The 57,137-nt window shown below is 64.3% G+C and carries 53 protein-coding genes and 1 pseudogene (1 of these 54 running past the window's edge); 32 read left to right on the top strand and 22 right to left on the bottom strand.

The annotated features are described in order from the left end of the window. From AC1DSC_RS10205 to AC1DSC_RS10120, 18 genes are all read left to right on the top strand, one after another. Positions 1-534 carry the final stretch of an aconitase family protein gene (locus AC1DSC_RS10205; RefSeq protein ID WP_027730609.1) on the top strand. The gene continues 1,461 nt to the left of window position 1, outside the view, so the window shows 534 of its 1,995 coding nt (coding positions 1,462-1,995); its start codon lies beyond the left edge, outside the window; the stop codon is at positions 532-534. Between the two features lie 28 nt (positions 535-562). Continuing rightward, complete coding sequence (locus AC1DSC_RS10200; protein WP_026283978.1) at positions 563-1,546, top strand: Bug family tripartite tricarboxylate transporter substrate binding protein; 984 nt, start codon at positions 563-565, stop codon at positions 1,544-1,546. 4 nt (positions 1,547-1,550) lie between these two features. Further along, complete coding sequence (locus tag AC1DSC_RS10195; protein WP_155247827.1) at positions 1,551-1,832, top strand: DUF1016 family protein; 282 nt, start codon at positions 1,551-1,553, stop codon at positions 1,830-1,832. Continuing rightward, positions 1,829-2,317: a metallophosphoesterase family protein gene (locus AC1DSC_RS10190; protein ID WP_230537777.1), complete on the top strand. Its 489-nt coding sequence runs from the start codon at positions 1,829-1,831 to the stop codon at positions 2,315-2,317. Before AC1DSC_RS10195 ends, AC1DSC_RS10190 begins: the two co-directional genes overlap by 4 nt. Positions 2,318-2,369: 52 nt before the next feature. Then, positions 2,370-2,594, top strand: a complete 225-nt coding sequence (locus tag AC1DSC_RS10185; RefSeq protein ID WP_230537776.1) for a hypothetical protein — start codon at positions 2,370-2,372, stop codon at positions 2,592-2,594. A gap of 667 nt (positions 2,595-3,261) precedes the next feature. Then, positions 3,262-4,941, top strand: a complete 1,680-nt coding sequence (locus tag AC1DSC_RS10180; RefSeq protein ID WP_062364762.1) for an ATP-binding protein — start codon at positions 3,262-3,264, stop codon at positions 4,939-4,941. Between the two features lie 12 nt (positions 4,942-4,953). After that, positions 4,954-6,288: a sigma-54-dependent transcriptional regulator gene (locus AC1DSC_RS10175; protein WP_307595010.1), complete on the top strand. Its 1,335-nt coding sequence runs from the start codon at positions 4,954-4,956 to the stop codon at positions 6,286-6,288. Beyond that, entirely contained in the window at positions 6,285-7,577 is a 1,293-nt protein-coding gene (locus AC1DSC_RS10170; RefSeq protein WP_244883534.1) for an ABC transporter substrate-binding protein, read from the top strand. The genes AC1DSC_RS10175 and AC1DSC_RS10170 overlap by 4 nt, the downstream gene beginning before the upstream one ends. A 200-nt stretch (positions 7,578-7,777) precedes the next feature. Then, a complete protein-coding gene (locus AC1DSC_RS10165) occupies positions 7,778-9,118 on the top strand; it encodes an ABC transporter substrate-binding protein (RefSeq protein WP_307594900.1) in 1,341 nt (446 codons plus the stop codon). Next, positions 9,115-10,020, top strand: coding sequence for a branched-chain amino acid ABC transporter permease (locus AC1DSC_RS10160; protein WP_478131808.1), 906 nt, complete (start codon positions 9,115-9,117; stop codon positions 10,018-10,020). The genes AC1DSC_RS10165 and AC1DSC_RS10160 overlap by 4 nt, the downstream gene beginning before the upstream one ends. Next, positions 10,021-10,995, top strand: coding sequence for a branched-chain amino acid ABC transporter permease (locus tag AC1DSC_RS10155; RefSeq protein WP_062364759.1), 975 nt, complete (start codon positions 10,021-10,023; stop codon positions 10,993-10,995). It abuts the gene before it with no gap. Next, the gene (locus AC1DSC_RS10150; RefSeq protein WP_062364758.1) at positions 10,992-11,762 is read left to right on the top strand and encodes an ABC transporter ATP-binding protein; all 771 of its coding nucleotides are present in this window, start codon (positions 10,992-10,994) and stop codon (positions 11,760-11,762) included. Before AC1DSC_RS10155 ends, AC1DSC_RS10150 begins: the two co-directional genes overlap by 4 nt. Continuing rightward, positions 11,759-12,427 carry an ATP-binding cassette domain-containing protein gene (locus tag AC1DSC_RS10145; RefSeq protein WP_062364757.1) on the top strand — a complete coding sequence of 223 codons (669 nt, stop codon included), beginning with the start codon at positions 11,759-11,761 and terminating at the stop codon, positions 12,425-12,427. The genes AC1DSC_RS10150 and AC1DSC_RS10145 overlap by 4 nt, the downstream gene beginning before the upstream one ends. 11 nt (positions 12,428-12,438) lie before the next feature. Beyond that, positions 12,439-13,383 (top strand): cyclase family protein, encoded by a 945-nt coding sequence (locus AC1DSC_RS10140; protein WP_062364756.1) that lies wholly within the window; start codon positions 12,439-12,441, stop codon positions 13,381-13,383. A gap of 15 nt (positions 13,384-13,398) precedes the next feature. Continuing rightward, entirely contained in the window at positions 13,399-13,698 is a 300-nt protein-coding gene (locus AC1DSC_RS10135; protein WP_062364755.1) for a hypothetical protein, read from the top strand. Positions 13,699-13,711: 13 nt separating this feature from the next. Then, positions 13,712-14,866: an iron-containing alcohol dehydrogenase gene (locus AC1DSC_RS10130; protein ID WP_062364754.1), complete on the top strand. Its 1,155-nt coding sequence runs from the start codon at positions 13,712-13,714 to the stop codon at positions 14,864-14,866. Further along, a complete protein-coding gene (locus AC1DSC_RS10125) occupies positions 14,866-16,323 on the top strand; it encodes an NAD-dependent succinate-semialdehyde dehydrogenase (protein ID WP_169804839.1) in 1,458 nt (485 codons plus the stop codon). Before AC1DSC_RS10130 ends, AC1DSC_RS10125 begins: the two co-directional genes overlap by 1 nt. A gap of 52 nt (positions 16,324-16,375) precedes the next feature. Continuing rightward, positions 16,376-17,539 carry an ABC transporter substrate-binding protein gene (locus AC1DSC_RS10120; RefSeq protein WP_081247552.1) on the top strand — a complete coding sequence of 388 codons (1,164 nt, stop codon included), beginning with the start codon at positions 16,376-16,378 and terminating at the stop codon, positions 17,537-17,539. Between the two features lie 328 nt (positions 17,540-17,867). On the opposite strand, the gene AC1DSC_RS10115 is transcribed toward AC1DSC_RS10120, so the two are convergent. The 7 genes from AC1DSC_RS10115 to AC1DSC_RS10085 all read right to left on the bottom strand — a co-directional run bounded on the left by AC1DSC_RS10115 (position 17,868) and on the right by AC1DSC_RS10085 (position 25,147). Beyond that, entirely contained in the window at positions 17,868-18,722 is an 855-nt protein-coding gene (locus tag AC1DSC_RS10115) for an alpha/beta fold hydrolase (protein ID WP_062364752.1), read from the bottom strand. Then, on the bottom strand, positions 18,719-19,789 hold the full coding sequence (locus tag AC1DSC_RS10110; protein WP_478131807.1) for a branched-chain amino acid ABC transporter permease: 1,071 nt from the start codon (positions 19,787-19,789) through the stop codon (positions 18,719-18,721). The genes AC1DSC_RS10115 and AC1DSC_RS10110 overlap by 4 nt, the downstream gene beginning before the upstream one ends. An 11-nt stretch (positions 19,790-19,800) precedes the next feature. Further along, positions 19,801-20,820 (bottom strand): branched-chain amino acid ABC transporter permease, encoded by a 1,020-nt coding sequence (locus AC1DSC_RS10105; protein ID WP_062364750.1) that lies wholly within the window; start codon positions 20,818-20,820, stop codon positions 19,801-19,803. Beyond that, on the bottom strand, positions 20,817-21,551 hold the full coding sequence (locus tag AC1DSC_RS10100) for an ABC transporter ATP-binding protein (protein ID WP_062364749.1): 735 nt from the start codon (positions 21,549-21,551) through the stop codon (positions 20,817-20,819). The genes AC1DSC_RS10105 and AC1DSC_RS10100 overlap by 4 nt, the downstream gene beginning before the upstream one ends. Beyond that, complete coding sequence (locus tag AC1DSC_RS10095) at positions 21,548-22,318, bottom strand: ABC transporter ATP-binding protein (RefSeq protein ID WP_062364748.1); 771 nt, start codon at positions 22,316-22,318, stop codon at positions 21,548-21,550. Before AC1DSC_RS10095 ends, AC1DSC_RS10100 begins: the two co-directional genes overlap by 4 nt. A 20-nt stretch (positions 22,319-22,338) precedes the next feature. Further along, positions 22,339-23,832 carry an extracellular catalytic domain type 2 short-chain-length polyhydroxyalkanoate depolymerase gene (locus AC1DSC_RS10090; RefSeq protein WP_062364747.1) on the bottom strand — a complete coding sequence of 498 codons (1,494 nt, stop codon included), beginning with the start codon at positions 23,830-23,832 and terminating at the stop codon, positions 22,339-22,341. Between the two features lie 112 nt (positions 23,833-23,944). Next, on the bottom strand, positions 23,945-25,147 hold the full coding sequence (locus AC1DSC_RS10085; protein WP_062364746.1) for a substrate-binding domain-containing protein: 1,203 nt from the start codon (positions 25,145-25,147) through the stop codon (positions 23,945-23,947). A gap of 256 nt (positions 25,148-25,403) precedes the next feature. On the opposite strand from AC1DSC_RS10085, the gene AC1DSC_RS10080 reads away from it, so the two are divergent. The 3 genes and pseudogenes from AC1DSC_RS10080 to AC1DSC_RS10070 all read left to right on the top strand — a co-directional run. Then, the gene (locus AC1DSC_RS10080) at positions 25,404-26,912 is read left to right on the top strand and encodes a sigma-54 interaction domain-containing protein (protein WP_062365371.1); all 1,509 of its coding nucleotides are present in this window, start codon (positions 25,404-25,406) and stop codon (positions 26,910-26,912) included. Continuing rightward, entirely contained in the window at positions 26,797-27,333 is a 537-nt protein-coding gene (locus AC1DSC_RS10075; RefSeq protein WP_081247550.1) for a DUF2274 domain-containing protein, read from the top strand. Before AC1DSC_RS10080 ends, AC1DSC_RS10075 begins: the two co-directional genes overlap by 116 nt. Positions 27,334-27,465: 132 nt before the next feature. Beyond that, positions 27,466-27,603: pseudogene (locus AC1DSC_RS10070) on the top strand (SDR family oxidoreductase); the annotation flags it as partial. Between the two features lies 1 nt (position 27,604). On the opposite strand, the gene AC1DSC_RS10065 reads toward AC1DSC_RS10070, so the two are convergent. Both AC1DSC_RS10065 and AC1DSC_RS10060 read right to left on the bottom strand, forming a co-directional pair. After that, on the bottom strand, positions 27,605-28,045 hold the full coding sequence (locus AC1DSC_RS10065) for a PaaI family thioesterase (protein WP_062364745.1): 441 nt from the start codon (positions 28,043-28,045) through the stop codon (positions 27,605-27,607). Next, the gene (locus tag AC1DSC_RS10060) at positions 28,042-28,821 is read right to left on the bottom strand and encodes an IclR family transcriptional regulator (RefSeq protein WP_062364744.1); all 780 of its coding nucleotides are present in this window, start codon (positions 28,819-28,821) and stop codon (positions 28,042-28,044) included. The genes AC1DSC_RS10065 and AC1DSC_RS10060 overlap by 4 nt, the downstream gene beginning before the upstream one ends. Positions 28,822-29,009: 188 nt before the next feature. Here AC1DSC_RS10060 and AC1DSC_RS10055 point away from each other — a divergent pair, with 188 nt between their 5' ends. From AC1DSC_RS10055 to AC1DSC_RS10040, 4 genes are all read left to right on the top strand, one after another. Next, positions 29,010-30,566 carry an acetate--CoA ligase gene (locus AC1DSC_RS10055; RefSeq protein WP_062364743.1) on the top strand — a complete coding sequence of 519 codons (1,557 nt, stop codon included), beginning with the start codon at positions 29,010-29,012 and terminating at the stop codon, positions 30,564-30,566. A 37-nt stretch (positions 30,567-30,603) separates the two neighbouring features. Continuing rightward, positions 30,604-31,746: an FAS1-like dehydratase domain-containing protein gene (locus tag AC1DSC_RS10050; RefSeq protein ID WP_062364741.1), complete on the top strand. Its 1,143-nt coding sequence runs from the start codon at positions 30,604-30,606 to the stop codon at positions 31,744-31,746. 101 nt (positions 31,747-31,847) lie between these two features. Further along, positions 31,848-33,056, top strand: a complete 1,209-nt coding sequence (locus AC1DSC_RS10045) for a CaiB/BaiF CoA transferase family protein (RefSeq protein WP_412512193.1) — start codon at positions 31,848-31,850, stop codon at positions 33,054-33,056. Between the two features lie 55 nt (positions 33,057-33,111). After that, positions 33,112-34,071, top strand: coding sequence for a Bug family tripartite tricarboxylate transporter substrate binding protein (locus AC1DSC_RS10040; protein ID WP_062364737.1), 960 nt, complete (start codon positions 33,112-33,114; stop codon positions 34,069-34,071). Positions 34,072-34,736: 665 nt separating this feature from the next. Here AC1DSC_RS10040 and AC1DSC_RS10035 read toward each other — a convergent pair. From AC1DSC_RS10035 to AC1DSC_RS09995, 9 genes are all read right to left on the bottom strand, one after another. Next, the gene (locus AC1DSC_RS10035) at positions 34,737-36,017 is read right to left on the bottom strand and encodes a TRAP transporter large permease subunit (protein ID WP_062364735.1); all 1,281 of its coding nucleotides are present in this window, start codon (positions 36,015-36,017) and stop codon (positions 34,737-34,739) included. A gap of 19 nt (positions 36,018-36,036) precedes the next feature. Then, the gene (locus AC1DSC_RS10030; RefSeq protein WP_062365370.1) at positions 36,037-36,597 is read right to left on the bottom strand and encodes a TRAP transporter small permease; all 561 of its coding nucleotides are present in this window, start codon (positions 36,595-36,597) and stop codon (positions 36,037-36,039) included. A gap of 17 nt (positions 36,598-36,614) precedes the next feature. After that, on the bottom strand, positions 36,615-37,655 hold the full coding sequence (locus AC1DSC_RS10025) for a DctP family TRAP transporter solute-binding subunit (protein ID WP_412512192.1): 1,041 nt from the start codon (positions 37,653-37,655) through the stop codon (positions 36,615-36,617). 34 nt (positions 37,656-37,689) lie between these two features. After that, positions 37,690-38,565 carry a sugar phosphate isomerase/epimerase family protein gene (locus AC1DSC_RS10020; protein WP_369665007.1) on the bottom strand — a complete coding sequence of 292 codons (876 nt, stop codon included), beginning with the start codon at positions 38,563-38,565 and terminating at the stop codon, positions 37,690-37,692. A gap of 63 nt (positions 38,566-38,628) precedes the next feature. Next, positions 38,629-39,372, bottom strand: coding sequence for an SDR family NAD(P)-dependent oxidoreductase (locus AC1DSC_RS10015; protein WP_369665008.1), 744 nt, complete (start codon positions 39,370-39,372; stop codon positions 38,629-38,631). Then, the gene (locus tag AC1DSC_RS10010; RefSeq protein ID WP_412512190.1) at positions 39,369-41,129 is read right to left on the bottom strand and encodes an FAD-dependent oxidoreductase; all 1,761 of its coding nucleotides are present in this window, start codon (positions 41,127-41,129) and stop codon (positions 39,369-39,371) included. The genes AC1DSC_RS10015 and AC1DSC_RS10010 overlap by 4 nt, the downstream gene beginning before the upstream one ends. A gap of 127 nt (positions 41,130-41,256) precedes the next feature. Then, entirely contained in the window at positions 41,257-43,872 is a 2,616-nt protein-coding gene (locus AC1DSC_RS10005) for a winged helix-turn-helix domain-containing protein (RefSeq protein WP_478131806.1), read from the bottom strand. A 349-nt stretch (positions 43,873-44,221) separates the two neighbouring features. Further along, complete coding sequence (locus AC1DSC_RS10000) at positions 44,222-45,178, bottom strand: PLP-dependent cysteine synthase family protein (RefSeq protein WP_412512188.1); 957 nt, start codon at positions 45,176-45,178, stop codon at positions 44,222-44,224. A gap of 422 nt (positions 45,179-45,600) precedes the next feature. Continuing rightward, positions 45,601-46,569, bottom strand: a complete 969-nt coding sequence (locus AC1DSC_RS09995; protein ID WP_436289924.1) for a cupin domain-containing protein — start codon at positions 46,567-46,569, stop codon at positions 45,601-45,603. Between the two features lie 220 nt (positions 46,570-46,789). Here AC1DSC_RS09995 and AC1DSC_RS09990 point away from each other — a divergent pair, with 220 nt between their 5' ends. From AC1DSC_RS09990 to AC1DSC_RS09960, 7 genes are all read left to right on the top strand, one after another. Then, positions 46,790-47,740, top strand: a complete 951-nt coding sequence (locus tag AC1DSC_RS09990) for an alpha/beta fold hydrolase (RefSeq protein ID WP_412512186.1) — start codon at positions 46,790-46,792, stop codon at positions 47,738-47,740. Between the two features lie 109 nt (positions 47,741-47,849). Continuing rightward, entirely contained in the window at positions 47,850-48,452 is a 603-nt protein-coding gene (locus tag AC1DSC_RS09985) for a TetR/AcrR family transcriptional regulator (protein WP_412512185.1), read from the top strand. A 420-nt stretch (positions 48,453-48,872) separates the two neighbouring features. After that, positions 48,873-49,685: a glutathione S-transferase family protein gene (locus tag AC1DSC_RS09980; RefSeq protein WP_436037888.1), complete on the top strand. Its 813-nt coding sequence runs from the start codon at positions 48,873-48,875 to the stop codon at positions 49,683-49,685. A gap of 40 nt (positions 49,686-49,725) precedes the next feature. After that, positions 49,726-50,310, top strand: a complete 585-nt coding sequence (locus tag AC1DSC_RS09975) for a 2-hydroxychromene-2-carboxylate isomerase (RefSeq protein WP_436037886.1) — start codon at positions 49,726-49,728, stop codon at positions 50,308-50,310. Then, positions 50,307-51,005, top strand: a complete 699-nt coding sequence (locus AC1DSC_RS09970; RefSeq protein ID WP_436037884.1) for an SDR family NAD(P)-dependent oxidoreductase — start codon at positions 50,307-50,309, stop codon at positions 51,003-51,005. Before AC1DSC_RS09975 ends, AC1DSC_RS09970 begins: the two co-directional genes overlap by 4 nt. Before the next feature lie 55 nt (positions 51,006-51,060). Beyond that, positions 51,061-52,188 (top strand): zinc-binding dehydrogenase, encoded by a 1,128-nt coding sequence (locus AC1DSC_RS09965; protein ID WP_412512181.1) that lies wholly within the window; start codon positions 51,061-51,063, stop codon positions 52,186-52,188. 48 nt (positions 52,189-52,236) lie between these two features. Then, on the top strand, positions 52,237-53,061 hold the full coding sequence (locus tag AC1DSC_RS09960; RefSeq protein ID WP_412512180.1) for an enoyl-CoA hydratase/isomerase family protein: 825 nt from the start codon (positions 52,237-52,239) through the stop codon (positions 53,059-53,061). A 216-nt stretch (positions 53,062-53,277) separates the two neighbouring features. On the opposite strand, the gene AC1DSC_RS09955 is transcribed toward AC1DSC_RS09960, so the two are convergent. The 4 genes from AC1DSC_RS09955 to AC1DSC_RS09940 form a co-directional block, all read right to left on the bottom strand. Beyond that, positions 53,278-54,357 carry a phosphotransferase gene (locus AC1DSC_RS09955; RefSeq protein WP_412512179.1) on the bottom strand — a complete coding sequence of 360 codons (1,080 nt, stop codon included), beginning with the start codon at positions 54,355-54,357 and terminating at the stop codon, positions 53,278-53,280. 70 nt (positions 54,358-54,427) lie between these two features. Beyond that, entirely contained in the window at positions 54,428-55,129 is a 702-nt protein-coding gene (locus AC1DSC_RS09950; RefSeq protein ID WP_436288756.1) for an SDR family oxidoreductase, read from the bottom strand. An 84-nt stretch (positions 55,130-55,213) separates the two neighbouring features. Beyond that, complete coding sequence (locus AC1DSC_RS09945) at positions 55,214-55,963, bottom strand: SDR family NAD(P)-dependent oxidoreductase (RefSeq protein WP_412512177.1); 750 nt, start codon at positions 55,961-55,963, stop codon at positions 55,214-55,216. Between the two features lie 139 nt (positions 55,964-56,102). Further along, positions 56,103-57,137: NAD(P)(+) transhydrogenase (Re/Si-specific) subunit beta (locus AC1DSC_RS09940; protein WP_478131805.1), on the bottom strand; the 1,035-nt coding region annotated here is incomplete at its 5' end.

Genomic DNA, 57,137 nt, shown 5'->3' with positions numbered 1-57,137 from the left:
GACGGCGCGGCCTACGCCAGAACGCTCCACGTCGACTGCACGCAGATTCCCCCCATGGTCGCGGCACCGGGCGATCCGGGCAACGGCCTGCCGCTCATGGCGCTCGGCGAGCGGGTGCGCATCGACATCGCCTACGGCGGCTCGTGCACGGCCGGCAAGCGCGAGGATTTCGACCACTACCACGCGGTGCTCCGGTGGGCGGCGGACCGCGGGCTCAAAGTGGCGCCCGGCGTGGAGCTGTATCTCCAGTTCGGAACCACCGCGGTGCGCGACCACTGCATTGCAGCGGGGTACATGGATGCGTTCGAACGCGTAGGCGCCCGCATGCTTCAGCCCTCCTGCGGCGCTTGCGGCAACTGCGGACCGGGTGGTTCGGTGCGCGCCGACCAGGTCACCGTGAGTGCCATCAACCGCAACTTCCCCGGCCGGGGCGGCCCCGGAAAGGTCTGGCTCGCCAGCCCGCCCACGGTGGCGGCCAGCGCGATTGCGGGCGAACTCGTTTCGTTCGCCGAGCTTCAGGCGCGCCATCCATGAATTCCAACAAAGCGAGAGAGACAAACCCATGCGTGCACATTCCCTCCGGGAAGCCATTTCCCTTTCTTTAGCGGCGGCGCTGCTTGCCACTTCATTGTTCGCCGCGGCGCAATCCTCGAATGCCGATCGGCCGATACGGATCGTCGTTCCGCTCGCCGCGGGGTCGACGGTCGATGCGGTCGCCCGCGCGGTCGCGCCGGCCTTCGGGCGCGCGACCGGCCATCCGGTCGTGGTGGAGAACGTCGTCGGCGCCGGCGGCATTCAGGGTACGGCCCAGATCGTGAAGGCACCCAAGGACGGGCTCACGCTCGGCATGGTGTCGTCCAACCATGTCATCAATCCAGGCATCTACAAGACGATTCCCTACGACAGCATGAAGGACATCACGCCCATCGCGGTACTGGCCACCGTGCCGGTCGTGCTGGTGGTGAACAACGCGCTTCCGGTGAAGAGCGTGAAGGAACTGCTGGCCTATGCGAAGGGCAATCCCGGCAAGCTCAACTACGGGTCCGCCGGCAACGGGAGCGTGCTCCACCTGGCGGGGGAACTGATGGTGAGCGAGACCGGCATCGACATGAAGCACGTGCCCTACCGCGGCACCGGACCGCTCATCACCGACCTGATGGGCGGCCAGGTGCAGCTCGCATTCGTTTCGATCTCGCAGGTCGCCCCGCAGATCAAGGCCGGGACGCTGCGCGCATTGGCGGTATCGACGCCGGCGCGTTCCGCGGCCTTGCCCGAGGTGCCGACGATGATGGAATCGGGCGTGCCCAGGTACAGCTTCGACGCGTGGATCGCGCTGATCGGTCCAGCCGGACTGCCCAAGCCGGTGGCCGACAGCTATGCCGCAGCGGTGCAAGAGGCCTTGGTGTCGCCCGAAGCAAGAAATGTCATTACCGGTCAAGGCCTCACGGTGCTGAACACCGGGCCTGACCTGGCGCCAGCCTTCTTGCAGTCCGAGTTGGTGAAGCACCAGAAGCTGGTGAAGCAGTCCGGCGCCACTCTGGACTGAGGTCGTGCCCGCATTCAGGATCGCGGCGCTGCCGGGCGAGGGCGTGGGCCAGCGCCTGCCTTGCGGCCGGAACGCGCATTGCTTGGCCTGCCGCAAGCGGCGCGAAGAGCGCGAGTTCTATCTGAAGCTCGTCGAGCAGCAGAAGTGGTCCAGCCGACAGCTCGAACGGCAATTCAAGCTTGCACTGTTCGAGCGGGCGATAGCGACGCCGCCAAAAGTCTCGGCAGCGCTGAGACAAACACACCCCGAAGCGAGCCGGCGGCCGATCTCGAATTCGACGTTGTGATCCTCGCGGGCGGCATCCATTCGCCCGCCAAGCGCGCCATCCAGTGGGCGGTGGAGCGCTTTCCAGGTAAGCCCGTGCTCTATGTGCCCGGCAACCACGAGTACTACGACGGCCGGCTGGACACGACCCTGGCCGAGGCACGCAGCGCGGCCGAAGGCAGCCACGTGTACCTCCTCGATGGCGACGAACGGGTGATCGACGGCGTGCGCTTCCTCGGCGCAACGCTGTGGACCGACTTCGCGCTCGCGATCGAGACACCCGAAGGTCCGGTCAGCGATGTGGCGTGGGCCATGAAGAAGGCGACCAACCTGCTGAACGACTACGCACTGATCCGGACGCTTGACGAGACGGCCGAACCCGGCACCTGGCGGGACAAGCAGGGCCGAAAGCTCCAGGCGGCGACACGCTGCGGATCCACCAGGCGCAGCGGGCATGGCTGCAAGCCAAGCTCGCTGAACCGTTCGCCGGGCCCACGGTGGTGGTGACGCACCATGCGCCGCACCGCGGCTCGCTTTCGCCGCGCTACGCCGACGACTGATGTCGGGCGCATTCGTGAACGAGCTTCCTGACACTTTCTTCGAGGTGGCCATGCTCTGGGTGCATGGCCACACGCATCAGAGCTTCGACTACCGAGTCCATGCGTGCCAAGTGGTCTGCAATCCGCGCGGGTACGTGAACTGGAGCGGCCGGATCGAGAACCAGGCGTTCGAGCCTGGCCTGATCATCGATGTGCCACCTCCTGAGGGCGACCAGCGACCATGAAGCTGCTCGCCCTGTCCACCCTCCATGCTGAGCAGCAGTGTGTCATGTGAGTTACCGTCCGGAGTTGTGCTCTGACGCGTCAACTGAAACTTGGTAGTGGCCGGACCGTCAAATATATGATGCGGCGGCTCTCTGATTCGCCGGATGAGGTGCGCTGTCGGTGGGGCGCGATGTATTGCTATCCGACAGGTGTCCATGATTCCGGACATTCGAGACAACGCCATGTCCATGGAACTGGACACAGGTGCCGCATTCTTCGTATTCTCCAGACCCTGCTCGGAGGCACCGCTCTTGACTGTGTCATGGGAGTAGGCGTGGCACGGGCTTTGCACTTGGTAGCTTGCCTATTCCAATAACGCAGACAACATCGAACAATCGGCCAGCCCCGCATGCCCGCTGTTGGTCCATCCGCGCAGTGATTCAGCTGCTCTTAGGCAGCGAAGGCATTCTTTCCAAGCACGACAACGGAGACTTGCATGAGACCACTCTGCGCGCGCGAAGCTCGCTCGCCTAACGGCCGAGCTCGCCGCCGGTTTCGGAAGCAGCGATGGACCGACCGGCCATGCCATCGTATTGGGCGAATTGATCGCCAACTCGCTCTTCTGCTGTTGCCAGACCTTGTGAGCCCCGGCGCGGGACGGGTCTTTAACGCGGCACGAGTTCCGGAATGGCCATCAGCAACAGCGTCGTAAGTCGCTACCTCGCGATCTCGCTCGTGGCGGGAATCGTGCCGACGCTCGCAGTGGGCCTGCTGTACGACCGGTATGCGCAGGCGCTGATCGACGAGTTGGTCGGCGAGCGGCTGTCGGTCCAGCTCACGGCAATGTCGAAGCGCCTGGAGTCGTTTCTCGACGCACGTCGCTATCAGGTGGAAACCCTGGCCAGCCACCCCGCCATGACCGCCTTGCTGCGAGCCGAAATCAACAACGCCAGCGAGGAGGCGCATGGGCTGCTGCAGCTGGAGGCAGACCTGCCGGACCTTTACGGCATCCTGCTGCTGGAAGACGGCGGCCGCCTGCGCCATTTCGTGCCCGGGCAGGCTGCCGCCGGTCCGCCCTACTGGAGCGAGCAACCGTTCTCGATTGCCTCGCTGCCGGTCACACGCTTCGGCAGCAATGAGGTGGTCGGGCCGGCCGCCCCGGGCGATGGCCTCGCCGGCTGGTTCCTGGTGCGCCATCCCCTGCCAGCTGCTGAGGGGCGGCACCGGGTCGACATTGCGCTGCACGTACGCTTCTCGTCGCTGACTGAACTGATGGGGGGGCCTTCGGTGGCCGGCATCGTCCAGCCAGTCCTGAAAACGCCGGCCGGCTATTTCAACGCCGTCGGCGTGCGCGTCACCCCCGCCGAGCGCATGATCGCGGGCCCGGAGGTGTTGCCCGGCTGGCAACCGATGTTGCAGATCGAGCCCTCGGCGCTGCTCAGCCGTTTCGAGAATGCGCGGCGTGTGCTGCTGGTGGTTGTGCTCGGCACCGCCAGCGTCCTGGTGTTCCTTTTCTACCAGCTCGCGCGCAACCTGCAGGGCCGCGTGGCACGGCTTGTGAGCGGGGTCGAAGCCATCGCGTCGGGCCAACTGAACCACCGCATCCAGGAGCAGGGGCGCGATGAAATCTCGGCTGTTTCGCGCGCCTTCAACACGATGGCTGAGGGCCTTTCCAACACGTTCGCGCGATTGGCACGCGCGCAGCGGCTCGCTTCGCTTGGCGAATTTGCCACCGGCATTGCGCATGAGGTGCGCAACCCGTTGTCCGCCATCAAGACGACGGTGCAGGCGCTCGCTCGGCGTGAGGCCGATCCGCGTCGGCACCAGCTTCTGCAGGACGTGGAGACCGAGGTCACCCGGCTCACCCGCGTGGTGAGCGACCTCTCGGATTTCGGCAAGCCGCGCCCTCCGGAGCCGGCTGTGACGCCGGTGCGCGAGGTTTTCCGCCGCGTCGATGGTTTGGTGAAGGCCGAACTGAAGGTGCAGCGGCTGTCACTCGCGATCCAGGGCGACTCCGAGTTGCGCCTGTGGGTCGACGCCGACCATCTGATCCAGATCATGCTGAACCTGGTGCTCAACGCGATCCAGGCCACGCCGCCGGGAGGCCTGATCACACTGCGTGCGGCGCGCGCCGGCGACGGGTTCGGCGTGCTCGAGGTCCGCGATACGGGTCGCGGGGTGCCGCCCGAGGCGCTCGCGAAGCTGAGCGACCCGTTCTTCACGACGCGACCGAAGGGCATGGGCCTGGGCCTCAGCATTTCCCGGCAATTGGCGGAGTTGAATAACTGCACTCTCACGATCGAGAGTGAGGTGGGCGCGGGCACGGTGGTTACGCTGCGCGTGCCGATGCCGCAAGAGGAGACATAGGTTTTGAAACAGGTGCTCGTGATCGACGACGAACCCGGCGTGCTGAAGGCACTGGTGTTCGCGCTGGAAGAGGAGGGATTTGGCGTCGCGACCGCGGTGGACGGCGCCGGCGGATTGGATGCTGCCTGCCGAGGCGCGCCCGACATCGTGTTGCTCGACGTGAACCTGCCGGACATGAGCGGGTTGGACGTGCTCGCGCGGCTTGCCACGGATCGACCCGGGCTGCCTGTGATCATGATCTCCGCAACGAGCGACACGCGGCTGGCAGTGAAGGCCGTGAAGGCCGGTGCAGCGGACTATGTGACCAAGCCGTTCGAGCTCGATGAATTGCTGTACACGATCCGCGGCGCGCTGCAAAAGGCGCGCATGGCCAGTGAGATCGATTACCGTCGGCAGGCATCGACCGCTCACGACGGCGTGATCGGTACCAGTACACAGGTTCGTGCGCTGGCGGCGACCATCAGCCGCATTGCGGCGAGCCAGGCCAAGCGCGTGCTGGTGCTGGGCGAGTCCGGCACCGGCAAGGCGCTGGTAGCGCGCGCCATCCACACGGCGAGCGCGCGCAGTGGAGGGCCCTTCGTCGAAGTGAACTGCGCCTCGCTGCCGGAGCAACTGATCGAGGCGGAGCTGTTCGGTGCGGAGAAGGGTTCCTACACTGGAGCGACGCAGCGGCGCGTGGGACTGGTCGCGCTGGCGGACGGCGGCACGCTGTTCCTGGACGAGATCGGTGAGCTGCCACTGGCGCTGCAGGCCAAGCTGCTGCACTTTCTGGAAGACGGTCAGTATCGCCCAGTGGGTGGCACCCGTGGCATGACCGCCGACGTCCGGGTAGTGGCCGCGACCAACCGCGACCTGGCCTCCGAGGCTTCGCGGGGCTGCTTCCGCGAAGACTTGTACTACCGCTTGAACGTACTGCCGATCGCGGTACCGGCCCTGCGGGAGCGCGACGACGACGTGCTGGTACTGGCAGATCATTTCGCCTCGCGCTATGCCAAGTCCGAACGCTGCGAGCCGATCCGTTTCTCGCCCGACGCGAGAGCCTGCCTGACAGCCTACACATGGCCCGGTAACGTGCGCGAACTGAAGAACCTCATCGAGCGTCTCACCATCCTCCATCCCGGCAGCGTGATCGAGCGCTCGCAACTGCCCACCGACCTGGATAGTGGGGAGGTCCGCTCGGCAGCCATCGAGCAGAAGCTGGCCGTGGAGGAGGAGAAGCTGCTGCGCGATGCCCTGGCCCGCGCGCAGGGCCATCGTGGCAGGACCGCGGAGCTGCTGGGGATTTCACGCCATGCGCTGCTGCGCCGGCTGCAGCGGCTCGGGATCGATGGGGAGGGCCGCCCGTGAGGATTCGCGATCTGCTTCGCTGCGCCGTCACGCTGGTCATGGCCTGCCTGGCTGCAGCCGGCGCCCACGCCCGCGTAGAACTGGGGGCACCTGCGGGGCAGGCCGACATCACCATTGGTTGCCTCTACCCGCTGGCGGGCCGGGCCGCGATCTACGGCCGCGACAGCATCGCGGCGATCAAGCTGGCGCTCGCCGAGCTGGATGCCGAGCCCATGCGCGACTGGCGCCCGCGCCTGCGAGTGATCGTGGAGGACGATCGCTCCAAAGCGGCCTATGGCGTTCGGCTGGCCAGCCAGTTCATCGATCACGACAAGGCGCAGTTCCTCTGCGGGGTGGTGAGCTCCGGTGTGGCGCAGGCGGTGAGCCGGCTGTCGCGGGCGCGCAAGGTGATCTTCGTCGGCACCGACCACGCCTCCTCGCGGCTCACGATCGAAGACTTTCACCGCTACTATTTTCGGGTTTCGAACGACACCTACACTTCGATGGCGGCGGGCGCGAAATACCTGGTCGAGCAGCAGCGCGAGCGTGGCTGGAAGCGGCTGGCATTCCTGGGACCGGATTACGACTATGGCCACGTCATGTGGGCCGACCTGCAACGCAGCCTGTCGGCCAGCGGCGCGAACTATGAGGTCGTTGCACAACTCTGGCCCAAGCTCTACGAGCCCGACTATTCGGCGTACCTGACGGCCCTGATGCGCTCGCGGCCGGACGTGATCGTCACTGGGCTTTGGGGAGGCGACTTCCTCGCTTTCCTTGCGCAGGCCCACTCCAGCGAACTGCTCGGCAAGATGCCCATGGCCAACTTTGATGCGGGCGGCAACTACGACGTGCTGATGGCGCTGGGTGACCAAGCGCCGCCCAATCTCGTGCTCTCGGCGCGCCATCACAACAACTGGCCCGACACGACGCGCAACCGGAAGTTCATGGCCGACTTTTTTGCGGCGGAGGGGCGCTATCCGACTTATGCGGCAGAGGGCGCTTACGCCGGGATCCTGGCCATTGCGCGCGCAGTAGGCAAGGCCGGCAAGCCATTCGATGTCGAGAAGGTGGTGGGAGCGCTGGAGGGGCTCTGCCTGGAATTGCCGGAGGATCCGCCCGGGTTTGCCTCATGCATCGACCGCGAAACGCACCAGATCGCGCAAGCACAGGCGATCGGAGAGGTTGTGGTCGACACCCGGTTTCCGCCGGCCCGGGTGATGTTGGGTCGGTGGCGGGTCTACCCTGCGGAGCAACTGCGGCCATCGCCGGAGTTGGTGCGTGAGCGCAGGCGGGCTGCCGGGGCACCGTAGACAACGCACCATCGCTTCCGCAAAGGCCGCGGGGCCGATCCGCATGTGCGGTTTCCGCGCGACCCGACCGCCGCAATGCGCGGAATCCGCGCAATACATCTCAGCGAATTAGGCCTAAGTCCTTGATCCGCAACGCTTTCGCGGTGTGGCACGCTCTTCGCAATATTCCTCGTGAGCAACACAACTCACAAGGAGACAACGTGACCCTGAAGTTCCCCCTCACGCACCTGGCTCGCAGCTTCGCGCTCGTCACCGCCGGCGCCGCCTTCGCGCTGCCGGCTGCCGCCGCCGACAACGGCAAGTTCCGCATCGGCGTGGCGACCTTCCTGTCGGGCGCCGCCGCGGGCCCTTTCGGAGTGCCCGCGGCCAATGCCGCCAAGCTCGTGGTCGACGCGCTGAACAAGGGGGCCCTGCCAGCGCCCTACAACACCAAAGGCATCAGTGGCGTCGAAGTCGAGATGGTGTTGATCGATGAGAACGGCGGCGCCACCAAGCAGGTGGAGGAATACCGCAACCTTGTGCAGCGCCAGAAGGTCGACGTGGTGATTGGCTACATCTCCTCGGGTGACTGCCTCGCGATTGCTCCGGTGGCCGAGGAGCTCAAGACCCCGACGGTTTTCTTCGACTGCGGGACCTCGCGCCTGTTCAGCGAGACGCTGAAGAACCCGAAATACGTGTTTCGCACCGGCCTTGACGCCGTGGTCGACAACGTGGCCGCTGCCCGTTACATCGTGGAGACGAAGCCGAACGTGAGATCGGTCGGCAGCATTCAGCAGAACTATGCCTGGGGCCAGGATGCCTGGGCTGACTTCAGCCTTGCTTTCAAGCAGCTCAAGCCGGACATCAAGTTCGTTTCCGAGCAGTGGCCGAAACTGGGGCAGGGCCAGTACGGCGCCGAGATTTCCGCGTTGTCCGTCAGCAACCCCGACCTGATCCACTCCAGCTTCTGGGGCGGCGACATGGAGGCGCTGGTGCTGCAAGGCGGCGCGCGGGGTCTGTTCGACAAGCGTGTGACGCTGCTGACGGCGGGCGAGACCGGCTTTGAGCATTTCAAGGACCAGGCGCCCAACGGCACGATCGTCGGCGGCCGCGGCCCGTTTGGCGCTTTCGCGCCGAAGAACGCGCTTTCCGACTGGCTGCGCACGACCTACAGCGCCGCGCACAAAGAGCAGCCGACCTACCCCGCCTTCAAGATGATGCAGGCGATCCTCGGCATGAAGGCGGCCGCGGAGAAGGTGGGCAAGCCCGGCACCATGCCGACGCAGGAGCAGGTGCTCGCGGGTCTCAAGGGCCTCACGTTCGAATCGCCCAGCGGCACGGTGCGTATGAGCCGCGCCGGTGGCCATCAGGCTGTACAGGGGGTGGCTTACGGCGAATACCACTATGACCCCAAGACCCGCAAGGCCAGCATCATCAATGTGAAGGACTATCCGGGCGACTGCCTGATGCCGCCCGATGGCACGAGCCCTGCCGACTGGATCAAGGCCGGCTTCCCCGGTGCCAAGTGCACACCGACACCGCCAAAGGAGCGCACGTCGTGAGCACCTTGCTGGCTATAGTTTTCGACGGCGCCATTTATGCCTCGTGGCTGTTCCTCGTGGCGGCCGGCCTGACGGTGATCTACGGGGTGATGCGCATCCTCAACATGGCACACGGCAGCTTCTACGCGATCGGCGCCTATTGCGCCGCCTCGCTCACGGGGTGGTACTTCTCCGGCGAGTCTGGGGCTAGTCCGTACTGGAGCTACCTGCTGCTGTTCGGATGTGCCATCGTCGGCGGCCTGGCTGTGGGCGTGCTGGTGGAGCAGGCGCTGCTGCGCCACCTGCGTGGCCGCGATGAGATCCTGATGGTGATCGTCACGTATGCGCTGCTGCTGATCCTGGAGGACGTGGTGAAGCTGGTGTGGGGCGTCAACCCATACCTGGCGTACCAGCCCTACCGTCTGCTCGGGCAGAGCTCGATCACGGATTCGCTGCGCTTCGCCAACTACGACCTCGCACTGGTGGCGATCTCGCTCGTGGTCGGCGCCGCTGCATGGTGGGCGCTCAACCGTACCGACAAGGGGCGCATGTTGCGAGCGGTGATCCACGACCGCGAGATCGCCACAGCAATGGGGGTGAACGTCAATCTGATGTTCGCCATCACCTTCGCGATCGGCTCCATGCTCGGTGCGCTTGCCGGGGCCCTCACTGCACCGGCCATTTCCGTCACACCGGGCATCGGTGTCGAGGTGATCGTGCTGGCGTTCGCCGTGGTGGTGGTGGGCGGCCTGGGCAGCATCGGCGGCGCCGCCGTCGGCGCAGTGCTGGTCGGTCTCGCCCGTTCCTTCGCTGTCCATCTGGCGCCGCAGATCGAGTTGTTCGTGATCTACGGCGTGATGTTCCTGGTACTCGCATTCCGGCCGCATGGCCTCTTCGGCCAACTGCAGCCCCGAAAGATCTAAATGAAATTCAAGTCCGAACTTGGGCTGCCGCTGGCGGCCGGGTCGATTGCCGCCCTCGGCTGGGCGGGGCCCGACTGGTTGAGCTTCCTGCTCACCCTGGCCTTTGCCAAAGGCCTGGTGGTTCTCGGGGTGGTGCTGCAAATGCGCGCCGGCCTCGTCTCCTTCGGCCAGGCGCTGTACTACTGCATCGGCGGCTACGCTGCCGGCTTGGCCGCCAAGCACCTGGGCATCCAGGATGCCATCGTGCTGCTGGCGCTGGGCGTGGTGGCCTCGCTGATGATGGCCGCGCTGTGCGGCATCATGGTGGCGCGCTACCGCGACATCTTCTACGCCATGCTTTCGATGGCGTTGTCGATGATTGTCTACGGCATGCTGGTGAAGTCCAGCGCGCTCGGCTCCACCGACGGCTTCAACGTCGCGAACCCGAGCTACCTTGGCTTCCAGCCGGATCCGTCGCAGGCCAAACGCGTTGCCTTCCTGGTCACGTTGGCGATCGCGCTCGTTGCGGCCCTGGTCTGCCACCGCGTGTTGCGCTCGCGGTTTGGCAGGCTCTCGGAGGCAGTGCGCGAGAACGAGATCCGGGTTGACTTCCTCGGCATCTCGCCGTTCGGACTTGTCTACCTGAACTACTGCGGCGCGGCCGTGCTGTCGGCCCTCGGCGGCGGCCTGATTGCGATCGCCACGGGCCACGTGGATCCGGACATGGCGTTCTGGGCCACCTCTGGCGAGTTCGTCTTCATGGCCTTGCTCGGCGGAACGGCGCATGTGGCGGCGCCGTTCGTGGCAGCCATCGTGTTCTCCGCGGTGCGCACCTTCGCCATTCAGGAGGCGCCGCACCTGTGGCAGCTCACGCTGGGCAGTGTCCTGCTGGCGCTGATCCTTTTCTTGCCCAAAGGCTTGTGGAGCCTGGTGTCCCGTAGGCGTGCCGCAGTGCCTGCGGAGATTCCGTCCGTGACGAAAGAGGTGTCCCCATGAGTGTGCTCGAAACGCGCCAGCTCACCCGCACCTTCGGTGCCGTGGTCGCTGCCAATTCGCTGGATGTGACCATCCAGCGCGGCGAGATCGTCGGAGTCATCGGCTCCAACGGCGCCGGAAAGACCACGTTCATCAACATGGTGACCGGGTACCTGCCGGCCACCTCGGGCGACATCCTGTACGAGGGCCGCTCTGTGCTCGGGATGAAGCCGCGCCAGATCACCCGCCTCGGACTGGCCCGATCGTTCCAAGTCGCGCAGTTGTTCCCCCAGCTCACCGTGCTGGACAACGTGCTGATGGCGCTGGCGGCCGCCCACGAAGCGCAGCCTTCCATGCTGCGGCACTTCGAAACTGCGGAGGCGGTGCGCGAGGCCCGCCGCATCCTGCAGGCCTTCGGCGTGGCGCACTACGCCGACAGCGAGGCCAGTGCCGTGCCGCAGGGCGCGCGCAAGCTGGTCGACATCGCGATGGCCCTGGTCTCGAAGCCGCGCATGCTGCTGCTGGACGAGCCCACCAGTGGCGTGAGCGCCGACGAGAAATTCCCCTTGATGGATGCCGTGATGGCCGCCGTGAGGCAAAGCGGCGTGACGGTGCTGTTCGTAGAGCACGATATGGAAGTGGTGGAGCGCTACGTTTCGCGCATCCTGGCGTTCTACAGCGGCGAGATCATCGCCGACGGGCCGCCGGCTGCGGTACTTGGCAACCCACGCGTGCAGGAGTTGGTGGTAGGCAAGCGGGCTTCGGCACGCGAGGAGGCACTCGCATGACTGAGCTTGCCCTCGACATCCAGGGATTGGACGTGGCCATCGCCGGCACGCCCATCCTGCGCAAGGTCACGCTGCAGTTGCCGCAAGGCAGCATGGCCGGGCTGATCGGCCGCAACGGCGCCGGCAAGACAACGCTGATGCGCGCGGTGATGGGACTGCTGCCCTCACGTTCGGCAACGCTGGCGTGCGCCGGCGAGTCGATGGCGCAGCTGCCAGCGCACACCCGCGCCGAGCACGGCATCAGCTACTTGCCGGAGGACCGGCGGCTGATTCCGTCGCTCACCGTCGAAGAAAACATCTTGCTGCCGGCTTGGGCCAACGGCCTGGGCGACGCAAGACGACGCCTTGCATGGATCTACGAGCTGATTCCCGAACTGCTCGAGCACCGCGAGCGCAAGGCGCTGCAGCTCAGCGGCGGCCAGCAGAAGCTGGTGGCGTTGGCGCGCGCGCTGATGCCGGGACGCAAGCTGCTGCTGCTGGACGAACCCTTCGAGGGCGTCGCGCCGGTGCTATCGCGGCGCCTGACAGAGGTGATCGCGAAGCTGCGCACCGAGGGCCTGACGGTCCTGCTGAGCGAATCGGATGACAAGCACTCGGCCGACTTGGTTGATCGCATCTTCCGTATCGAGCGCGGCGTCGTCCGCGAGAGTTCTGCAACCCACTAGAGGAGACTGTAATGTCGATATCCGCAATGACACGCCTCGCTGCGGCGCTCGCCCTGGCGACGCTCGCTGCCGGTGCATCGGCGCACGAATGGTGCCGTTCGAAATACGGTCCGGCCGATGAGATCGGCGCGGCCAACCTGCTGAATCCTCAACTGGCGCTCGAGGCCGCTAAGCTGGTGAAGACGGGCAAGACCTACCGGCTGGGCGTCGAGACCAACTCCAAGACGCCAGCTTACGGCCCGCGCAGCTGGGCGCTGGCGATCAACCAGCCCGGGCAGGTCGGCGGCGTCGGCTTGGGCCCGACCAAGACCAACTACAACGACGACATCTACATGGGCTACGTCGGCACGGGCTCGCAGATCGATGGCCTCGGTCACATCGGCGTCGACAACGTCTACTACAACTGCCACAAGAACAGCGAGTTCGTACAGGCCAACGGCCTGAGCAAGCTGGGGGTCGAGAAGCTGCCGCCCTTCGTCACGCGCGGTGTCGTGCTGGACATGACGGCGTACTTCGGCCAGAACCCGGTTCCGGAGGGCACGACGTTCAACCGCAAAGAGATCGACGAGCAAGCGCGACGGCAGGGGGTCGAGATCCGAGAGGGCGACGTCGTGCTGTTCCACACCGGCTGGCTGCAGCTGGTGGGCAAGGACGACAAGCGCTTCATCTCCGTCGAACCGGGCCTGGGCAAAGACGGCGCCGAATACCTCGCAAGCAAGCAGGTGGTGGCGGTCGGCGCCGATACCTGGGGCCTGGAGGTGATCCCCGCCGAGAAGGGGGCAGGGGTGTTCGAGGTCCACCAGATCCTGATCCCAAAGCACGGCATCTACATCCTCGAGAACATCGACACCTCCGAACTGGTCAAGGACAAGGGCTGGGAGTTCATGTTCGTGCTCGGCGTGTCGCGCATGACCGGGGGCGTGCAGGGGATCATCAATCCAGTCGCCATCCGTTGAGCAGTCACTGGCACCATGCAACAAAAGTTGAGCGACAGCGGCCTGCTCAAGCAGCAGGCCTTCATCGGTGGCAGTGGATCGCAGCCGACGGCGGCATGCTGGAGGTGCGTAACCCGCCGGATGGCGGCGGGCCTGTATCACCGTTCCGCCCTGTTCGAGCCGCGACCCAGGCCAACGCGCCGACTGACTCAGATGGAGGCTGAACTGTGGCGCGACAGCCTGGCCGTACTGCTCAGCGAATCGGACGACAAGCATTCGCCAGACCTGCTGGGCCAAGTCTGGTGCACTGAACGCGGCGTGGCGCACGCTGCCTGACAAGAGAACCCATATGACCGGATTCAATTTCGAAACCACGCCGCGCATCGTCTGCGAGCAGGGTGGCTCTGGCCGCCTCGGCGAACTCGCCCGCGGGCTCGGCGTGCGCCATTTCTTCATCATCACCGACCAGCCCTTGCTGCAGGCTGGTCTGCTGGCACCCGCGCTGGAAAGCCTGAGGGCTGCGGGAATCGCCGCCACCGTTTATTCCGACGTGCTGCCCGATCCGCCCGAGGAGCGGGTACTCGCCGCCGTGCTGGCCGCCCGCGAAGCGGGCGCCGACGGCGTCGTGGGCTTCGGCGGCGGCAGTTCGATGGACACCGCCAAGCTCGTGGCCTTGCTGGCGCGGACGCCGGCGGCGCTGCATGACATCTACGGCATCGGCCTGGCGCAGGGGCCGCGCCTGCCGCTTGTGCAGGTGCCGACCACCGCCGGGACCGGCTCCGAAGTGACGCCAATCGCGATCGTCACCACCCCGACATCCGAGAAGAAGGGCGTGGTCTCTCCCATGCTCTACCCTGACTTCGCGCTGCTCGACAGCCACCTCACGTTGGGCCTGCCGCCCCGCCTGACGGCAATGACGGGAATCGATGCCATGGTGCACGCGATCGAGGCCTTCACCTCGCGCCACAAGAAGAACCCGGTGTCGGATGCGCTGGCACTCAAGGCTTTGGCGCTGCTGTATGCCAACCAGCGCAAGGTGCTCGAAGACCCGCGCAACGGCACGGCGCGCGAACACATGCTGCTTGGCTCGCTGCTGGCGGGTATGGCGTTCGCGAACGCGCCAGTGGCGGCGGTGCATGCGCTGGCGTATCCGCTGGGCGGCCATTTTCACGTGCCGCATGGCCTGTCGAACGCGCTGGTGCTGCGGCCGGTGCTGCGCTTCAACCTGGAGCATGCGGCGCCGCTCTACGCGCAGCTCGGCGAAGCCATCGGCACGGCGCGGCCCGGCCAAGGTCCCATCGAAGGCGCCCGGGCGTTCGTCGATGCCATGGCGGCGCTGGTGGCTGTGATGCCGTTCGAGCAGAACCTGCGCTCTGTCGGCGTAGACCGCAGCGACCTGCCGATGCTGGCGGAGGACGCACTCAAGGTCCAGCGCCTGCTGGTTAACAACCCGCGCGACGTGGCGCTTGCCGACGCGCTCGCGCTCTACGAAGAGGCTTTCTGATGGTGCAGTTGAAAGATACGGCGTTGCTGAAGCGCCTGGCGTTCATCGGCGGCGAGTGGGTCGCCGCGCGGGACGGGGCATCGCACGAGGTGCGCAACCCGGCGAACGGCGAAACGATCGCGGCCGTTCCCGACATGGACGCCGCTGACACCGAACGCGCGATCGCCGCGGCCCAGGCCGCGCTGCCCGCCTGGCGGGCGCGGCCAGCGAAGGAGCGCAGCGCCTTGCTGCGCCGCTGGCACGATCTCGTGCTTGTGGCGGAACAGGACCTCGCGCTGCTCATGACGCTGGAGCAGGGCAAGTCGCTCGCCGAAGCGCTGGGCGAGGTGCGGTACGGCGCCTCGTTCATCGAATGGTTCGCGGAAGAGGGCAAGCGCGCCTACGGCGACCTGATTCCGGCACCGACCGCTGACCGTCGTCTGATGGTGATGAAGCAGGGTGTGGGTGTCACCGCGGCCATCACACCGTGGAACTTCCCCATCGCGATGATCACGCGCAAGGTTGCGCCTGCACTGGCCGCTGGTTGCACCTCGGTCGTGAAACCGGCAGAGGCGACGCCGTTGTCGGCCCTCGCGCTGGCCGAACTGGCGCAGCGTGCCGGCATTCCGGCCGGCGTGCTCAACGTTGTCACCACCGCGAGGCCGGCGCTTGTCGGAGGAGCGCTCACGGCCAGCCCGGTCGTGCGCAAGCTTTCGTTCACCGGCTCCACGCCCGTCGGCAAGCTGCTGATGGCCAAATGTGCCACCACCGTCAAGCGCGTTTCGATGGAATTGGGCGGCAACGCGCCTTTCATCGTGTTCGACGACGCCGACCTGGACCTCGCCGTGCAGGGCGCGATCGCTTCCAAGTACCGCAACGCGGGCCAGACCTGTGTCTGCGCCAACCGGTTCCTGGTGCATGAGGCCGTGTTCGATGCCTTCGCCGAGCGGCTGGTTCGTGCGGTGGAGCAGTTGAAGGTCGGCGCCGGCGTCGAGCCGGGGGTGCAAATCGGGCCGCTGATCGATGGCCGCGCGCTGGCCAAAGTCAGTCGCCTGGTCGACGAGGCGCGAAGCCAGGGCGCACGCGTGCTCGCGGGCGGTGTTGTGCACGCCTTGGGGGGCAACTTCTACATGCCGACGGTCCTGGCTGACGTAACGAGCGAGATGGCCGTGGTGCGCGAGGAGATCTTCGGGCCGGTCGCACCGTTGATGCGGTTCGCGAGCGACGATGAGGCGGTGCAGCTCGCCAATGACACGCCCTTCGGTCTCGCGGCCTACTTCTACACGCGCGACGTGCGCCGAGCCTGGCGTGTCGCCGAGCGGCTGGAGTACGGCATGGTCGGCGTCAACGAGGGTCTGATCTCCAACGAGGTAGCACCGTTTGGCGGCATCAAGGAGTCGGGAGTCGGGCGCGAGGGTTCGAAGTACGGACTCGACGAGTACCTCGAAACCAAGTACGTCTGCCACGGTGGGGTCTGAGCCGCGGCAGGTTCTCTCGAAAGAGTGCGTCGATCAGTCACAGGCGACACGAATGACCCCCGTCCGGAGACGAGCATTCTGTGCCGCGGCAGCCGCGGCAGCCGCGGCAGCCGCGGCGCCGTGGATCGTGGCTGCACGCGGCAGCGAACCAGGCGTCTATGACAACAAGGTGGTGTTCGGTCAGACCATCGGCTTTGACAGTGTCTGGGGCAGCCTCTACCGAAACTATACCGACGGGCTGCTCGCTTGCTTCGCGCAAGTGAATGCGCAAGGCGGCATGCATGGCCGCCAGCTCTCGGTGGTGCGCCGGGAGGACAACTACGTCATCGACAGGGCACTCGCGAACGTCCGTGCGTTCGGGCAGGGTGCGGATGTATTCGGACTCGCTTGCATCGGCGGCAGCGGCATCACGCTGGCCGCGATGCCGCTGCTCGAGGAGTATCGGCTGCCGGCGGTGGGGGCACTGACTGGCGCCGACGGCGCTCGGGTGTACAACCGCTACCTCTTCCACACCCGCACGGCCTATTCCAATGAGGTCGAGAAGATGGTGGAGCATCTCTCGACGATCGGCATACGCCGCATGGCGGTGGTTTACCAGGACAACGCGTTCGGCATGAGCACTCTGGCCGCTGCACAGAAGGCGGCGCAGCGGTTCCAAGCGCAGTTGGTGGCGGACGTTCCGCACCCCGCGGAGAACTGGGAGGGCCGGGGCATGGCCGCGACGGTCGTGAAGGCTGCGCCCCAAGCCGTGCTGCTGTTCACGTCGCCGAGCACGGTGGCCGACTTGATGAAGCAGTACAGGGCGCAAGCACGGGCGGCGCTGCCTTCACCCTGGGTCCTCTCGGTCACATCGGTGCCCAAACTGTCCGAGCTGCTAGAGACCGACGTCCGCGGCATCGCGATCACGCAGGTGATGCCGCATCCACGCGGCCCGTCGCGCGCCGCGCGCAACTTCCGCTCTGTGATGGCCCGGCATGGCAGCGGGGACGCCCTGTCTTACGAAGCCCTGGAGGGCTTCATGACCGGCCGGGTGATTGTGGAAGGCTTACGGCGCGCCGGCCGCAATCTCACGCGCGAGGGCTACGTGCGTGCACTCGAAGGCTTCGAGCTCCAGAGCCTTGAAGAGCTCGACTACCGGTACACCGCCTCGAGCCACCTGGGCCCATCCTTTGTGGAAGTGACGCTGCTGGGCGCTGGCGGCACCGTGCTGCGCTAAGGGTGGGGCGAGGCGCTGACGAGATTGCGCCCGGCGATGCATTCGGTGCGGACGGGATTGTGCGAGATGCACATGCAGCGCTGCCTGTAGATCAGTCCGGCGGCCGTACAGACTGTGGCGAGTGCGGCGATTCGTTCACCGCTGCTGCCGTCCGCCTCTACCGACCAGATCGCGGGGGGCGGAACGATCAGCAACGTGTGTATGTCAGCAAGAAAACCCGAACCATGCCGGAACCCGGCGGCCGTGCTGGTGCAGGAAGCCACAACAGCGGCATCTTGCGCCCTTGCCGCGCGGCCCGATGGCACCCAGCCCCTTTGGGCTGAGCAGCCTACGGCAATCGCGCATCTCCGGCCAGGAAGCGTTCGACCAACGCAAACTGCTCCGGCGTGTTCAACGCAGGCGCGTGGCCGCATCCCTGGATCTCGACCACCACCGCGAGCGGTCCGCGCGTGCGCATCTGCTCCGCAGCATCCGGCAGCAAAAGGTCCGAGTGCGCGCCACGCAGGCAAAGCACGGGCAGATCGAGGCTGTCCCATGCTGGCCACAGCCCTTCCGGACTGCTTGACTGCAACTGCATCGAGATGGCCGGGTCGTAGTGCGGCGTGACGCGGCCGTCGGGCAACCGGCGCACCGAGGTTTCTGTGAGGCGTCGCCACTGCGCCTCAGAGAGGTGACCGTACGGCGCATAGACAGTGCGGAAGTACGCTTCGAGTTCGCTCACGTTGCCGAACGTCGGCGGTCGGCTGGCATAGGTGAGGATGCGCTGGACGGCCTCAGGAGCCGGACACGGGCCGATGTCGTTGATCACCATCCGGCGCAGCCGGCCTCTGAGCGACGTGGCGGCGGCCAGGATGCCGATCGCACCGCCCATCGAGGTGCCGAGCCAGTGGAAATGCGGCAGCCCAAGCTGGTCGACGAGCGAGGCGGCCAGCCGCACATAGAACGGCAACGTGTATTCATTCGCAGGGTCCGGGCTCCATTGCGACAGGCCGCGTCCGATCGTGTCGGGGCAGATCACACGGTAGCGTTGCGCCAGCTGCGCGGCGATGTCGTCCATGTCGCGGCCCGTACGAGCGAAGCCGTGCCAGGCGATCACCGCGTCGCTCGCAGCGTTCGGCCCGGCCCACTCGGTGTAATGCAGTTCGCGCCCTTCGCAGCGGAGGTAGTGCGATGTCGGCGTCATGGCTCGGATCTCCGCGACATGCGCAGCCGGCCAACGATGCCGCTCGGGAAATGGTACACGGACAGCACGAACAGGATCCCCAGCCACAGCAGCCAGCGGTCCGGTGATACGAACTGGGGCAGGAGCGGCAGCCCGCTCAGCACCGAACCGCCGAGCTTCAGTAAATCCTGCAGGTAGTTCTGCGCCAGCACGAACAGCGCCGCGCCCACCACCGCGCCGTACATCGTTCCCATGCCGCCGATCACGACGATGAGCAGCACGTCGAGCATGATCTCGAAGGACAGCGTGGTGTCCGGCCCGGTGTAGCGCAGCCACAGCGCGAGCAGCGCGCCGGCGAGCGTCGCGAACAACGCCGAGAGCACGTTTGACACGGTGCGGTACGCCACCGTGCGGAAGCCGAGCGCCTCCGCCCGGAAGTCGTTCTCTCGGATGGCCGGCAGCACGCGGCCGAAAGGCGAATTGACGATGCGCAGGAGGGCGAGGAAGCTCGCCGCGACCACGACGAGCAAGAGGTAATAGGTGAGCACGCGCCCGTCGACCGTCACGCCGAGCAGCGGCTGCTCGAAGAGTTCGAACGAGGGAGACAACCATTCGGGGGTGCGGAAGCTGACCCCGTCCTCACCGCCCGTGATGTGGCTCAGCTGCGAGGCCAGCGTCAGGAAGCCCGATGCAACCGCCAGCGTGATCATCGCGAAGAAGATCGCCTTCACCCGCAGGCTGAAGAGGCCAATGGCCAGTGACAGCAGCAGCGAGAGCAACAACGCCGCCCCGAGCCCGACGAGCATCGAACTCGCGCCGGCGCCGAGGCGGCTGCTGGCGATCGCCACGCCGTAGGCGCCAATGCCGAAGAACATGGTGTGCGCGAAACTCACCACACCGGTATAGCCGAGCAGCAAGTCGTAGCTCGCCACCAGCAGAATAAATACGAGCGCCTTGGCGGCGACGCCCAGCGCCTTGTGGCCGGGAAAGAGCAACGGCGCGAAAGTCAGCGCGAGGGCAATGAGCACCAGCGCGAGCGCAAGCAAGCGGCTGCGCGGCATGTCGTGGGAGAGCAGTCGGTTGATCATGGTGCTTGCGCTCAATGCTGCCCGACGGGATAGAGGCCGTTCGGCCGCCACAGCAGCACGGCCACCATCAGCGCGATGGTGGAGAAGAGGGCGAGCTTGGGCATCAGAAAGCCGGTGTAGTTGGCGACCAGGCCCACCATCAGGGCACCCACGAAGCAGCCGAACGTGGATCCGAGTCCACCGATGATGATGACGGTGAAGATCAGCACGTTCACCTGAGTGCCGATCTGCGGCACGACGCTCTGCTGGTACAGCGCCCAAAGCGCCCCACCCAGGCCCGCCAGTGCCGAACCGGCGGCGAATACGCCGATGAAGAGCCGCCGGATCCGGTAGCCCAGCGCCTCGACCATCTCGCGGTCCTGTACGCCGGCACGGACGAGCAGGCCCACCTTGGTGCGGGTCAGCACCCACAACATCGCCGCGAAGACGAGGCTGCCGACAGCGACCGCCAGCAGCCGGTACTTCTCGACCGACGCATCGCCGAACGAGAAAGAACCGCGCAGCGCCTGCGGCAGCGGCACGGCCAGCTGGTCGGGCCCCCAGAATACCTTGATCAGTTCCTCGCCGATGATCAGGCCGCCCATGGTGACCAGAATCTGCCTGAGCGGCATGCCGTAGACGGGGCGCACCAGCAGCCGCTCGAAGACGAGCCCGGAGACCGCCACGATTGCCGCGGCGGCGAGCATTGCGGCGAGCACTGCGGCAGCGTTCAGCCACAGCGATTCGCTGCCGACCCAGGCGCCCAGAGCCAGCATGGTAGTCATGGCGACATAAGCACCCAAGGCGATGAACACGCCGTGACCGAAGTTCAGGACATCCATCAGCCCGAACACCAGCGTGAGGCCGGACGCGACGAGGAAAATGATCATGCCCATCGCCAGGCCGGCGACGGTCAGCGTCACCCAGGTGCCGGGGTGGCCGACCGCAGGGAGCGCCAGGGCCGCCAGTGATGCAAGCAGGGCCAGAGGCCGCAGGTCGAAGCGCGCCTGCGGCACTGCGGCCGAAGGCGTGGGTAAAGTGGCGGTGGTCATTGGTGTACTCCTAAAGAAAGACCGAGCAGCCGCTGCTGCAGCGCTTCGTTGTCGGCCAGGTCGGACATCGCGCCCGTGTGCACGATGCGCCCGTTGTCCATCACGGCGACGTGGTCGCCAATGGCCTTAGCCATTGCGAAGTTCTGCTCCACGAGCAGCACCGTCGTGCGCTGCCGCTTCAGCTCGGCGAATGCAGCAATCAGGTTCTGAACCATCGCAGGCGCAAGCCCCTTGCTGGGCTCGTCGATCAGCAGCAGATCGCGCGGCTCGATGATCGCGCGCGCGATCGCGAGCATCTGCTTCTGGCCACCCGAGAGCTTTCCTGCCGGGTAAAGCCAGAACTTCTTCAGTGCGGCAAAGAGCGAAAGGACCCACTCCAGACGCGCTTTGTCCAACGCGTCGGCGGTGGCTGCCGCTCGCGCCGCGAGCAAGAGGTTCTCCTTGACCGTCAGGTCGGCGAAGATTCCCATGTTTTCCGGCACATAGGCAATGCCGAGCCGCGCGATCTCCGGTGTGGCCAGTGCCCCGATCGGCGCGCCGCGGAAGTGCAACGCGCCGCGCGAGGCACGCCAAAGTCCCAGGATCGTTCGCAGCGTGGTGGTCTTGCCGGCACCATTGCGGCCCAGGAGCATGGTGACTTCGCCCTCTTGCACCTCCAGGTTCACGCCGTGGAGGATGTGATAGGCACCGATGTGCGTGTGGACTTCCTTCAAATGCAGCAAGGCGGTCATGCGAGCTGCTCCTGTGGCACGACGCCGAGATAGGCTTGTTGAACGACGGCCGACGCCATCACGGCACTGGGCTCGCCTTGTGCCGCCAACTGTCCGTTGTGCAGGACGATGACGCGGTCGGCCAACTCGCGCACCACGTCCATCTTGTGTTCCACCAGCAGGACCGCGCAATCGCGTCGCTGCTTGAGCTGCCGCACGAGGTCCAGGATCACCGGTACTTCGTCCACGCTCATCCCCGCCGTCGGCTCGTCGAACATATAGACCTTGGGATCGAGGGCGATCAGGAGCGCGACCTCGAGCTTGCGCTGGTCGCCGTGGGCCAGCGTGCTGGCGAGCACGTTGGCCTTGTCGAGCAGACGCACCGTCTCAAGGAGGGACTGCGCCTCCTCGATCCAGGCACGCCTGTCCAGCCACACGCGCGCGAGGTCGAAGCCGCCGCCGTGGCGGCCCGACTCGCGCGCCTGCACTGCGAGTCGCACGTTCTCCTGCGCGGTGAGATGCGGGAACAGTTGTGTGAGTTGGAAAGCGCGGCCCAGCCCGCGCCGCGCGCGCAGCGGTGCGGGCAAGCGGCTCACGTCCTCGCCGTCCAGCCACACCTCGCCTTCGGTGGCCGGCAACTGGCCGGAGATCAGGTTGAAATAGGTCGTCTTGCCGGCGCCATTGGGGCCGACGATGGCGGTCAGCGTGCCCGGTGCGAAGCTGCAGGACACGGCGTTGACCGCCACGTGTCCGCCGAAGCGAATCGTTAGATTCTTGGTTTCAAGCATGGTTCTTCTATCAGGTCAGATCAAGGACAGGTACCGACCACGTAGTAGCCGGAACCGGTCCGCTTCAGCGTGGTGATGACCGTGCTGCTCCACAGGCCCAGGTTCTGCTGGGAACCGTAAGCAAAGGCATAGCCGTAGCTCGCATAGGCACGGGCGGCCATCGTGTGGGCAAAGTTGGAGGCCGTGTAGCAGCTGGCATCGCTGCGGGTGGTCGTCCCCGAAGCGGGTTCGGAGGCCGCGCCTTCGGCGCCGTTGGCATCGACGGCGCGCACAGTCCAGCTGTAGGTGGTGTCCGCAGACAGACCGCTGTCGTTGTAAGGGCTGGCTGCGACCGGCGAGGCGGTGACCAGGGCGCCGCCGCGGTAGACCCTGTAGCCGCTGGCGCCAGTGACCAGGGCCCAACCGATCGTCATGCTGCTGGCGCTTGCGTTCGAGGTGTTGACACCCACCGGCGCGGGCAGCGTGCCGCCGCCGCTTGCGCCTGCAGACACTTTGTCCACCATCGCCTTGATCGCGGACATCTGCGTGCCCGCCTTCTGCGCAAAGTTCGAACCGTACCAGCCGAGCCAGTCCCAGCAGCCGCCGGTGTTGGCGAGCCAGCCGCTGGCCGCCGTCGTGCGATAGGTGCCGTCGTTCTTGGTCTGCGGAAACAGCACGATGATGCTGTTGGTATCGGCCCAACGGGCATAGCCGGTGCTCTTGAGGTACTTGTCGCCGATAGTGGCGTAGTTCTGCGCGCAGCCATGCAGGACCACATGGAGCTTGCAGACGGCGCCTGCCCTGCAGTTGGCCGGTACATAGAGCCAGCCGTTGGCGGCCATGCCCGGATTGCTGTTGATGAATACGCTCTGGTCGAACTCGATATAGTTGCCCGCCGAGGGCGCATCGTTGCGCGCGTTCAGCGCGCCGTAGAACTTGCTAAGCGCCGCCTTGGCTCCGTCGAAGCCGCAGTTGCTGATGTAGGGTGAGGCCGAGTTGTTGCAAGCGCTGTTGCCCGTCGCATCGAAATCGGTTGGCATCACATGGGCGGTGTTGTCGCGCTTGATGTAGTCGAGGTTGGCCGCCGCCACGCCATTGTTCTGGTACAACGTTTTGACCGCGTTCATCTCGTTAGGGCCGACAGTCGTGTCACTGTTGCCTACCCACAGGAAAACCTTCTGGTTGGTGACATTGATCTTGTCGTCGATGCTCGTGCCGCTCCAGTTGTTGATGTCGGCCTGCATCGTGTTGATCATGCTGGCGCTGACCACGGCGTTGCTCATGCAGTTGCTGGCGGGATAGTGCCCACCGCAGCTGTACGGACCACCGGTGAACACGCCAACGCCCTTGAAGGTGGCCGAGAAGGCATAGCCCAGCTGGCTGGCCATGTAGCCACCCGAGGACATGCCGGAAACCGTGGTCTGGCTGGTGTCTACGTTGAAGGACGGGAGCGCGGCCACAACCGCTTGAGCCGGGGATGATGTAGCCAGGGCCGAGATGGCCATGGCCAAGCCAAGAAGCGCGTGAACTTTCATTGCAAGTCTCCTAACTATTTGTTTTTTGCCGATGCCGCATGCGCCTACGGGCCGGGCCCGTTCCTGCGAATGGGGTGGTTCAGAAGCGCCGGGGGCGCCTCTTGCAAAGCGCTTATCGCTGGTTGCGGATCGGGATGCTCATCTCTTCGGGCTTGATTTCCCGGATCAACTCCGGCACGCCCCAGGCGAACGCGGGGTCGTCCTTGATGCGCGTGTGGTACATCGGCTGCATTGCCTGGTGGTCTTCCTTGCGCAGCGAAATCGTGCCCTTGGGCGAATCGAAACTCATGCCCTCCATCGCGGCGATCAGCTTCCCGGTGCTGGTGTCGCCGTTGGTGCGCTTGAGTGCCTCGACCACCGCGACAGCGGCATTGAACCCGTCGGTCGTGAAGAAGTCCGGCGGAGCCTTGTAGCGGCTGTAGTGGTTGGACACCAACCAATCGTTGACCTTGTTCTTCGGCAGGCCGAAGTAGTAATAGCTTGCGCCTTCCATGCCAGCCAGCGGCTTGTAGGCCACCATTGCCTGGAGTGTGTTGCCGCCCGCCGCGATCTCGATGCCGTAGCGCTTGAGGTCCATGTCCGCGATCTTCAGGGGATTGCCCGCACCGGCCCAGTAGACGTAAATGATCTTGCGGCCGGGCTTGTCCTTGAGTGCCTGGATGATGCGCTGGGCGCCGGCAGTGAAGTCGGTGGTCGTCATCGGCAGGTATTCCTCTTGCACGATACGGGACTTCTTCAGCGCCTCCTTAAAGGCCTTGATGCCGTCGCGGCCGAATGCATAGTCTTGCGCCAGCGTGGCGATGTGGACGTTGTCTTTGTCCAGCGCAACGGCGTTGGCGATCGCGTCCTGCGAGCTGTTGCGCGCGGTGCGGAAGACGTATTTGTTCCAGCGCTCGCCGGTGATGGAGTCGGCAACCGCCGTCTCGACGAGGAAGACCTTCTTGAATTCTTCCGCCACCGGCAGCATGGCCAACGCGACGGCGGACGACGTGGCGCCGACCGCGATGTCGGCTTTGTCGTCGGAGTAGGCGGCGGCCAGCAAGTTCTTGCCCACGTCGGGCTTGCCTTGGTCGTCGCGCTCGATCACTACGAGCTTGCGGCCGGCCACGGCCATGGTGCCGCCAGTGGCGTATTCAAGGCCCAGTTGGAAGCCAGTCTGTGCCTGCTTGCCGTAGGCCTCCAGCGGCCCAGTGAGGCTGTGGATCTGCGCGATCCGGATTTCCTTTGGTGCCTGGGCGGAAGCTGGCGAAAAAAGGCTTGGCAGCAGCGCGGCGATGGCAACCGCGGCCACATGGCGGCGCGTGTTCGATGGCATGGAAGTCTCCTTGAGTTATGGTCAAACCGTTCGATGGATTGCAAGGCCTATGCCACCAGCTGAAAGTGCCGTGGCTGCGAGGGAGTGCATTCCAGCGCGACTCCAAGAGGCCGTCGTGCTGTCCTGAGCGGTTGACATACGGCCATGTCTGGGTGGTCGTGAAACCAGACAACTGTCTTGTTGGGCGGACGGTGGTGCGACTGTGTGGTCAACATGGCAAGCAGACGGCAGCCCGCGCTTACACTTGACGGACGCCATGACGCCCGATCTCGACTCCACTGACGCGCTCGACCCTGGCGGTGTGCTCCAGCTCGCCGCGCAGCGCATGTTTGCCACGTTTGCCGAAGCGGTGATGGGAATGATCGTGCTGGACCGAGAGCACCGCATCGTCTGGTTCAACGAGGGCTACCGACGCTTCATCGCGCTCGGGCCGTTCGCAGACTCCGGCGTCCTCGGCCGACGGATCGAGGAAGTCGTGCCCAACTCGCTCATGGGCAAGGTGATTGACACAGGCACACCTGTGGTCGTCGATCTGTTGACCAACCAGTATGGCGCCTTCCTCGTCAGCCGGCTGCCCCTGCGCAACGAGCAGGGCAACGTGATTGGCGGGGTGTCTCTGGTGCTCGCTGATCAGCCGGATGGGGCAATGCAGCCGCTGATCGGCAAGCTTGTCGATCTGCAGTGCGAACTCGAGGACACTCGGCGCCGACTGGCGGCCGAGCGGCGTCCGAAGTATTCCCTCGCAAGTTTCGTTGGCAGCAGTGCCGCGGTCGCAGAGGTGAAGCGCCAAGTGCGGCGCGTCGCTGTCACCGACACCACGGTGCTGCTTCTTGGCGAGACGGGCACGGGCAAGGAGCTTCTTGCGCATGCCGTGCACGCCGCGAGCCGGCGGTCCGCCGGTCGCTTCGTCAGTGTCAACATCGCCGCCATCCCAGACACGCTGCTAGAGGCCGAGTTCTTCGGCGTGGCGCCGGGGGCCTACACGGGTGCCGATCGCAAAGGGCGCGATGGCAAGTTCAAGTTGGCCGATGGCGGCACGCTGTTCCTCGACGAGATTGGCGACATGCCGATGGCACTGCAGAGCAAGCTGCTCCGGGTCTTGCAGGAGCAGGAGATCGAGCCTCTCGGCAGCAATCGCGTGGAGCGGGTCGATGTGCGCATCGTCTCCGCAACGAGCCGCGATCTCGAGGCGATGGTGGAGGACGGGCGTTTCCGCGCAGATCTCTACTACCGGCTCAACGTGATGCCGATCCGCCTGCCGCCGTTGCGCGAGCGGTTGGAAGACCTGCCGGACTTGGTGGACGCGTTGTCGGAAGACATCGCACGCCGGAGCGCGCTGGCACCGAGGGCGGTCGGACCCGATGCCATGGAGTTGTTGGCAAGCCGGCCGTGGCCGGGGAATGTGCGCGAGTTGCGCAACGTGCTGGAGCAGGCGTCGCTGATGACCGACGACCTCGTGCTCGAGGCAGCGCACTTCGTGCGGCTGCTTCAAGCGGCAGCCAAGCCGGGGCAGCCTGTGCCACGTGGACATGCTGGCGATGTCGTGCCGGGCAACGACTCCGCGCCTCCCGCCGTCTCCAGCGCATGCACTGGAGCAGCGGTCAAGCCGCTTCATCAGGCAATCGCGGAGGCGCAGGCTCAGAGCATTCATGTGGCCCTTGCCGCCACTAAGGGCAACAAGGCTGCCGCCGCGCGGCTGCTCGGCATCTCTCGTGCGGCGTTGTACGAGAAACTCGCGGCAGGGGGCGAGGCAGAAGGCACATGAACATTGCGCTGCAACTTTTCTTGCTCCTCGGTGGCCAATCTCGCCGGGTCTCGGTTGGCTCTTGGCTGGTAATTCGGGGCAGGCCATTGGCATTGGACGCGCCGAACTGATCCAACTCCGTGCTCGGGATTGCCAAGCACGTTTTCCCGTTTTGGACAGCGCCGCTTCCTCTTTCGAATATCGCCTGAGCCGACGCTTTTCCAGTATTTCCCTCAGACATTCGGTAAATGCTTCTGCCGGAGCTTATGCCGAGGTATATGGCCGCATGCATGGGCCAGTCGGAGCGGTGGCGCTGGTTCCGCACATGCTCGCCGCGTTCATTGCGCGGGATCGGGGGTTCAAGGCCTTCCGCAGCAGTGAACGTCGACGCGATACTTCGAGAGAGCGTCAGTTTCCTCCCGTCGAGACCGAAGCAACTTGAGTTTTGAATGCGAAGGACTACAGGTGTGGGAGGCGACCGCAATCTGTTTTGACGTGCCATGGCATGCAGGCCAGTTCCATTCACCCGGCGTGATCGAAAAAAGCCAGACGAAGGAACAGCTCAAAGACAAGGAGTGGGTGGATTGCATGCACGGCAAGATGCTGGCCCGTCGACAAGCCGGAGGAAATTTCCCATGTCGCACTGTTTCTCGCATCCGACGAAAGTTCATTCGTGACCAGCGTCGACATCAAGGTCGATGGTGTGACGTAATTCAGCCCATGATCTTCTGCACGCTGGAGCCCCGCAGCAACTCCGCGTCTCCACAACTCAGCGTGGCTTCCACGAAGACCAGAGTGGACGTCGCGCGTACAACGCGACCCCGTGCTTCAAGAAATTGCCCCTCGCGAGCCGCCGTGAGGAACTGTGTGTTGAGCTGAACCGTCACGCATGCGCGGCGGTCGACCGCTTCCCAGGCAACGGCGCTGACGACATGGTCGAAGAGGGCGCAGAGCACACCTCCATGAACAAATCCTCCTGGATTCAAATGGTCCGGGGTCGCCAGGATGCCGTACGCCCACCCTTCGGCTTCCTTCCGGGTCCACAGGGGCCCCATGCGCTCTGCGAAGCCGCGAAGCGCGCGCTGCCGCCAGCCTGCGTCCTGCAATGCGGCGATCACATCATCGCGATTGCCTGTGGGCTCGGCACCGGTCATGACAATGCCTTTGCCTCTCGCACCAGGTCGACGGTCAGCGACTTGGTGCGCTCGCTTGTCATCTGGTCCGCCACGCCGAGCGCGACCAGTGCGTGCGTCATGCGCTTCTGGGCGTCGAAGATCGGAACGGCAATCACCGTGATGCCGCTCATGTAATTGCCGCGGTCGATCGCGAATCCTTTGCGTTGCGCCGCACGCACTTCCTTCTTCCAGGTTTCAAGATCGGGAGGGTTCTCCCAGGCCAGGGTCTTGAAGCGGCGGGCCAACTCCGCATCCGACAGATCGGCGTAGGCAGAGACGAGCCGTCCCGTCGCGCTGGTGAGTGCGGGAAAGCGGCTGCCCACCTCCACATAGAGCCGAAAAGGACCGCGTGAGCGCGCTAGCGAAAGCACCACGAGGTCCTCGACTCCGGAGACCTTGACGCCGATCGTGGTGACGTTCCACGCCTCGGAGAGCCGATCGAGCGCGGCCTGGATGCGCGCCGGGAACGGATTGTTCTCGGCCACGCTGCGTGCCAGGGAAAGCACGCCGACGTCCAGGCTGTAGCGCTTCGTGCCCGGCTCGACCTTGACCATGCCTTCATCGACCAGGACACGCAGGATGTGCAGACACGTGCTCGTCACCAGGTCGAGGCCTTCCGAAATCGATTTGAGCGTCAACGGCTCGGGGGATCTGGCCAGCAACTGGAGGATGGCCAGGGCGCGAGAAACCGCGGGCACGGGGCGTACGCGAGGCCCTTTGTTGGCAGGGGGAGGGACTGGAACAGCAGCAGGCATACGGTAGGAGGTCACGAGTTTTGCAAAGCATACGACGCTTTGCGGGGTGCACATTCCGCCCGGATCGACATGGCCTTCGCGGGGAGCACTCGATCTGTGATTGTATATAGACAATTCATAGACGCTATTGACAATCAACAGGCAGACGCGCAAAGTCTCTCCATCAGCAAGCAAGACGAGAGACGGCAATGACGAACCTGACGCACTACACCTCCTACGCGGATGCGCAAGCCCACTGCAGCGCGGCGGGACTGTGGGAGCTTTTCGACGGCGATGCGCAGGTCATGAACATTGCGCACGAGTGCATCGATCGCCATGTCGATGCGGGCGAAGCCGTCGTGCTCGTCCGTGCGGCGGGCGACGACGAATCGATCAGCTTCCGGCAGATTTCCGAGGCCTCCTCGCGGTTCGCGCACTTTCTGGTCGAGGAGGGCGTCAAGGCGGGTGACCGCGTCGCCGTGATGCTCGAGCCGTCGCTGGCGTTCTACGTGGCGATCTTCGGCGCGATGAAGATGGGAGCCATTGCCGTCCCGATGTTCACGCTGTTCGGTCCGGATGGAATCCGCCTTCGGGTGCAGGACTGCAAGCCCCGCCTGGTCGTGACCAACGCCGAAAAGTCGGAAGTCGTTCCCGCCGGCGACGAGATGAAGGTGCTCGTGGCGGACGAGGCATTCCTCGATTCACTGGGCCGCTTCTCGCCCACCTTCGAGGTCCATACGCGAGCGGACGACCTCGCCATCTTTCAGTACACCTCCGGGACCACGAGGGAGTTGCCCGATGCGGTCAAGCACACGCACCGCGCGATCGTGACCCTGATGCTCGCGGCGCTGTACGGAACGGGCGTGAGGCCTGGTGACCGGTTCATGTGTCCGTCTTCGCCGGCGTGGGGTCACGGCCTCTGGCATGGGACTCTGGCGCCGCTCGCGATGGGGGTCACGATCGGCGCCTATGCCGGCAAGTTCAGTGGCGAGCGGCTGTTGCAGGCCCTGGAGGCGCATCGCTTCAACACCTTGTCGGCCGCAGCGACCCACTACCGGATGATGCGCAACTCGGGCGCGGCCTCGAAGCATCGCTACTTTCTCGAGAAGGTGTCCTTCACCGGCGAGCCGATCGACAGCGAAACCGCCGCATTCATCGAGGCGACCTTCGGCCACAAGGCCTGCAGCATGTACGGCACGACCGAGATCGGCGTGTGCCTTGTGTCCTACCCCGGCGCACCGGACTTTCCCGTCAAGGCGGGATCGCTCGGAAAGCCGATTCCGGGGCTTCGCGTCCAGGTGCAGGACGCTGACGGAAAGCCTTGCGCGCCCGGCGCGACCGGCGAACTGAAGCTCTGGCGCCGCGGCGAATGGGTGCCCACCAAGGACCTGGGCCGGGTCGACGAGGACGGCTACTTCTGGCACGGCGGCCGGGCCGACGACGTGATCATCTCGGCAGGCTGGACGATCGGCGCGGTCGAGGTCGAGGACGCCATCCTCAAGCACCCCGACGTCAAGGAGGCCGCAGCCATCGGCGTACCGGATGCGCTTCGCGGCTTGGTCGTCAAGGCGTTCGTCGTTTCCGACCGGCCCGCGGGAGAGAAATTCGTCGAGGAGATCCAGGACGCGGTGCGCACCCGCCTGAGCCAGCACGAATACCCGCGCCAGGTGAGCTTCGTCACGGAGCTGCCGAAGACGCCCGCCGGAAAGATCCACCGCAAAAAGCTGCGCGAGCAGGAAGCCGCCAGCGCCGCGACCAGTTCCTGACCCACCCCTTCATTCCTTTCAATCAACAGGAGACGGCATGTCCACCACCACCACCGAAAGAACCTTCCCCAAGATCACCGAGAACGGCCTGGACGAACTGCGCGAGCGCATCGGCCAGAAGATCGGCGCCACCGCCGAGCCGTGGTGCTATGAAGCGACGCGCGACAACATCCGGCACTACGCGCACGGCATCGGCGACGACAACCCGCTCTGGTGCGATCCCGACTACGCGGCCAAGTCGAAGTACGGCGGCATCATCGCGCTGCCGAGCTTCCTCTTCTCGACGAGCCGCATCGTCTCCGGTTATGTCGGCGGACTGCCGGGTGTGCATGCCATGTGGTCGGGCGCGGACTGGGAGTGGCACAAGCCCGTCCATCGCAACGACACGATCCGCACCGAGGCCTATCTCAAGGACCTGGTCGAGCACCAGACCAAGTTCGCCGGCCGCGCGGTCCAGCAGATCTACCACGTCGACTTCTTCAATCAGCATGGCGACAAGGTCGCCGAGGCGGACAGCTGGTGCTTCCGCACCGAGCGGGACCACGCCCGCGAGCAGGGAAGCAAGTACAAGGAGGTGCGTGCGAAAGCGCCGCGCCGCTACACGACTGAAGAAATCCAGGAGGCCTACAAGCTCTATGCCAAGGAGGAGGTGCGGGGCAGCAAGACGCGCTACTGGGAGGACGTGAAGGAGGGCGAGGCGCTGCCGACCATGTTCAAGGGACCGATGACCGTCACGGGCTTCATCGCGTATGCCCAGGGATGGGGCGGGCTGTACATCCGGGCGAACAAGCTCGCGTGGAAGCTGATCGATGCGCACCCGGGCGTGGGCATCACGAATCGCTTCGGCATTCCCGATGTGCCGGAGCGCGTGCACTGGGAAGAGGACTTCGCACTCGAAGTCGGCGCGCCCGGTGCCTACGACTACGGCCCTGAACGCACCTCATGGCTCACGCACCACCTGACCAACTGGGCGGGCGACGAAGGCTTCCTGCGCAAGGCGCACTGCAAGATCCGCCGCCACAACCCTGAAGGCGACATGCTGTTCATCAAGGGGCACGTCAAGCGCAAGTTCGTCGAGAACGGACGCCACCTGGTGGAGATTTCCCAGGAAGCCCACAACCAGGACGACGAGCTTTCCGTGCTCGGCTCCGGCGTGGTCGAGCTGCCCACGCGCGGCTGAGCCATCGCACCCCCGCACGGGGTGCCCATGATTAGCAACCGGGATCGCCCCGGCGGCTGGCTCACGCCAGTTCTCCGCGGCGGTGCCTCTCGAGATCGGCCATGCCAAATTCGTCCAAGCGAAGTGCCCGGGGGCACGGCGCGCTAGCCGGGCTGCGCGTCATCGACCTGTCGAGGGTCCTGGCTGGACCCTTGTGCACCCAGATCCTTTCGGACCACGGCGCCGAGGTGACCAAGATCGAACCGCCCTCGGGCGACGAGACCCGCACGCTCGGCCCGCCGTTCGACGAAGAGGGCGACGCGGCCTACTTCACGGCGGTGAACCGCGGCAAGCGCGGCATGGCCATGGACCTGGCCCATCCCGAAGGCCGCGAGACGCTGCTGCATCTCCTGAAGGATGCTGACGTGCTGGTGGAGAACTTCATCCCCGGCACGATGCAGCGCTGGGGGCTGGACTTCGAGGACGAACTGAAGCCGCGCTTTCCGGGCCTGATCTATTGCTCGATCTCGGGTTTCGGCGCAGACGGTCCGTTGGGCGGCCTGCCGGGCTACGACGCGGTGCTGCAGGCGATGTGCGGCATCATGAGCGTCAACGGCGACCCGTCGTCGGGCCCCACGCGCATGGGCATTCCCATCGTCGATCACCTGACGGGCTACAGCGCCCTCACGGGCATCCTGCTGGCGCTGCACCACCGCGATCGAACGGGCTGCGGCCAACGCGTGGAAGCTACGCTGTTCGACACCGCATTGAGCTTGCTGGTGCCGCACGCGGCGAACTGGATGTATTCCGACCAGGTTCCGGGCTTGCTGGGCAGCGCGCATCCGAACATTGCCCCCTACGACAAGTTCCAGTGCCAGGACGGACTGGTCTTTCTCGGAATTCTCAACGACCGCCAGTTCGCGAAGTTCTGCAGCGTCATGCAGCTGGACGAGCTGATCGACGATCCGCGCTTCGCAAGCAACTCCGCGAGGCTGCAGCACCGCGATGAACTGCGAAGCCGCATCGAGCTTGTACTTTCAGCGTGGCCGCGAGAGTCGGTGTGCAGCACGCTCATGCGAAGCGGCGTGCCGGTGGGGCCGGTGCACACGGTGCTCGAGGCCTTCTCGCAACCGCACGCGGTGCACCGCGGCATGCAGGTGAAGCTCGAGGGCTACCAGGGCATCGGTGTTCCGGTTCGCTTGTCGCAGACACCCGGCCGGCCGATCGGGCCTCCTCCGCGCTTCGGACAACACGCGCGAGAGGTCCTCGATGAAGCCGGATTCGATGAAGGACACATCAACCGCTTGCAGGAAACCGGCGTCTGCCCGTAAGCGGTGCCGCGAGACAGGGCGCACAGCCCGCACAACAATATCTGGAGACAATGTCATGAAGCGCATCACTGGAATCTTGCTGGCCCTGCTGGCGTTCTCGAGCCATTCCGCCATGGCTCAGACCTATCCCACGAAGCCGATACGCATCGTCGTTCCCTACCAGGCAGGGCAGGGCACGGACGTCGCGACGCGCTATCTGGCCGAGCATCTCGGCCGCGCGCTCGGGCAGCCCCTGGTGGTGGAGAACCGTGCGGGCGCGGGAGGCAACATCGGCGCCGCGGAAGCCGCGCGGGCCGCCCCCGATGGCTACACCCTGCTCATGGGGACGAATGGCACGCATGTGCTGAATCAATTCCTCTATCCCTCGATGCCCTTCGATCCGGTCAAGGACTTCGAGCCCGTGGCATTGGTCAGCACGTTTCCCATGGTGATCCTTGCGAACCCGAACGCGCCGTACAAGAACATGGCGGATCTGCTGGCCGACGCGAAGGCACGGCCCGATGCCGTCAACGTCGGACTCCCGAGCACGACGTCGCGCCTGGTGCAGGAACTCATCCAGAAGCAAAGTGGCGCGCTCATGCGGGCCGTGCCGTACAAAGGCTCCGGTACTTCGATGACCGATCTCATGGGCGGACAGGTGCTGGTGGCCATCGATACGGCGAGCGCGGCGCGGCCCTTTGTTGCCAGCGGCAAGCTGAAGGCATTGGCGGTGACCTCCCTCAAGGAGTCGGCGCTTCTGCCGGGTATCCAGCCCGCAACGGCCCAGGGGCTGGAGGGATTCCAGGTGGTCGCTTGGAACGGGCTCTATGCGCCTCGTGGGACGCCTGCCGCCATTGTTCAGAAGCTCAACGCAGAGATTGCAAAGATCCTGGCACTGCCCGAGGCGCGGCAGCGTCTCCTGGAACTCGGTCACGAAGCTGCGGGCGGCGCGCCCGACAGCCTGGACCGCTTCGCCCGCAGCGAGCGCGACAAGTGGGGTCCTCTGATCAAGAGTGCCGGGATGAAGCTCGAGTGAAGCTCGTGTTTGATTGACGAGGCAATGGGCCAGCTGATCACAAGGCACCCAAGCGGTGGATGACGATCGACAGGTATACCTTGCCGGTCGGATCCGGAACTCTGCTTTCAAACCAAAAGAAGCACTCGGGCAGAACTCGAGTCTTCCGGCCCTTTTGGTTGGTAGCGAGCGTCGTTTCTGGGTTGCGATTCGCCCTGCGCGATCCTCTTGCGTCCGGCGCTCTCGACGCCGCGTCCAGGGCTGGAGACAGCGGTGGCTGAGAGAGGTGCAAGCGCTCCGCGGCCGGCCCAGGTGCCGTTCCGCAGCAGCAACGAAGTAGGTCAAACGGCGCAGATCCATAGCGCACCTCGTCGCCGTCAAGAACATCGATATCCGCGCGCAGCAGTCCGATTCTTTGGCTGGCGCTCACGGAGGCCATAGGGCGGCCAACGCAGCCGCTGAAACTCTGTTCTTGAGAGACAAAAAGAAAACCGGTCTGCGCAAGCGGAGCGGCATGCCTCACGGGGGCATCGTTTCTACAGCAGTGCACGTTGGAGACGAGTCTTGCCGCATGATTTTCCCGACTCTCTTCGGCCTGGTAGCCGAGGATGGACTCGGCATCTGGGCAATGACCTTGTCCAAAGCATGGAGCTCGGCGTCGAACTGAATCCCGCGCGCCGCCAGATTCAACCGCTAAACCATCTCGCAGGACCTGTCACTAGCCATGGAAAGAACACCAGCACGAACATCACGATGAATTCCGCGAGCATGAAGGGGAGCACTCCTTTGGTGACTTCGTCCAGCTTCATCCGGCCGACTCCCGCCACCACATTCAGTACCGTACCCACCGGTGGCGTGATCAGGCCAATGGCATTGTTCATGATGAAGAGAACACCGAAGTAGATCGGGTCGATGCCAGCGGCCTTGATGACGGGCATCAGCACGGGCGTGAGAATGAGGACGGTAGGGATCATGTCCATCGCCGTTCCGACCAACATGACCAGCACCATGATGGCGATCAGCAGCATGGTCTGATTGCTCATGAAGGGCTTCAGCAGATCCACCGTCTGCGCCGGGATATCGGCGACGGTGATGAGCCAGGCCGACACCATGGCGGCCGCAGTCAGGAACATGATCACCGCCGTGGTTTTCGCGGCACTTGCGAACACCCCATACAGTTGCTTCAGCGAAAGTTCACGGTACACCAACGTCGACACCAGCAGCGCATATACGGCGGCAACGACAGCCGCCTCCGTCGGCGTGAAGACACCGAACTTCAAACCCACGATGACGATGATCGGCAGCACCAGCGCCCAGGTGGACTCCTTCAGCGCTTGAATGCGCTCTGGCCAGGTTGCCTTAGGCGGCGGAACAATGTCCTCCTTGCTGGCCACCAGATACCACGTGATGGCGATGCCCAGTCCCATCAGCAGTCCCGGCACGATGCCGGCCAGGAACAATTTGGAGATCGATACGTTGGCCGCAACGCCGAAGATCACAAAGCCAATGGATGGCGGAATGATCGGGGCGATGATGCCTGCGGATGCAATGAGCCCGCCTGCGCGGCCCTTGTCATGACCCGCCCGTACCATCATCGGGAGCAGCAGCGCAGCCAGCGCCGCGGTGTCTGCCACGGCCGAGCCCGACAGCGCCGCCATGATGCACGCGGCGACGATGGCCACGTAGCCAAGACCGCCGCGTCGATGACCGACGAGCTGGAGCGCCAGGTTGACGATGCGTCGGGAAAGACCCCCCACATTCATGATCTCGCCCGCAAGCATGAAGAAGGGAACGGCCAGCAGCGGGAACGAATCGGCGCCATTGATGACGTTCTGGGCCAGGATCTGCGCGTCGAAGATGCCCAGGTGCCACATCAGGGCCACGCCAGAGAGCAGCAGGGCGTAGGCGATCGGGACGCCCAGTGCCATCACGCCGAGCAGCGAGCCGATGAAGATGAAAATGGTCATGTCGTAGGTCTCCGCGCGGTCATTGCTTCTTGATGGTCTGATTCGGATCGAGGTGCAACGCTTCAAGCTGGGCCAGCTCTTCGCTTTCCTGGCTCATGCTCAGGTCAGCTTCAGTGGCGGTGCCCGAGACGATCAGCCAGAGCTGCATGAGCAGCAGGAGCGCGCTGCAGCCCGCGAAGACCAGACCGGATCCGTAGAAGAGTGCCATCGAGGCGCCCGACACGGGTGCCAGTACCTCGCGATTGATGACGACCTGGTCCCAACTGCCCGAGAACAACAGCCAAGTGGCATAAAGCATCATCACGTGCGCAACCACCGCGAACACCTTCTTCCCCACCAGCGGCAGGCGCGACACCAGCATGTCGGTTCCCAGATGCCCGTGCTCCTTCAGGGCAACGACAGCACCCAGGAAGACCATCCAGACGAACAGCCACCTCGAGACTTCTTCGCTCACTGCGATGCCCGAGTTCAGCGCGTATCGCAGCACGACATTGCCGAACACCAGGATCACCATCAGTGCAAGCAAGATGACCAACAGTGTTTCGAAGAGACGGCACAAAGTGTCGATGAGTCTGTTCACGATGGGGCTCCCGTCGATCACTTGCGCAGCTTGGCCAGTTCGGTGTGGGCTTCCTTGACCAGCGCTTCGCCCACCACACCGGCATACTTGTCGACGACCGGTTTGGCCTTCTCGCGCAGCTTGGCCCGTTCGGCCGGCGGCACGTCATTCACGACCATGCCGTTCTTGGCGAGCACCGCCAGTGCTTGGGAGGTGTACTCCGGAATCTTTTTTCGCTGGAACTCCTTCGCTTCCGTCGCGGCCTGGGTGATCAGCGCCCTTTCGTCGGCATTGAACCGATCCCAGCTCTTTCCGCTGACGAGCAGAACGATGTAGTTGTACATGTGCGCTGTCAGCGACATGTACTTCTGCACTTCGTACGCTTTCATGCTCGAGGCGATCAGCGCGGTATTGGTCATTCCGTCGATGGCCTTCTGCTCCATCGCGTTGTAAACCTCCGTGAAGGACATGGCCACCGGATTGGCGCCGAGTGCGCCCATCAGGTCGACGTACACAGGGCTTTGGATCACACGCAGCTTCAGCCCTTGGACGTCATCCGCCTTGTTGATGGGCCGTTTGCTGTTGTGGAGATGCCGGAACCCGAAGGCCGAGATCGGCATGCCGACCACGCCCTTGGCAGCGAGCTTGTCGAACATCTGCTTGCCCACGGGCCCATCGATGAGGCTCGACGCTTCCTTGTCGTTGTCGAGCAGGAACGGGAAATCGAGCAGGCCGAATTCCTTAACGACGCCGACGAGCGCATTGGTACCCATCACGCTCATGTCGATGGTGCCGCCCTGCAAGGAGGAGATCAACTGGACGTCACCTCCCAAGGTGCCGTTGGGGAACACCTTGATCTCGATCTTGCCGCCGCTCTTTTGCTTTACCAGTTCGACGAACTTGTCGACGCCGTTGAGGGCGCCCGTGTCGGCGGCCGTGACGAATGAAAGCTTGACCTTGTGCTCCCTGATCTGCGCTTGCGCATGGCTCGCTACCAGGACCAGGCCACAGGAAAGTGCGGCTGCGATCCCTTTGAGAATCGACCGCGTTGAACTCGTTTTTTGTGTACGAATGACCATCATTGTCTCCGGTGCGTTAAGTGCTTGGATTGATCTATGGATGCGGTACGGCCGGCACGCGCGGTGCGCAGGAATGCGCCTGGAAGAAGCCCGTCGTGTGCTTGGCCGCCGACTTGGCGCGCTCAAGCTTTGAGAGACCGGCTTCGGTCGCAACGGGTGTCTCGATGACCAGCTGGAGGCCGGCCGGGAGCAGATCGAGTATCTGTTGCAGCGGTATCGCGCCTTCGCCGAGATGCAGCCGGGAGCCGCGTGCTTCCGTGGCCAGCTTCTCCGGTGGCAAGGGCGCCGCCAGGCAGTCGGACAACTGCGCGTAGGCGATTCTTTCCACCGGTATCTGAAGCAGATCGGACGTCGCCGCACCGGCACGGAAGAAGTGCAGGACGTCCAAGATCAGGCCGGCATTCGCGCGTCCCGCCGCCTCGATCATCTCTAAAGCATCTCGCCAAGTCTGGATGTCCCGGTACATCATGAATTCGACGCCGACGGTGAGTCCAAATTGGGCGGCCTCGTCGCACAGGCGTCCGAACAGTTCGGTGCGCTGTTCTCGCGACAGGAAGGTCGCGTTGTCCGCGAACTCCGTGCCGATTGAAGAGATGTGCGTCGCGCCGAGTTCGGCCCCGAGTTCCAGCGCGGGCCTGAAGCGCTCCATATCGGTTTGCGGGGACAGAACGAAGGCCTCTACGTCGAAGACGCCGACACCTGTGTCCTTGCAAGCGGCCTTGATCTCTCGGATCACATCGGGCCGACCGATGACTTCATGCTGCAGCGGCTGTGCAGTCGCGGTCATGAGCAGCAAGCCGACCTTGCCGAAGCCCGCACCGGCTGCCGCGCGAATCAGTTCGACTGGCGGGGTGCGGCCGACCGTGAGGTTGGCCAGAGAGATGTCGCTAAGTTGGGCTTCTTTGATCATGGCTGATGGGAGCGTTGGGGGGACTGCGCGAGCCTGGCTCGTTCGGAGTGGCACCTGCGTATATCAATAGGTTGCTCGCCCGCCGGTCAGGTCGAAGGTGAAGCCGGTCGTGAAGCTGCAATCCGCGCTCGCGATCCACGCGACCATCGCCGCGAGCTCCTCGATCTCCATGAGCCGCCGCATCGGAATCTTCGCCTTGATCGATGCAATGAAGTCGGGCGTCATCTGCTTGAGCAGGTCGGTCTCGGCCATCGTCGGCGCCACGCAGTTGACCAGCACACCGGATTGCGCGAGCTCCTTCGAGATCGATTTCGTATAGGCAATCACGCCACCCTTGGCTGCGGCATAGGCGCTTCCGTTCGGATTGCCTTCCTTGCCGGCGACCGACGCGACGTTGACGATGCGGCCATAGCCGTTCGCGATCAAGTGCGGTATCGCCGTGCGACAGCAGTTGAAGACCCCGGTCAGGTCGATATCGAGCACGCGCTGCCACTGGTCGACGGGGTACTCCCACGTGGGGGCGATGGGGCCGTTGATGCCCGCGTTGTTGATCAGGATGTCGACGCGCCCGGCCGCCAACCGGGCCTCGTTGAACGCCTTCGCCACGGACGGCAGGTCGGCCACATTGACCTGCTGCATCAACAAAGGTTCGAAGCCGGCCTGGGATGTGGCGAAGTTCTCGAAATCCAGATCCCACAGGATGATCCTGCGTCCTTCCGAGGCCAATCGCTTGGCGATGCCGAGCCCGAGCCCGCGGGCGCCACCGGTGACGATGGCGGTCTGAATTGGATGATTTGTCGTGCTCACTGGCTGTTCCTGATGCTGTGTTGCGAAAATTCGAAGCCCGCTGCGTGGCGGCCCGCGATGTATCCGAAGGTCATGGCCGGGCCGAGATTGATGCCGCCGGATGGGTAGTGGCCGCCCATCACGCTGGCCATGTCCGTCCCCACGGCGTACAGGCCGGCGATCGGCCGGTCGCTTCGGTCGAGCACCTGGGCCGCGCCATTCGTCTTGAGGCCGGCGAAGGTTCCGAAACTGCCGGGCAGCACTTTCACGGCATAAAAGGGTCCTTGCTCGATCGGTGCCACGCACGGGTTCGGCCCCGCGTATCGCGGGTCCCCCTGCTTGCGGTTGTAGGGCGTGGAGCCACGGCCGAACTCCGGGTCGTCGCCCCGGCGCGCGTGCCGGTTGTAGCGACCAACGGTTTCGACCAGGCCCGCGGCGTCGATGCCGCAGCGCTCGGCAAGGTCCTCGAGGGTGTCGGCTCGCTGGAGATAGCCGCTTCGGATGGAAGGTCCGACAGGAATCGGGAATGGGCGTGCATGGCCGAGGCCATAGCGCCTCTGGAAGCGGTGATCGCAAATCAGCCACGACGCGACCTCCTGACCTTCGGGCGCTTTCGCGACCATGGCAGCGGTGTAGTCGTAGTAGCCATCGGCTTCGTTCACGAATCGTTTGCCATCCGACAGCACGCCAATCAGCCCAGGCTTGGCCCGATCAATGATGTGCGGGAAGTGCCCGACGCTGCCATCGCCATGTCGAACCCGTGAGACCGGCGCCCAGGCCACGGGTGAAGCGAGATCCGTCACCAGGCACCCGCCTGCCGATTCGCCGAGGCTGATGCCGTCACCGGCGCATCCTGTGGGCGGCAACGCGAGATGCTCTTCGCCGGTCGGTGTGCGAGGGAACAGCGACCTGCGGCGGTTCGCGTCATGGGGGAATCCGCCTGCCGCCAGGACCACGCCTTGGGCCGCGCGAATTTCGATATCGCCTCGTGCCGACGCCACGATGGCACCGCGCACTGCGCGGTTCTCCACGATCAAGCGCTTTGCAGGCGCCAACTCGATGAGTGTCACGCCCAGTTTTTCGGCGGACTTCGCCAGCCGGCCGATGAGTGCGACGCCATTGACCAATTGCATCGCACGTCCATACAGCGCCAAGTCCATCAGGTGCCGGATGAAGCGCCTGCTCACGTGGAGCAGCGACTTCAGCGAGCGTGTCATGTTCAGGAAGGCCGCGAGGTCGGCGCCCGCCATGATCGGCATGCCCATGAACGAGGTTTCGCGCATTGTCTTGCGCAGGCGCTGCACGAATGGACCGAGTTCGCGGCCGTCGTATGGCGCGGCGATGACTTGGTGGCCTTGTGTGCCGGCGCCTGCCACGTTCCCGTGGATATCGGGAATGGCGTTCCCATCGACGAACTGCAGGTCGGTGTGTTCCTCGAAAAAGGCGACCATGCGCGGGCAGTTGTCGAGGAACGCATCGATCCGCGCAGCGTCATATCGCGCGCCCAGTTCATTCCGGAGATAGGTTCGCGGCTGCTGCGGGTCTTCATGGATACCAGCACGCTGGGCGAGTGGATTGCCAGGAACCCACATCCAACCACCCGACCACGCCGTGGCACCGCCGAAGACGGCTTCCTTTTCCACCACCACCACCTTGAGGCCATGCCACGCGGCTGTCACGGCTGCCGCCAAGCCTGACGCTCCGGAGCCGACCACGAGCAGGTCGCACTGCAGCGACGCGGCTTCGCCGCGCGTCTCGCTTGCCCTGGGCTCCGACATTCGTGTCTCCTGTTCTTGCAACGACCCACCGTCGTCGCGAGAGCAGAATTTAGTGATCCGGCGGCGAAATCTCGCCTATCCGCCACCTGCCGAAAGATAGGTTGGATGCCCCGTCCCGGGAAAACACCTACAGGAGATTCGATTGGCGCGCCTTGGCAATCGCCTGGGCACGGTTGCGCACGCCGAGTTTCTCGAAGATCTGGCTGACGTGCCACTTGGCTGTGCCCAACGTGATCACGAGCTGCGTCGCGATCTGCTGATTGGCAAGTCCTTGACTGACCAGGCGCAGCACCTCGAGCTGGGTCCGGGTGAGTCCTGCCGTGTTCGCCTCGACAACGTCTTCGTCCGCCGGCTGGCGGAACTGTTCGAGGAGGCCGCCGAGGAACGCTGGCGCGGCGCCGCTCACTTGGCGCAGCAGTCCGGCCAATGCGGCATCCCCATCGAGAAATGGGCGAACATAGCCGCCCGAAGCAGCCAACGACACGGCCGTCTCGAGATGCTCGAGCGTTGCGCCTCGGCCGCCGTTGGCGCGATGCCCCAGCGCCTGCAGCACATGGACCGTGACGAGCAGGCCGGCCTGCCCCTGGCTGCGACACGACGCCTCGACCGTGCCGAGCATGCGAAGCGCGGCAAGCGCGTGGCTGCTCGCGAGCAGCAAGCGAGCGTGCAGGAGTTGTCCCTCGACAGATGACTCGACAGCAGCGCGAATCTCCTCGAAGGTTTGCTTCGCCGCAGCGACGTTGCCCTCGCGAAGCTGGAGGTCCGCGACAGCCATGCGCACCATGCGCTGGCGCCGTGTATTGCGAGAGCGATCCGCCAGATCCTGGGCCGCCGCCAATGCATTCCATGCCTGCTCGCGCGCACCGCGTGCATGGTGGACCTTGGCGAGAGCACACTCTCCGGCCAGCGTGTGGTACAGGTTGCCAAGCTGCCCGCACAGCGCGACACCCGCCTCAAGCAGCTCGACCGCCTCCTGCAATTCGTTTCGTTCATATGCCAGCATGCCCATCGGTATCAGGATGAGGCCGCTGATGGGCGCCTGCGCTTCGTCGGAAGGCGAACAGCGCTCCAGCGACGTGCGGCAGAGCAGCTGCGCTTCGCGCAGTTGGCCCTGTGCGCTCATCAACGGTGCGAGATGGGCCAGCGCGTCAAGCGCGGTCATGCGATGCCCGAAGGCCCATCCCAGCTCAAGCGCTTGCCGCAGCATTTCGGTGGCCGGCTTCGGCAGGCCGGTGCGAAGCAGACCCAACCCTTGGTAGAAAAGAGCCCAAACCCGGAAGAACGAGGTGCTGCTTCTCAACTGATCCAGCGCTTGGCGGGACAGCTCGATCGCGCGGGCCGGATTGTCCGACGTGATCGCGAGAAAGGCCTGGAGTGCAAACAGGATGCCTTTGTGTTCCTGGGAGCTTTCCGCCACATTCGGCGTGCCAGTCAAAGCGTAGTACTCCTCGGCTTCCGCGGTGCGGCCACTCATGAACAGAAGCCACGCTTGATATCCCGCAAGGTCCTGATGCTGGCGCACAAGGGATGCCGGCAGCATTTCGAGCCATGCCAGCAGCGTGGGCAGTTCGCCACGGGCGAGCATGTCCTCCACAAGACCGCGAAAGAGTCGCACTGCATCTGCGTCGCTGCGGGCCGCGAGCGCATGCTTGATCGCGTCCTTTCCCATCCCGTGAGATTCGAACCATGCACTGGCTCGACGATGCAACTCGATCCGCTCCGGGTCGGCCAGGCCTTCGCGAAGAAAATCCGCCAGGAGCTGGTGATAACGGAACCAGCGGCCCTGGTCATCCAGCCGCCGCAAGAAAAGGTTGGCGCGCTCCACCTGGGCAAGCATCTGCCGGCTGTCGGTGCGCTCGGTGACTGCATCGCAAAGATCGGCGGAGAAGCGGTCGAGGATGCAGGTTTTTCGCAGGAAGTCCTGCAGCTCCCGAGGTTGCTGGCGCATGACCTCGGCTGCCAGGTAGTCGATCACGTGCCTGTGCTCACCACTGAATGCAGCGGCGACCTGTGCCAGGTTCGCAGTTCCCTGCAACTGCACGTGCCGCTGCAGCGAGAGCGCGGCGATCTGGAGCCCCGCCACCCAGCCTTCGGTACGGGCTGCAAGTGTCCGAGCCGATTCGGCATCGAGTGTCAGCCCCATGCTCCGGACGAGGAATGCCATGGCTTCATCCGGCGTGAATCGCAACTGGTCGACGCCGACCTCGGCAATCCATTGCCGCGTACGCCAACGGGAAAGTGGCCACTGCGGATCCTTGCGAGTCGCGACGATCAGTCGCAGATGCTCTGGCAGATGCTCGACGAGAAAGGTCAGCGCCGCATCGAGTTCTGGGTTGTCGATCGCCTGATAGTCGTCGAGCACCAGCACTACTGGATGGTCCAGTTCGGTGAGATCGTCCAGCAACGATGCCATCCGATCCTTCGGGGTCGGCGACCCTGCTCCGGAGAGCGGGGCCGTCGCCGAGCATCCCACGCCGACATTGGCACCTTGCAAGGCACCTCTCAGATAGTCGAAGAAGCGCACCGGGTCGCTGTCGTCCTCGTCCAACCCCAGCCACGCCACGGCAGGTCGATCCACGCTTTCGTTGATCCAAGCCGAAAGCAATGTGGTTTTGCCGAATCCCGCTGGAGCGCAGAGAAGCGTCAACGGCTGCTTCAATGATCCGGAAATCAGATCAAGCAAGCGCAGACGCGACAAGCTCATTGGCTGAGCAGGCGGGAGTGCAAGCTTTGCCTTCAACAAGAGAGTTTGACCTGGGGTTTGCATCCGTTTCGCTGTCCGAGCTTGCGCCATGGGCTTCGCCAACCGCGGCATTGCACTTGGCCTACGCATTCTGACTTGACATGCGCAAGTATCAACGGTTGTACTTGAGCTTACAGCACGAACTCCACCAAGGCCTGCTTGCGAGGATGCTTGGTGAGCCCGCGGCTTAATAGACGGGTTGTTGATTTCCTTCCGGAAGACGGGCAGATCTTCGGATTGATCACCGCCTCGACGCCTGCATGCATCATCGTGTTGACCAGCTCAGTTTCTGGATGCATCCCAGCGGAACAGGTGATGACCAGGCCATCTGCAATCCACAGTCCCTCACTTACGCAGAAGGCGCGGAGAAGAGATTGCCGTTCATATATTTCAGGCCCGTATCTGATGCGACAGTAACGACTATCGCATCGGGTCCAAGTTCACGGGCGAGCTCTATTGCCGCAGTCACGTTCAAACCGGTCGATGTCCCGGCAAGCAATCCTTCTTCGCTTGCCAGGCGCCGGCACATCCGACGCGCCTCGTCTTCGGAGATTGCCCGTACTTCGTCATAGAGGTCTCGATCCAGCAGCGGTGGAACGAAGCCGATGCCAATTCCCTCGACATGGTGCTCGCCGTGGTGGCCGAGAGATAGAAGGGGCGAAGTAGCAGGCTCGAGGACGACAATTCGCGTATCTTGGGCAGCTGCTTTGAGGGCTCTCGACACTCCCATTACCATGCCTGCCACTCCTACTGCTCCGCAGAAGGCCGAAATGCCGTTGGGAAACTGCTTGACGAGTTCGACGCCGATCTGCTCGTATCCGAGAAGAGCGTCACAGTTGTTGAACTGGTCCGTCAGATAGAAATTTGCCCCGTCGGCGATCTCTTTCGATCGCTGGATCATCGAAGGAATCAAGTTTGCCGAAATCTTCCCGGACGGACTGTGAATTAGCTCAACCTCTGCGCCGAACGCAGCCATCGTTTTCAGTTTCTCTTGGGCAAATGCGTTGGATGAAACGATCCGAAATCGATAGCCCTTCACTGCACAGACAAATGCAAGAGAGGAACCGGTGCTTCCCCCGCTTGCCTCGACGACAGTCATGCCTGGCTTGAGAGTTCCTCGGGCCTCCGCTTGCTCGACCATTGTCTTCGCCATGCGATCTTTGTATGAACCTGTTGGATTGAAGTACTCCAGCTTCACGTATACAGATGCACTGCCATCCGGCACCACCCGCCGAAGTTTTACGACCGGTGTATTTCCAATTGCACCCAGAGCTGATTCCGATGGAAATGGGGGAGGCTGGCTCATAGGTATTCATTCTTGAATCGAGGAGGGGCAAACGTTCCGTTGCCTGAAGGTGGTCGCGGCAAGCAAGCTGGGCTGCTGTCACGTCTAGTGAAACAACTTGTTTGCCGGTCGTCCTAAGTATTCGTGCACTGTTGGATCCACTGGAATGTGCGCCGTCACGAACATGACACAACGCACCTTTGCCAGCGCCGAATACGCGGTGAAGAAGAACCGGGCTCGGCGCATGAAGTTTCTGGATGATATGACTTGTGGTGCCGTGAAACGGCCCGATCCATGATCAGACAAGGGCCAGCAACATGACATCTCCACGTTCCCGCGTTCTGCTTTGTTTGCCCGTCCGACCCGTACCTCTTTGATGGCTTCGACGATCACGTGCGGTCGGAAAAGCGAGTGCTCTTCGGAATCTCCATCTTGGCGGAGTCTCAGGCATATGCCCGGCCGCGCCTCAACGTCTGCGATGGCGCTTCGCCAAATTGCCGTCGGTACGCCCCGGCAAAGTCGCCGACATGGGCGAAGCCGTACTCGAGAGCGATGTCGGCAACGCGAATTCCGCCGCGGCTCGGTTTCTGCAGCGCGCCCCGCACGGCTTCCATCCGCCTTTCCCGTAGCCAGGTCATCGGGCCTGCGCCGTGGCAAGACTGAAAGGCGGCGAACAGCGTGCGGCGAGACACGCCGCATTCGATGCAAAGGTCGTTCACCGAGACGTGGGCTCGCAGCCGGCGCAGCATGAACTCCTCGGCTTGCCTGACGATCCGCGACGAGGCCATGCAGCTTGCACCTGCGTCGAGCGTGGACTGCTGGTTGTGGGCATGCTGGGTCAGCAGAAGCGATGCCAATGCGTCTGCCAGTGATGCTTGTGCGAATTGCCGCGCCTTGCCGGCTGACGGGAGCGCCGACGCCATACCAGCAAGGGCGACGATGCCGCGCCACGCCTGGCTCAGCTGCGGGCGCGCGGGCAGGGACGTTTCGAAGATTAAAGGTGCTATCAGCGGGCGGCCGGTCAGCCCCTGCCAAGCATCTGCAATCAACGAGCTATCAACGCGGATCAGCAGTTGGTCATATCCCTCATGCACTTCCATCGAGAAGGTGCGAACTGGACTGAAGACGCCTGGACTCTGCGCAACCAGCTGGTGCAATTCGTCGCCCTGGCGTACTTGCGCTACGCCCCGAGTCGGCAGGCTGATCAGGTAGTAGCCCTGCAGGGCCTCTGACACAGGCTGGAGCGCAACACGCGCGCCCCAGCGCGTGCGATTGAATGACACCGGTCCCATGGGAACGCAATCGAGCGTGCCATGGAACACATCGTCACGCCGCAGCCGCTGAAGCCGGCATTCGCCAAAGAAGGGCGCGGTTTGCTGGGGTGATTCATCGACATCATGGCTGTCCGCCACACGGAGGCCGCGCAGGCTTGTGTCCCCGTGATCGAACTCGATGGGAGGGAAGGGTGTTATGGAGTTCACTGGAAACGACGATGGTCCGGCAGTAGTCGACTCACAAGAGGGAAAATCCCGAGTCGACGATTTGCACGCAAGCCGCCGAATTGCACTGAGGCAGTAGGGCCAGTGCCGCACACCACCGATGCTCCGGAACCAAATCAACGGAGACATCGCGATGCCTGTTTCTCGACGCGCCATCATCTCATCTGCCCTTGCAGCCTCCGGTGCGGCTCTGGCCGGCTGCTCGGGAACGCACGCAGAACAGGCGCCAGCGCTCTCGCCAAAAAGCCCAATCCTGCTGGTTCACGGCGCCTGGCACGGCACCTGGTGCTGGGGCAAGATCAGCCCAATGCTGGCTGCGGCCGGCCACCCGGTGCTGGCGATCGACTTGCCGGGGCATGGTCTCAATGCGGCATTCCCTGCGGCGTTCGACGTTCAGCCCCGAACGGCGGCACTGGCGACTGAAGTCTCACCGATCGCGGGTATCACGTTGGCCGACTACGCTCGGGCCGTGGCTGATGCCGTCGAATCCCTGCTCGCCGCCGGCTTCCCGGCGCCGATCGTCGTGGGCCACAGCATGGGCGGCGGTGCAATCCATGCTGCCGCTGAACTGCTGGGCCCCGGCAAGATTGCGCGCCTGGTTTATCTCGCGGCATTCATGCCCAAGGACGGCCAGCCGATGGTGGCATTCCCCCCGGATGAACAGGCACCCCCATCGCTTTTGACACCGCTGCTGCGCAGCGATCCTGGAGTCACCGGAGCCCTGCGACTCGACCCCGCATCCACGGACGATGGCTATCGCGCGGGGCTTATCAATCTGCTTTACGGGAAAGTGGACGCCGTCACAGCGCGCGCCGCCCTCAATTTGCTGTCGCCGGATATTCCGATAGGTGCGATGGTCACCCCAATTGCCACGTCGGTGCAGCGCTGGGGAGCCATCCCGCGTACTTACATCCGGACCAGCGCGGACAACACCATCCCGCCGGCGGCCCAGGACCTGATGGTGGCACAGGCAGACACCGCGACACCTGACAACAAGACGCAGGTACTGCAACTGGACTCGGATCACAGCCCATTCCTGTCCATGCCGCAGCAGTTGGTTCGAGCGCTGCTCTCGCTGGCTTGAAGTGGAGGCGCAAGCGATGCGCCAGGGCCGAATGCATCTCCGGTCATCAATGCCTACAATGGGATGTCGACCGTCATCCAGATGGTCGGATTGCATAGGGGCATTTGCCTTGGGACATTCGCAGGCCGAGAAAGCGCAAAGTCGAGAGCGGATCCTGAAAGAGGCCGCCGACCAGATTCGAGACGGCGGACTCGAGTCGGTGAGTGTGGGCAAGCTCATGAAGAGCGTGAATCTCACGCATGGCGGCTTCTACGGCCATTTTGCATCTCGTGCGGACTTGCTCGCCCAGGCCCTCAGGCGAGCCCTGGTTGATGGTGTACGTCGGTCGGCGGCGAGGGAGAAATCAGTGCGCACTACCGGCTTCGCCGGCTTCGTTAGCGACTATCTGAGCTCTAGCCATCGGGACTCGCGCAGCACTGGGTGCGCAGTCTCAGCATTGATCTCCGATGCCGGACGCGCCGACGCCCAGTCCAAGTCGATCATGGCGGGCTCCATCGAGGACTATATTGCCGCCGCTCGGCGGCACCTTGGCGACGACGACGATTCCAGAGCGATGTTGGCCGTCAGCGCCATGGTGGGTGCTCTGGCCCTCTCGCGGGCGATTACAGATCCTGCCCGGTCGGACGACCTGCTCCGCAGGGTACGCGAGCAGCTCGTGGCGTTCAATGAGCCCAATGAGCGGGCGCCCTCAGACAACCAGGACAAAACCTGAGTCGTGGCACGGTAGGGAAAGCTGTCGCTGTCAGGTCTCCCTTCAAAGCGTATACGTCCGCCGCGCTAGCAATGCGCGCCCTGCCACGTCTCTGGCGGCCATGCCCGTCCAGGGACAAGTACGGTCGAAATCGTTCCCACTAGTTGCGCCCGACGGCTGCACCAGCGTCGTTGTGCGTCGGCGCCCCAGCAACGCAAACGGCCGGGGCCATGCCTTCGGGTCCTGCTCGATGCATCCCCTCTGCGGGTAAACCACTGTAGGTTGAAACATCTTTTGTCGATGCGACGCGATGGACAGGATGATGGTTGTCATGCAGAATGATCGCATGAACAGTGGAGGGCGTCGGCAGTCGTCGGCCCCACAGCCCGCTGGACGAACAACTGCGTCACCGGCTTGGCGGCGCGTCATGGAGACAGCGCGATGGCCGAGGTGCGGATCTTTTCCTACTTGCCCAATCCTCGTGTGTGGAAGGCAGTCATTGCCGCGCGTATCGGCGGCGTCGATTTGGAGGTGCGGGGCGCGGCGGGCGGCGACCTCGTGGACTGGCTCTGGGATTTCGACGCCCGTCCGTTGAGCGAAGTGTCTGCCGAGGAACGCGCTGCCGCTGAGCGTATGGGCCGCATCGGGTTCAAGGGCCGCAAGCTCTACAAGACCGACGCCTTTCTCGTAGCTCAACCGTTCGGGACAGCCCCCGCGGCTTTCAGCGGAGACGGGAAGGCCGGCATCTTTGAATCCAACAGCATCATGCGTGCAGTCGCGCACCAGGCGGAACCGAGCGGGCTATATGGCCACGATCCGTTCGAGGCTTCGCGGATCGACAGCTTTCTGGATGTCAGCTTGGTGTTCGGTCGCGACGCGCAGATCTACCTCCTCGCCCTGCAAGGTTCCGAACTCGCAGCGGATGTCCACGCTCGCGCCGACGAGGCATTCACGACGTACATGACCGGCATCGACCGGGCTTTGGAGCCGGCCCGCCAGGCGCTTGTCGGGGAGGGGGTGAGTTTGGCCGACATCTGCTTCGCCTGTGAACTCGCCCTTTTCCACAATGAACTGGACCGTGGCGAAGCGCTGATTGCGCTCGGAAAGGCGCCGTTCCTGGCCAACGCCCGTGAGCGGTTTCCCCGGGCCATGGCGCACTTCGACCGCCTCGCGAACGATCCGGCCTTCGCGCCGGAGTTCGGCCCCTATCTCGCGAAGTTCGCAACGGGGCTCAATGCCGGGCGCGAACGATGAAAGTCATTCACAACTACGGATTGCATCAAAGGAACCCCAAATGAAAACGATTGACTTCTACTTCGACTATCGCAGCCCCTACAGCTTCCTTGCACTGTCTCAGGTCCGGAAGATGGATGTCGAGATCGCCTTCCATCCATTCGAAATTGGGGCGCTGATGAGAGCGGTGGGGAACGTGCCGACGAGTATCACCTGCGCACCCAAAGGCCGCTACGTGATGACCGACATGGGCCGATGGGCGGCCCACTACGGGGTTCCACTCAACCGGCATCCCCAGGCCTCGGAGATCGACGCCAGCCGCCTGTTGCGCGCCACGCTCGTGGCCGGACAAATGGGCGCGATGCCCGTGGCAGTGCACGCGATCTTCAACGCGTTTTGGTCGACTCCGGCGCCGCTGGCGACAGCGGCCGAGGTCGCAGCTCTGCTGGGCGCCGCGGGATTCGACGCTGAGGCGCTTGAAACGCAGATGGACTCGCCGGCCGCGCAGACCCTCCTGGAAGAGGCAACTGCCGGGGCGGCGTCGCGCGGCGTGTTTGGTGCGCCGACCCTGTTCGTTGGAGACGATATGTTCTTCGGCAATGACCGCCTGCACTTCGTGCAGGCTCGCCTGGAGCAGGCCGCATGAGGCCGCTCGTCATCATCACCGGCGTGGGGCCCGGCACCGGCTCGGCAATGGCCCGGCGGTTCCACGATGGCGGCTACCAAGTGGCCATGCTCGCGCGCACGGCCGAGCGCTTGACCGATCTCGAGCGCGAACTTCCAAACGCCTTTGCGGTCCCCTGCGATGTGGCCGACCCTGCGGCACTAACGGCCGCCCTCGATGCCATCGAGCAACGTGCCGGCGTCCCCAAGGTGGTGATCCACAACGCCGTGGGTGGGGCCTTCGGCAACTTCCTCGACATCGATCCACAAGTCCTCCAGCAGAATTTCCAGATCAATGTCATGGCCCTGCTACACCTGGCCCGGTGGGCGGCGCCGCGGCTGGAGGTAGCAGGGGGCGGCGCCTTGCTGGTCACAGGCAACACCTCGGCCGTTCGTGGCAAGGCTGCTTTTGCCGGCTTTGCACCAAGCAAGGCGGCGCAGCGCATCCTGGCCGAGTCCATCGCTCGCGAAATGGGGCCCCGGGGCGTGCACGTGTCCTTCATGATGATCGACGCGGTCATCGACGTGCCTTGGGCCCGCGCGCGAATGGCCGACAAGCCGGATGACTTTTTCATCAAGCCATCCGACATCGCCGAAGAGGTCTGGCACGTCACCCACCAGCCACGTTCGGCCTGGTCGTTCCTGACGGAAGTGCGGCCTTTCCACGAGGCCTGGTGATCGGAGGCGTCTTGCATCCATTACCCCGCCTTTGTCCAACTCACAAGACACCTCCATGCCACTGCAACTCCGCTCCATCGTCCGCGCCGGCGGCGAACTTGAACTCTCGCTCGCCGAGGTGCCGATGCCCGTACCGAAAGCTGACGAGGTGCTCGTGCGTATCAATGCGGCTCCGATGAACCCGTCGGACCTCATGGTGCTGTTTGGCATGGCCGACATGTCGACCGCGAAGGCGTCCGGCACGGCCGACCGCCCGGTCGTCACCGCCACCGTGCCGCCGCGCATGCTGCCGGCCGTGGCGGGCCGTCTGGGCGAATCGGTGGCGGTTGGCTACGAAGGCGCCGGCGTCGTGGTCGACGCCGGGAGTTCACCGGCCGCGCAGGCCTTGCTCGGCAAGACTGTGGGCGTGATCGGCGGCGCGATGTATTCGCAATACTGCGCGGTCAACGTCGCGCAGTGCTTGCCGCTGCCCGAAGGAACGTCGGCCGCGGAGGGCGCCTCGTGGTTCGTCAATCCGCTCACCTCCCTAGGCATGACCGAGACGATGAAGCGAGAAGGCCACACCGCGCTGGTCCACACCGCGGCGGCCTCGAACCTAGGGCAGATGCTCAACAAGGTCTGCCTGAAAGACGGGATCGGCCTTGTCAACATCGTTCGCAAGCCCGAGCACGAGACGCTGCTGCGCGAACTTGGCGCGAAGTACGTCTGTAATAGCACGTCGCTGACCTTCATGGACGACCTGACAAACGCGCTCGCCGAAGCCGGGGCGACGATGGCCTTCGACGCAATAGGCGGCGGCAAGCTGGCCGGCCAGATCCTCATGGCGATGGAAGCCGCCGCGAACCGTAACGCGAAGGAATACAACCGCTACGGATCGACCGTGCACAAGCAGGTCTACATCTACGGCAGCCTCGATCGAGGGGCGACGGAATTCACCCGCGGCTTCGGCATGACGTGGGGCATGGGCGGCTGGCTGCTATTCCCGTTTCTGCAGAAGGTCGGCGCGGCCGAGGTCGAGCGGCTGAAGCAACGCGTGGCATCCGAACTCAAGACAACCTTCGCAAGCCACTACACGCGGGAGGTGTCGATGGTCGAGGCACTGCAGCTCGATGCCATCGCGACCTACAGCAAGGCGTCAACCGGAGAGAAGTACCTGGTCAATCCGAACAAGGATCAGGGCTGACCGAGTCAGCATTTGCAACATCTGATGTCGATCTAAGGAATCATTCCCATGAGCAACCGAACCCAATTTCAAGTACGCGCGGTGTCGCCGTCCTACTGGAAGGTGACCTTCGAGAACGGTCCGATCAACCTCATCGATCCGGACACCATCGATGAGCTTGGCGATCTGGTGACACGCATGGAGCAGGACCCCGATCTGACCGTCGTCGTGTTCCAGAGTGCCAATCCCGACTTCTTCATGGCGCACTTCGACCTGAAGTCCGACATCCAGCGTGTGTACACGACGGCGCCGGGCCCCACCGGGCTCCTCCCCCATCCGGACACTCTTTTGCGCCTCAGCAGGGTCCCGGCCCTCACTATCTCGGCCATCAACGGCCGCGTCCGTGGGGCGGGAAGCGAGTTCGTCCTGCACACGGACATCCGCTTCGCCGGGCCCAACGCCATCCTGGGGCAGCCCGAGATCGGCTTCGGCGCCGTACCCGGCGGAAATTCGATGGGGCGACTGGCCGAGTTGGTGGGCCGAGGTCGCGCGATGGAGATCGTGGTGGGAGGAGACGACTTCCCGGCCAAGCTCGCCGCCGAATACGGCTACGTCAACCGCGTTCTGCCCGAGGGCGAGCTGGACGAGTTCGTCGACACCTTCGCTCGCCGCATCGCCGGCTTCAGCAAGGCCGGGGTCTCCGGCACGAAGGAGTTTGTCGACGCGGCCACCGCAATTCCGGCGGGGGACTACGCCGCCGCTATGGCCGCCTTCAGGCGCACGGCGGGGCGTCCGGAGAACGCAGATCACGTGCGCAGCCTGTTCGAGCGCGGCTTGCAGCAGCCTAATGGAGTCGAACTCGACCTCGGAAAGCACGTCGCTGAGAAGTTCTGAGCCGCGGCCTGAACCATCAGCCGGAAATACTGTTGTTCTGGCTCAAGGCTGGGTCTAAGTCACGCGGAAAAGCCCAGCACAATCAGCCGCAGGCCGGCAGCCAAGTGCGGCTTCTGACCCTTCATCTGCGCTCGACCCGTCTAACTCTGCATCGGCTGCATTGCTTCTTCATGCGACGATGACCTGAGGGTGTCGCTGAAGTGGACGCACGTTCGTTCAAGCGCATTGCGCAAGTGCCCAACCCATCTGCGCAAGCGGCCGCGCACCGGCGCTCGCTTGCTTTGCCTGCGTGCTCGACGCTGTCCCGGCCTCCACACGTTTGGCAATTCCTTGCAGGATGCCGGTGAGCCGGAACATGTTGTAGGCGAGATAGAAGTTCCAATCGGCCATCACTGCGTCGGGGTCGGTGCGGCCGGTGCGCTCGCAGTAGCGGCGCACATAGCTCTTCTCGTCGGGGATGCCCAGAGCGGCGTGGTCAAGACCGCGAATGCCCAGGGTAGGGCCCGGCTGGATGTGCCACGACATGCAGTGGTAGCTCAAGTCGGCCAGCGGATGGCCGATGGTCGAGAGCTCCCAGTCGAGCACTGCGATCGCCCGTGGCTCGGTGGCGTGGAACATCAGATTGTCGAGCCGGTAGTCGCCGTGCACGATCGACACTTGGCTCTCATCGCGCGCGCTGGCCGGTATGTGCGCGGGGAGCCAGTCCATCAATCGATCCATCTCGGGGATCGGCTGCGTGATTGAAGCCTGGTACTGCTTCGTCCAGCGACCGATCTGGCGCTCGAAATAGTTGCCCGGCTTGCCGTAGTTCTCGAGACCCAGTGCCTTGACGTCTGCGTTGTGCAGCGCGGCGATCACGCGGTTCATCTCGTCGTAGATTTGACCCCGCCGCGTGTGGTCGGCATCGGGGATCGATTGGTCCCACATCACGCGGCCGGACATGTACTCCATCACGTAGAAGGCGCGGCCGATCACGGATTCATCTTCGCACAGCAGGTACATGTCCGGGACCGGCACGTCGGTCGCGCGCAGCGCCCGCATCACGGTGAATTCACGATCGATCGCATGCGCCGAGGCCAGCAGCTTCGCTGCCGGGCCGGGCTTGCAGCGCATCACGTAAGAGCGCTCCGGCGTGCTGAGCTTGTAGGTTGGGTTCGATTGCCCGCCCTTGAATTGCTCGACCGTGACTGGCCCCTGGAAGCCGTCGACCCGCGACTCGAGATAAGCTCGCAGCGCGGCCACGTCGAACGGATGAGCCCCGGAGATGGGCTTGGTGCCGGTTTGAGCTTCTGCCATGTCTATGGTCTCGTGTTTGCCGTTCAATCAGTAGGTGCGAGGCAGTGGCTTGCCGGAAGGCAGTTCAGCCTTAGGTCGTCTGAAGGTAGACGCCCGGCTCGGCCGACAAGCCCTGCTTGACCTGCCGCGTGATCTCGTCGGCCAGCACCTCCTCGGCCCCGGCTTCGAGAGCGTCGAGGCTGCGGCGCACCACCTCGTCGGGGCTGGACTTCGGCTGATCGTTGCCGCGCGCCATGTCGGTGTCGACGAACCCCATGTGCAAGCCCAGCACTTGGGTGCCCTGGGCGCGCAACTCGTGGCGCAGACTGTTGGTCAGTGACCAGGCGGCCGATTTGGTGGCGGCATAGGTTGCGAGACGAGGTGCTGTGATCCAGCTCGCGAGCGAAAGGACGTTCAGGATCGCACCGCCGCCGTGGCCGGCGAGCACCGGCGCAAAGGCGAGCGCCATGCGCAGCGGGCCGAAAAAATTGGTCTCGAACTGGTCGCGGGCGGCCTCGACACTGCCCTCGGCAATGAATGCCCCGAGCGTCGCGATACCGGCGTTGTTGATCAGTAGCGTGACGTCGCCGCAATGGCGTGCCGCTGCAGCAATCTCATCGGGCCGGGTGACGTCGAGGCGAATCGGCTCGACGCCAGCCAACGTGACGTTGGCCGGGTCGCGCGATCCAGCGTAGACCTTGCGCGCGCCGCGCGCCAGAGCGGCGCGGGCGAAAGCGAGACCGATGCCGCGGTTGGCACCGGTGACGAGGACGGTGGCGTTGTCGAGCTTCATGGTCGGGTCCTTGGAGGAAGTGGAAGAGACTGGGGTGCGGCGGTGAAGCGCCGAGTAAATACGACGTTCGTAGGCTTCATCGCTCTAGATCTGCGCAATGCCACCGTCGACGAACAGCTCGATGCCGGTGACGAAGCTCGATGCGTCCGAGGCCAGGAAGACGGCGGCCTTGCCGATTTCATCGGGTTCTCCAACCCGGCCCATCGGGATCTGACCTGCAAAACCATCAAGCAGCCCCTGCTGGTGCTCTACTGGCACCAGGCCCACCAGCCCAGGCGTCTTGGTCGGTCCGGGACTGAGGACATTGATGCGGATGTTGCGACCTTTGAGATCCAGAATCCAGCTGCGAGCGAAGTTCCGGATTGCCGCCTTGGAGGCGCTGTAGACGCTGAAGGCAGGTACGCCATGTATCGAACTGGTCGAACCAACCAGGATGACTGCCGCGCCATCCGCCAACAAGGGGAGTGCCTTTTGAACTGTGAAGAGCACCCCCTTCACATTGGTGTTGAACGTCCGGTCGAACAGGTCTTCCGTGATCGCGCCAAGCGGAGCCATGCTGCCGCCTCCCGCATTGGCGACCAAAACGTCGATGCGTTCATGGTGTTGCTTGACCGTCTCGAAGAGGGTGTCGAGATCCTGCAGGCTGGAGACGTCGGCGCGGACGCTGGAGGCCTGATCCCCGATTTCCGCGACCGCGACGTCAAGTTCTTTCTGGCGCCGACCGGTGATAACGACGTGCGCGCCCTCGGCTGCAAACCGTTTGGCGATTGCCAAACCGATGCCGGTGCTCGCGCCAGTCACGACAGCGATCTTGCCTTGGAGGGAGGAAGTCATTTGGGGCCTTAGGAGTGGTCCGGCGCGGGTCGCGCCGAATGGGGTGAATGAAGAGCGAGGTCAGGCACTGAAGCTGCTATCGGATGAGGCTTCAACGTGTCGCCATCGCTCAGTGTTGTTGCGTTCATCACCTAACCCTTTACTCAACAGCCTTGCCCATGTCCTCGACGACTTTCTTCGCATCCCCAAAGACCATCATGGTCTTGTCCATGTAGAACAGCTCGTTGTCCAGGCCGGCATAGCCCGCCGCCATGGAGCGCTTGTTCACGATCACCGTCTTGGCCTTGTAGGCTTCGAGAATGGGCATGCCGTAGATCGGGCTGCCCTTCTGCAGCGCCGCCGGGTTCACCACGTCGTTGGCGCCCAGGATGATCGCCACGTCGGCCTGGCCGAACTCGCCGTTGATGTCCTCCATCTCGAACACCTGGTCGTAGGGTACCTCGGCCTCGGCCAGCAGCACGTTCATGTGGCCCGGCATGCGGCCGGCCACCGGGTGGATCGCGTACTTCACCGTGATGCCCTTGTGCGTGAGCTTCTCCGCGAGTTCCTTCACCGCATGCTGGGCGCGCGCCACCGCCAGGCCGTAGCCCGGCACGATCACCACCGTCTCGGCGTTGCCCAGCACGAAGGCCGCGTCGTCGGCGCTGCCGCTCTTGACCGGCCGCTGCTCCTTGGCGCCGCCGGCCGCGCTGACCGCCTCGCCGCCGAAGCCGCCCAGGATCACGTTGAAGAACGAGCGGTTCATGGCCTTGCACATGATGTAGCTCAGGATCGCACCCGACGAGCCCACCAGCGAACCGGCCACGATCAGCATCGCGTTGTTCAAGGAGAAGCCGATGCCCGCGGCCGCCCAGCCCGAGTAGCTGTTGAGCATCGACACCACCACCGGCATGTCGGCCCCGCCGATCGGGATGATGATGAGCACCCCCATCACGAAGGCCAGCGCCAGCATCGCGAAGAAGGCCGGCCAGCTTTCGGTGGCCATGAACACCAGCCCCAGGCCGATCATGGCCAGGCCGAGCACGAGGTTCAGCATGTGCTGGCCCTTGAACTGCACCGGCGCGCCCTGGAACAGGCGGAACTTGTAGGTGCCCGAGAGCTTGCCGAAGGCAATCACCGAGCCGCTGAAGGTGATGGCGCCGATGGCCGCGCCCAGGAACAGCTCGAGCCGGTT

The sequence above is a fragment of the Variovorax sp. 01N425 genome, assembly GCF_056399465.1.
This window is presented reverse-complemented; position numbering and strand designations above follow the sequence as displayed.

Bases quoted from the DNA above. Each gene is read 5' to 3' on its own strand.
- AC1DSC_RS10200 (WP_026283978.1), top strand. From the start codon at position 563: ATGCGTGCACATTCCCTCCGGGAAGCCATTTCCCTTTCTTTAGCGGCG.
- AC1DSC_RS10185 (WP_230537776.1), top strand. From the start codon at position 2,370: ATGTCGGGCGCATTCGTGAACGAGCTTCCTGACACTTTCTTCGAGGTG.
- AC1DSC_RS10180 (WP_062364762.1), top strand. From the start codon at position 3,262: ATGGCCATCAGCAACAGCGTCGTAAGTCGCTACCTCGCGATCTCGCTC.
- AC1DSC_RS10155 (WP_062364759.1), top strand. From the start codon at position 10,021: ATGAAATTCAAGTCCGAACTTGGGCTGCCGCTGGCGGCCGGGTCGATT.
- AC1DSC_RS10150 (WP_062364758.1), top strand. From the start codon at position 10,992: ATGAGTGTGCTCGAAACGCGCCAGCTCACCCGCACCTTCGGTGCCGTG.
- AC1DSC_RS10145 (WP_062364757.1), top strand. From the start codon at position 11,759: ATGACTGAGCTTGCCCTCGACATCCAGGGATTGGACGTGGCCATCGCC.
- AC1DSC_RS10140 (WP_062364756.1), top strand. From the start codon at position 12,439: ATGTCGATATCCGCAATGACACGCCTCGCTGCGGCGCTCGCCCTGGCG.
- AC1DSC_RS10135 (WP_062364755.1), top strand. From the start codon at position 13,399: ATGCAACAAAAGTTGAGCGACAGCGGCCTGCTCAAGCAGCAGGCCTTC.
- AC1DSC_RS10130 (WP_062364754.1), top strand. From the start codon at position 13,712: ATGACCGGATTCAATTTCGAAACCACGCCGCGCATCGTCTGCGAGCAG.
- AC1DSC_RS10125 (WP_169804839.1), top strand. From the start codon at position 14,866: ATGGTGCAGTTGAAAGATACGGCGTTGCTGAAGCGCCTGGCGTTCATC.
- AC1DSC_RS10120 (WP_081247552.1), top strand. From the start codon at position 16,376: ATGACCCCCGTCCGGAGACGAGCATTCTGTGCCGCGGCAGCCGCGGCA.
- AC1DSC_RS10115 (WP_062364752.1), bottom strand. From the start codon at position 18,722: ATGACGCCGACATCGCACTACCTCCGCTGCGAAGGGCGCGAACTGCAT.
- AC1DSC_RS10110 (WP_478131807.1), bottom strand. From the start codon at position 19,789: ATGATCAACCGACTGCTCTCCCACGACATGCCGCGCAGCCGCTTGCTT.
- AC1DSC_RS10105 (WP_062364750.1), bottom strand. From the start codon at position 20,820: ATGACCACCGCCACTTTACCCACGCCTTCGGCCGCAGTGCCGCAGGCG.
- AC1DSC_RS10100 (WP_062364749.1), bottom strand. From the start codon at position 21,551: ATGACCGCCTTGCTGCATTTGAAGGAAGTCCACACGCACATCGGTGCC.
- AC1DSC_RS10095 (WP_062364748.1), bottom strand. From the start codon at position 22,318: ATGCTTGAAACCAAGAATCTAACGATTCGCTTCGGCGGACACGTGGCG.
- AC1DSC_RS10090 (WP_062364747.1), bottom strand. From the start codon at position 23,832: ATGAAAGTTCACGCGCTTCTTGGCTTGGCCATGGCCATCTCGGCCCTG.
- AC1DSC_RS10085 (WP_062364746.1), bottom strand. From the start codon at position 25,147: ATGCCATCGAACACGCGCCGCCATGTGGCCGCGGTTGCCATCGCCGCG.
- AC1DSC_RS10080 (WP_062365371.1), top strand. From the start codon at position 25,404: ATGACGCCCGATCTCGACTCCACTGACGCGCTCGACCCTGGCGGTGTG.
- AC1DSC_RS10075 (WP_081247550.1), top strand. From the start codon at position 26,797: ATGTGGCCCTTGCCGCCACTAAGGGCAACAAGGCTGCCGCCGCGCGGC.
- AC1DSC_RS10065 (WP_062364745.1), bottom strand. From the start codon at position 28,045: ATGACCGGTGCCGAGCCCACAGGCAATCGCGATGATGTGATCGCCGCA.
- AC1DSC_RS10060 (WP_062364744.1), bottom strand. From the start codon at position 28,821: ATGCCTGCTGCTGTTCCAGTCCCTCCCCCTGCCAACAAAGGGCCTCGC.
- AC1DSC_RS10055 (WP_062364743.1), top strand. From the start codon at position 29,010: ATGACGAACCTGACGCACTACACCTCCTACGCGGATGCGCAAGCCCAC.
- AC1DSC_RS10050 (WP_062364741.1), top strand. From the start codon at position 30,604: ATGTCCACCACCACCACCGAAAGAACCTTCCCCAAGATCACCGAGAAC.
- AC1DSC_RS10045 (WP_412512193.1), top strand. From the start codon at position 31,848: ATGCCAAATTCGTCCAAGCGAAGTGCCCGGGGGCACGGCGCGCTAGCC.
- AC1DSC_RS10040 (WP_062364737.1), top strand. From the start codon at position 33,112: ATGAAGCGCATCACTGGAATCTTGCTGGCCCTGCTGGCGTTCTCGAGC.
- AC1DSC_RS10035 (WP_062364735.1), bottom strand. From the start codon at position 36,017: ATGACCATTTTCATCTTCATCGGCTCGCTGCTCGGCGTGATGGCACTG.
- AC1DSC_RS10025 (WP_412512192.1), bottom strand. From the start codon at position 37,655: ATGGTCATTCGTACACAAAAAACGAGTTCAACGCGGTCGATTCTCAAA.
- AC1DSC_RS10020 (WP_369665007.1), bottom strand. From the start codon at position 38,565: ATGATCAAAGAAGCCCAACTTAGCGACATCTCTCTGGCCAACCTCACG.
- AC1DSC_RS10010 (WP_412512190.1), bottom strand. From the start codon at position 41,129: ATGTCGGAGCCCAGGGCAAGCGAGACGCGCGGCGAAGCCGCGTCGCTG.
- AC1DSC_RS10000 (WP_412512188.1), bottom strand. From the start codon at position 45,178: ATGAGCCAGCCTCCCCCATTTCCATCGGAATCAGCTCTGGGTGCAATT.
- AC1DSC_RS09990 (WP_412512186.1), top strand. From the start codon at position 46,790: ATGCCTGTTTCTCGACGCGCCATCATCTCATCTGCCCTTGCAGCCTCC.
- AC1DSC_RS09980 (WP_436037888.1), top strand. From the start codon at position 48,873: ATGGCCGAGGTGCGGATCTTTTCCTACTTGCCCAATCCTCGTGTGTGG.
- AC1DSC_RS09975 (WP_436037886.1), top strand. From the start codon at position 49,726: ATGAAAACGATTGACTTCTACTTCGACTATCGCAGCCCCTACAGCTTC.
- AC1DSC_RS09970 (WP_436037884.1), top strand. From the start codon at position 50,307: ATGAGGCCGCTCGTCATCATCACCGGCGTGGGGCCCGGCACCGGCTCG.
- AC1DSC_RS09965 (WP_412512181.1), top strand. From the start codon at position 51,061: ATGCCACTGCAACTCCGCTCCATCGTCCGCGCCGGCGGCGAACTTGAA.
- AC1DSC_RS09960 (WP_412512180.1), top strand. From the start codon at position 52,237: ATGAGCAACCGAACCCAATTTCAAGTACGCGCGGTGTCGCCGTCCTAC.
- AC1DSC_RS09955 (WP_412512179.1), bottom strand. From the start codon at position 54,357: ATGGCAGAAGCTCAAACCGGCACCAAGCCCATCTCCGGGGCTCATCCG.
- AC1DSC_RS09950 (WP_436288756.1), bottom strand. From the start codon at position 55,129: ATGAAGCTCGACAACGCCACCGTCCTCGTCACCGGTGCCAACCGCGGC.
- AC1DSC_RS09945 (WP_412512177.1), bottom strand. From the start codon at position 55,963: ATGACTTCCTCCCTCCAAGGCAAGATCGCTGTCGTGACTGGCGCGAGC.